Annotated in this window: 44 protein-coding genes; 17 read left to right on the plus strand and 27 right to left on the minus strand. The window is 62.0% G+C overall.

What is annotated here, in order from left to right; all coding sequences use genetic code 11:
* The coding region (locus OXH56_14830) for a hypothetical protein (protein ID MCY3556586.1) at nt 1–637 on the plus strand (637 nt) is incomplete at its 5' end.
* A 276-nt stretch (nt 638–913) separates the two neighbouring features.
* Complete coding sequence (locus OXH56_14835) at nt 914–1981, plus strand: Rieske 2Fe-2S domain-containing protein (GenBank protein MCY3556587.1); 1068 nt, start codon at nt 914–916, stop codon at nt 1979–1981.
* Nucleotide 1982: 1 nt separating this feature from the next.
* Here the strand turns inward: OXH56_14835 and OXH56_14840 are convergent, their stop codons facing one another.
* Genes OXH56_14840 through OXH56_14865 form a run of 6 tightly spaced genes read right to left on the minus strand, consistent with a single transcriptional unit; the run spans nt 1983 to nt 12041 of the window.
* Nucleotides 1983–2957, minus strand: coding sequence for a hypothetical protein (locus OXH56_14840; protein MCY3556588.1), 975 nt, complete (start codon nt 2955–2957; stop codon nt 1983–1985).
* A 24-nt stretch (nt 2958–2981) separates the two neighbouring features.
* Nucleotides 2982–4052 carry a class I SAM-dependent methyltransferase gene (locus OXH56_14845; protein ID MCY3556589.1) on the minus strand — a complete coding sequence of 357 codons (1071 nt, stop codon included), beginning with the start codon at nt 4050–4052 and terminating at the stop codon, nt 2982–2984.
* Between the two features lie 37 nt (nt 4053–4089).
* A complete protein-coding gene (locus OXH56_14850; GenBank protein MCY3556590.1) occupies nt 4090–6117 on the minus strand; it encodes a cytochrome P450 in 2028 nt (675 codons plus the stop codon).
* Entirely contained in the window at nt 6117–9293 is a 3177-nt protein-coding gene (locus OXH56_14855; protein ID MCY3556591.1) for an efflux RND transporter permease subunit, read from the minus strand. The genes OXH56_14850 and OXH56_14855 overlap by 1 nt, the downstream gene beginning before the upstream one ends.
* A complete protein-coding gene (locus OXH56_14860) occupies nt 9290–10504 on the minus strand; it encodes an efflux RND transporter periplasmic adaptor subunit (GenBank protein MCY3556592.1) in 1215 nt (404 codons plus the stop codon). Before OXH56_14860 ends, OXH56_14855 begins: the two co-directional genes overlap by 4 nt.
* Nucleotides 10505–10511: 7 nt before the next feature.
* The gene (locus OXH56_14865) at nt 10512–12041 is read right to left on the minus strand and encodes an efflux transporter outer membrane subunit (protein ID MCY3556593.1); all 1530 of its coding nucleotides are present in this window, start codon (nt 12039–12041) and stop codon (nt 10512–10514) included.
* A 303-nt stretch (nt 12042–12344) separates the two neighbouring features.
* Between OXH56_14865 and OXH56_14870 the strand changes: the two genes are divergently transcribed.
* From OXH56_14870 to OXH56_14885, 4 genes are all read left to right on the plus strand, one after another.
* The gene (locus tag OXH56_14870; GenBank protein MCY3556594.1) at nt 12345–14144 is read left to right on the plus strand and encodes an energy-coupling factor transporter ATPase; all 1800 of its coding nucleotides are present in this window, start codon (nt 12345–12347) and stop codon (nt 14142–14144) included.
* A gap of 75 nt (nt 14145–14219) precedes the next feature.
* A complete protein-coding gene (locus OXH56_14875) occupies nt 14220–14975 on the plus strand; it encodes an energy-coupling factor transporter transmembrane component T (GenBank protein MCY3556595.1) in 756 nt (251 codons plus the stop codon).
* A gap of 56 nt (nt 14976–15031) precedes the next feature.
* Nucleotides 15032–16150, plus strand: a complete 1119-nt coding sequence (locus tag OXH56_14880) for a Gfo/Idh/MocA family oxidoreductase (protein MCY3556596.1) — start codon at nt 15032–15034, stop codon at nt 16148–16150.
* Nucleotides 16151–16242: 92 nt separating this feature from the next.
* Nucleotides 16243–17889, plus strand: a complete 1647-nt coding sequence (locus OXH56_14885) for an NAD(P)/FAD-dependent oxidoreductase (protein ID MCY3556597.1) — start codon at nt 16243–16245, stop codon at nt 17887–17889.
* On the opposite strand, the gene proS is transcribed toward OXH56_14885, so the two are convergent.
* Both proS and apaG read right to left on the minus strand, forming a co-directional pair.
* Nucleotides 17883–19310: a proline--tRNA ligase gene (gene proS / locus OXH56_14890; GenBank protein ID MCY3556598.1), complete on the minus strand. Its 1428-nt coding sequence runs from the start codon at nt 19308–19310 to the stop codon at nt 17883–17885. The two genes, OXH56_14885 and proS, sit on opposite strands and share 7 nt — an antisense overlap.
* Nucleotides 19295–19714 carry a Co2+/Mg2+ efflux protein ApaG gene (apaG, locus tag OXH56_14895; GenBank protein MCY3556599.1) on the minus strand — a complete coding sequence of 140 codons (420 nt, stop codon included), beginning with the start codon at nt 19712–19714 and terminating at the stop codon, nt 19295–19297. The genes proS and apaG overlap by 16 nt, the downstream gene beginning before the upstream one ends.
* A gap of 196 nt (nt 19715–19910) precedes the next feature.
* Here apaG and OXH56_14900 point away from each other — a divergent pair, with 196 nt between their 5' ends.
* Together OXH56_14900 and OXH56_14905 are read left to right on the plus strand one after the other, a co-directional pair.
* A complete protein-coding gene (locus OXH56_14900; GenBank protein ID MCY3556600.1) occupies nt 19911–21032 on the plus strand; it encodes a citrate synthase in 1122 nt (373 codons plus the stop codon).
* A gap of 147 nt (nt 21033–21179) precedes the next feature.
* On the plus strand, nt 21180–21767 hold the full coding sequence (locus tag OXH56_14905; protein ID MCY3556601.1) for a hypothetical protein: 588 nt from the start codon (nt 21180–21182) through the stop codon (nt 21765–21767).
* 14 nt (nt 21768–21781) lie between these two features.
* On the opposite strand, the gene OXH56_14910 is transcribed toward OXH56_14905, so the two are convergent.
* The gene (locus tag OXH56_14910; GenBank protein ID MCY3556602.1) at nt 21782–22024 is read right to left on the minus strand and encodes a hypothetical protein; all 243 of its coding nucleotides are present in this window, start codon (nt 22022–22024) and stop codon (nt 21782–21784) included.
* 122 nt (nt 22025–22146) lie between these two features.
* Complete coding sequence (locus OXH56_14915; GenBank protein ID MCY3556603.1) at nt 22147–23022, minus strand: N-acetylmuramoyl-L-alanine amidase; 876 nt, start codon at nt 23020–23022, stop codon at nt 22147–22149.
* Nucleotides 23023–23270: 248 nt separating this feature from the next.
* Between OXH56_14915 and OXH56_14920 the strand changes: the two genes are divergently transcribed.
* Nucleotides 23271–24254: a hypothetical protein gene (locus OXH56_14920; protein ID MCY3556604.1), complete on the plus strand. Its 984-nt coding sequence runs from the start codon at nt 23271–23273 to the stop codon at nt 24252–24254.
* On the opposite strand, the gene OXH56_14925 is transcribed toward OXH56_14920, so the two are convergent.
* Complete coding sequence (locus OXH56_14925; protein ID MCY3556605.1) at nt 24251–24940, minus strand: cupin domain-containing protein; 690 nt, start codon at nt 24938–24940, stop codon at nt 24251–24253. The genes OXH56_14920 and OXH56_14925 overlap by 4 nt on opposite strands.
* Before the next feature lie 239 nt (nt 24941–25179).
* Here OXH56_14925 and OXH56_14930 point away from each other — a divergent pair, with 239 nt between their 5' ends.
* The 6 genes from OXH56_14930 to OXH56_14955 all read left to right on the plus strand — a co-directional run bounded on the left by OXH56_14930 (nt 25180) and on the right by OXH56_14955 (nt 30432).
* Nucleotides 25180–26679 (plus strand): glycoside hydrolase family 32 protein, encoded by a 1500-nt coding sequence (locus OXH56_14930; GenBank protein MCY3556606.1) that lies wholly within the window; start codon nt 25180–25182, stop codon nt 26677–26679.
* Nucleotides 26680–26877: 198 nt separating this feature from the next.
* On the plus strand, nt 26878–27093 hold the full coding sequence (locus tag OXH56_14935) for a hypothetical protein (GenBank protein MCY3556607.1): 216 nt from the start codon (nt 26878–26880) through the stop codon (nt 27091–27093).
* Between the two features lie 189 nt (nt 27094–27282).
* A complete protein-coding gene (locus OXH56_14940) occupies nt 27283–28047 on the plus strand; it encodes an SDR family oxidoreductase (protein ID MCY3556608.1) in 765 nt (254 codons plus the stop codon).
* Between the two features lie 83 nt (nt 28048–28130).
* Nucleotides 28131–28979 carry a phytanoyl-CoA dioxygenase family protein gene (locus OXH56_14945; GenBank protein MCY3556609.1) on the plus strand — a complete coding sequence of 283 codons (849 nt, stop codon included), beginning with the start codon at nt 28131–28133 and terminating at the stop codon, nt 28977–28979.
* A gap of 19 nt (nt 28980–28998) precedes the next feature.
* Nucleotides 28999–29562, plus strand: coding sequence for a peroxidase-related enzyme (locus OXH56_14950; GenBank protein MCY3556610.1), 564 nt, complete (start codon nt 28999–29001; stop codon nt 29560–29562).
* 63 nt (nt 29563–29625) lie between these two features.
* The gene (locus OXH56_14955; GenBank protein MCY3556611.1) at nt 29626–30432 is read left to right on the plus strand and encodes a TauD/TfdA family dioxygenase; all 807 of its coding nucleotides are present in this window, start codon (nt 29626–29628) and stop codon (nt 30430–30432) included.
* 108 nt (nt 30433–30540) lie between these two features.
* Here OXH56_14955 and OXH56_14960 read toward each other — a convergent pair whose 3' ends face one another.
* Nucleotides 30541–31380, minus strand: coding sequence for an MBL fold metallo-hydrolase (locus OXH56_14960; protein MCY3556612.1), 840 nt, complete (start codon nt 31378–31380; stop codon nt 30541–30543).
* Between the two features lie 217 nt (nt 31381–31597).
* On the opposite strand from OXH56_14960, the gene OXH56_14965 reads away from it, so the two are divergent.
* Both OXH56_14965 and add read left to right on the plus strand, forming a co-directional pair.
* Nucleotides 31598–32173 (plus strand): hypothetical protein, encoded by a 576-nt coding sequence (locus OXH56_14965; protein ID MCY3556613.1) that lies wholly within the window; start codon nt 31598–31600, stop codon nt 32171–32173.
* 62 nt (nt 32174–32235) lie between these two features.
* Complete coding sequence (add, locus tag OXH56_14970; protein MCY3556614.1) at nt 32236–33273, plus strand: adenosine deaminase; 1038 nt, start codon at nt 32236–32238, stop codon at nt 33271–33273.
* Between the two features lie 124 nt (nt 33274–33397).
* Here add and OXH56_14975 read toward each other — a convergent pair whose 3' ends face one another.
* From OXH56_14975 to OXH56_15045, 15 genes are all read right to left on the minus strand, one after another.
* Complete coding sequence (locus OXH56_14975; protein ID MCY3556615.1) at nt 33398–34402, minus strand: ATP-binding cassette domain-containing protein; 1005 nt, start codon at nt 34400–34402, stop codon at nt 33398–33400.
* Nucleotides 34403–34415: 13 nt separating this feature from the next.
* On the minus strand, nt 34416–35405 hold the full coding sequence (locus OXH56_14980) for an ABC transporter ATP-binding protein (GenBank protein MCY3556616.1): 990 nt from the start codon (nt 35403–35405) through the stop codon (nt 34416–34418).
* A 25-nt stretch (nt 35406–35430) separates the two neighbouring features.
* Nucleotides 35431–36513: an ABC transporter permease gene (locus OXH56_14985; protein ID MCY3556617.1), complete on the minus strand. Its 1083-nt coding sequence runs from the start codon at nt 36511–36513 to the stop codon at nt 35431–35433.
* 28 nt (nt 36514–36541) lie between these two features.
* Complete coding sequence (locus tag OXH56_14990) at nt 36542–37843, minus strand: ABC transporter permease (GenBank protein MCY3556618.1); 1302 nt, start codon at nt 37841–37843, stop codon at nt 36542–36544.
* 82 nt (nt 37844–37925) lie between these two features.
* Nucleotides 37926–39785, minus strand: a complete 1860-nt coding sequence (locus OXH56_14995) for a peptide-binding protein (protein ID MCY3556619.1) — start codon at nt 39783–39785, stop codon at nt 37926–37928.
* 71 nt (nt 39786–39856) lie between these two features.
* Complete coding sequence (locus OXH56_15000; protein MCY3556620.1) at nt 39857–40846, minus strand: zinc-binding dehydrogenase; 990 nt, start codon at nt 40844–40846, stop codon at nt 39857–39859.
* A 140-nt stretch (nt 40847–40986) separates the two neighbouring features.
* Nucleotides 40987–42708: a peptide ABC transporter substrate-binding protein gene (locus OXH56_15005; protein ID MCY3556621.1), complete on the minus strand. Its 1722-nt coding sequence runs from the start codon at nt 42706–42708 to the stop codon at nt 40987–40989.
* 105 nt (nt 42709–42813) lie between these two features.
* Nucleotides 42814–44010, minus strand: coding sequence for a hypothetical protein (locus OXH56_15010; GenBank protein MCY3556622.1), 1197 nt, complete (start codon nt 44008–44010; stop codon nt 42814–42816).
* Nucleotides 44011–44124: 114 nt separating this feature from the next.
* Complete coding sequence (locus tag OXH56_15015) at nt 44125–45339, minus strand: aminotransferase class I/II-fold pyridoxal phosphate-dependent enzyme (GenBank protein MCY3556623.1); 1215 nt, start codon at nt 45337–45339, stop codon at nt 44125–44127.
* A 48-nt stretch (nt 45340–45387) separates the two neighbouring features.
* On the minus strand, nt 45388–46176 hold the full coding sequence (locus OXH56_15020) for a cytochrome c oxidase subunit 3 (protein ID MCY3556624.1): 789 nt from the start codon (nt 46174–46176) through the stop codon (nt 45388–45390).
* Between the two features lie 31 nt (nt 46177–46207).
* The gene (locus tag OXH56_15025) at nt 46208–47050 is read right to left on the minus strand and encodes an amidohydrolase family protein (protein ID MCY3556625.1); all 843 of its coding nucleotides are present in this window, start codon (nt 47048–47050) and stop codon (nt 46208–46210) included.
* Between the two features lie 105 nt (nt 47051–47155).
* Nucleotides 47156–47974 (minus strand): MBL fold metallo-hydrolase, encoded by an 819-nt coding sequence (locus OXH56_15030; GenBank protein ID MCY3556626.1) that lies wholly within the window; start codon nt 47972–47974, stop codon nt 47156–47158.
* 142 nt (nt 47975–48116) lie between these two features.
* Nucleotides 48117–48422 (minus strand): hypothetical protein, encoded by a 306-nt coding sequence (locus OXH56_15035; GenBank protein MCY3556627.1) that lies wholly within the window; start codon nt 48420–48422, stop codon nt 48117–48119.
* Nucleotides 48419–49627 (minus strand): trypsin-like peptidase domain-containing protein, encoded by a 1209-nt coding sequence (locus OXH56_15040; GenBank protein MCY3556628.1) that lies wholly within the window; start codon nt 49625–49627, stop codon nt 48419–48421. The genes OXH56_15035 and OXH56_15040 overlap by 4 nt, the downstream gene beginning before the upstream one ends.
* Before the next feature lie 33 nt (nt 49628–49660).
* Nucleotides 49661–50786 (minus strand): serine protease (locus OXH56_15045; GenBank protein ID MCY3556629.1); only part of this gene is annotated, 1126 nt, incomplete at its 5' end.

Consider the following 50786-nt stretch of genomic DNA (forward strand, 5'->3'; position numbering starts at 1 on the left):
CGTGGTCGAGGACGCCGACGGCGTGGAGGAGACGTTCGACGAGGTGATCTTCGCCTGCAACGCGAACCAGACCCTGATGCTGCTCGACCGGCCCACGTTCCTGGAGCGCTACATACTGTCGTCGATTCGCTATGAGAGCGAACTCCACAACCACACGGTCGTGCACTCGGACGCATCCGTCCTTCCGGAGAACGAAGTCAGACCGCTGGAAACGCGGAGCAATCATATCGAACAGTACGGCGCCAGGCCGGACAACTACGAGATCACCTACATCATGCACAACCAGCAACCGTGGGTCAGTCGGTCCGACAAACCCTGCCTGGTGACCTACAACCCGGTCAGTCCGATCGATGCGCAGAAAATCGTCAAGAAGTGCTGGTTCCAGCACATCGTGCACGACGTGCGCCACGTCGCCTGGCTCATCCAACTGTTCCGATTCATCCAGGGCAGGCGGCGTACCTGGCACTGCGGCGCCCACACCCTGGTGAACAGCCAGGAGACCTGCTTCGTGACCGGCCTCGCCGCCGCCCGGCAGATCGGCGCAGACTATCCCTTCGACGACACCGAGGCCAGGCGGATGTTCAATTACTACGGACGGATACTGCATGGCGGGCGATTCAGGAAGGCGAAGGGTTGAGCACGGCCCGGTTTCGATTGGACCTTCCAATGTCCTGTCGGCGCACGTCCGACCGGTGCGCGCGGTACCACCGGAAGCCGGGCCACCGGAAGCCGGGCCTGATTTCGCCTGATCCAATCCTCTCGCCACCAGCTTCGGACAAATCCTGCTTGTCGCGTTAACGCCTTGTAGTTATAATACTTACAGTCAAGACCGACGCCGCGCATCCTGACACGGCGATCCTTCGATCCGCCGACGAATGCCCTCGGACCGCGGTAGACCGCTGGAGGAATGGCCTTGCATTCATCCGAAACGATCGCAACGCTGACGGCCGACGCGGATACTGGGCTCAACGACAGCCAGGCCAATGATGGGCTTCATCCGTTCCCGGAAGGCTGGTACCTGGTCACGACCCGCGAAACGCTGCAGCGGGAAAACCTGATCGAGAAGCAGTGGATGGGGGAGGATATCGTCGCTTGGTGCGACGAGGAAGGCCGGGTCTGCGTGGCCGAAGCCGTGTGTCCGCACCTGGGTTCCGACCTGGGGCCGAAGGTCGGCGGCAAGGTGTGCGACGGCCGCCTGGTCTGCCCGTTCCACGGATTCGAGTTCGATACGACCGGGCAATGCGTCGCGACGCCCAACGCTCCGGCGCCGAAAGCTGCTCGGTTGGCCGTGTACGAGACCCGGGAGATCCTCGGCATGGTCTTCGCCTGGTACGGACTCGGCGGACGGTCCGCGCACTGGTACCTGCCGGACGACCCGCCGACCGGCAGCGCGTGGGGCAAGTTGGGTTACCGAACCCTCCGGTTTCGCAGTCACCCCCAGGAAACCGCGGAGAACTCCGTGGACATCGGCCACCTGCGTTACGTGCACGGCTACGACAACGTAAACCCGGTCGGATCAGTCACGGTGGAAGGCGCCTACCTGAAGAGTTGTTTCGACTTCAAGCGCGTCCGCAGCGTCCTGGGCGTTACGGACATGGTCTACGAGGTCTCGGCTGTCACGCACATCCACGGACTGGGATACTCCTACGTGGAGATCCATGAGAAGACCATCGATATGCACGCAAGGCTCTGGGTCCTCCCGACCCCGGTCGACGGCGAGTACATCGACCTCGTGCTGGTCAGCCAATTGCGGGAGATCCGGAAGCCGCGGCGGTTCGTCTCCGGCCTGGGATTCCTGCCGTCGAAGCTGCGCCGGCGACTGATGAACCAGATCCTTCTTTCGCAGCAGAAGCGGGATGTGCTGCAGGACGTGGTGATCTGGGAACGAAAGCAGTTTCGCACGCCGCCCCGGCTGTGCAAGGCCGACGGCCCCATCGGCCTGTACCGGCGTTATTGCCGTCAGTTCTACGCTGCCCGATGAACTACCGGCCGTTCTCGTGTACCGCCAGGGTCTCCAGCACATCCTGATGGATGAGCGCTTCGAAGGCGTCCCGCGCCGGGAGTCCGGCCGCCTTCGACAGCAATTCCCCGGCACGCTCCCGGCCGCCCTCGTTATCGAGTTCGGGTAACTTGAGCGCGTATTCCAGCAGGACGATCATCGAGTCCGGCGCGAGTTCCAGCGCCCGTTCGTAATGGATGACCGCGCTCTCGCGGTTCCCCTTGTACAGGAACCGGGCTACGCGCCCGGCCCGGGCTATACCGGCATGCCAGCCCCCGAAGGCCATGTGCGCATCGGCGAAGTCGGGATCGATGGCAAGCGCGGATTCCAGCAGTCCACGGACCCTGCCCGCCAGGCCCCGGCGAAGCGCCGTAAACGTGCCGACGGTCAGCGCATACCGGCCAACGGCGTGCGCGGACTGGTAATACGCTTCTTTATTGGTCGAATCGGCGCGCACCGCCTCCTCGCCGAGTTTCATCGCACGTTCAAAGAACCCCTTCCGGTCATCACTGGCCGCAACGTAGTGGCCGTACACCGCGAGCGATTGCGCCGCCAGGGCGAATCCCACGGACGTCCCGACCGCTTCCGCCAGATCCGCGGCCTCGAGAAAACGGCCTTCCTCGAAAGCGGTTCGCGCGTTGTCGATCGGCTGCGCGTTCACGCTTGACTGGGCGGTTGCACCAAGCTGAGCGTTCACGTCGGGCTGGGCATCCCCACCGGACTGAGCGTTCACATCGGGCTGGGCGTCCGCACCGGACTCGGCATTCACGTCAGACTCGGCATCCGCACCGGGCTCGGCATACACGTCGGACTGGCCGTCCGCACCGGACTGAGCGTTCACGTCGGGCTGGGCATCCCCACCGGACTGAGCGTCTGCAGTGGCCACGACAGCAAGGCAGCACACAAGAAGCACGAGCGCCCCGATCGTAGCGAGACGCGCAAATCGCGAAAGTGTCATCTTGCCATCTCTGTTTATTCGGGTCTAAAGAGGTTTGCGAGCCAGGAAACAGTACAGCGGTGTGAAGATACCTGTCTTGCCACCCGAAACATAGGCGTCCGCGGTGCGATCAAGGAGCCGGACGACTTCCGATGAACCCTTCGGTAGCAGACGCAGCATTTCGGCCATCTTCGATCCCGCGATGATGGCTTTACGGCCCCATGGAAGCCTGCGCAGCGTATTCCCCAACGTGCCGTGACGACTATCCATGGTACGATACCAGGGCGTGGACGGTCCTTCCTGGATGTCCCGGTCCTTTCCTTCAATGACGTGGAATCCCGCCGCTTCAAGCGCGCGATTCACTTCTTCGAACGTCGCGATGTCGTTCAGTGCAATACCACGCCGGAGTTCCTGCTCAATAGCACGGTGGCTGGCGTCTTCCGGATCGAACTTGTCGGTCAGGCACATTTCCTGGCCCCAGAACAGCGCGCCCGGTTTGAGTACGCGGTATATCTCCTCGAACGCGCGTACCTTGTCCGGCGCGTGGCACGTCGACTCGATGGCATAGCCCCTGTCGAACGTCCCGTCCTCGATGCCGTCCATATTCATGAAGCTGCATGCCTCATAATCGACCATGTGGCCGATTCCCGCCTCGGCGTTCAACTTCCTTGCCTGTTTGAGTTGGACTTCACTGATGTTGATACCGACGACCTTGACACCGGTCTCACGGACGACGCGGCGCATAGGGCCGCCGACCCCACAACCAACGTCCACCACCGTCATGCCCGGCTTCAAGTCCAGCTTCGAGATCATCAACCGCTGATGACGGACGATGGATTCTTCCAGGCTCTCATCGGGTGTGAGTGGTACGAAATGCAGGGATTCGTTCCAACCCCACACCATGAATCCGCTGCAAAGATCATAGTACTCTTGCACCGTTGACGCATGGTCGTATCCGCCCGTGCCGTCGGATTCCGGCGCCGCCCGGGCCGACCGGGCCGACCGGGCCGACCGGGCCGACCGCGCGATCCAGCCGTCGAAGTGCCGGACACGACCCTTGACGCCCGTTCCCCGGTAAGCCTCACGCAGATCTCTGGACAGTTTACCCAGTTTCAATACGGTGACATCTCCCCTGGAATTCGTCTCAACGGCTTCAGACAGGCAACTCGCGTCTCTGCTCGGTGATGACGAATTTCAGCTTCTTGCTCGGTTTCAAAGAGGGAAACGGATTGAACTTGAGCTTGAAGTTTGCGGGCGACATTTCGAGCCTGAAGTAATGCGCCAGCAACAGCAGGTTGACCGCCAGTTGCAGTTCCATCCAACGGGTGCCGAGGCACATGTGCGTGCCCAGTCCGTACGGAGCGTATCCGGGACTGCGATGTTCGTGGCGCGGCGGCAGATAGCGGTCGATGTCGAATTTGTACGGGTCGGGAAATATGTCGCGCATGTAATGCGTGGCGGTCGGCGCGATATGGAGCCGTTCTCCCAGGGGCAGTTCGTACCCGTCGAAAACACACACGTTCATTACGTTTCGAATTGACATGGGCACGATCGGGTACATGCGCATGCACTCCATGAGGAAGCGGTGCGTAACGTCGATCGCGGGTGGTGCGAGCGCCTCTGCTTCCGGATCGCCGTTCCCGAACAAGGCATCGGATTCCTCTCGGATTTTCTCGTAGAGCGCAGGCTGTGACACCATGGCGTATACCACAAGGCTATACATATCGCCCAGGTACACGCTGGCAATCAACGCCGCGGAAAAGGAAAACCGCAGGTTGGATTCAGGGAGAAACTGCGGGTCGCTTGCGTGGAGGCTGAGGTACTCGTCCACGAGGTCCCGCGGGCTGTCGGCCCGTTGGGCAGGGGTATGGACGCCTTCTATTCGTTCCATCAGCGTATCCAGGGCTTTCGCCCGCCGTTTCATGCCCGGGGTGTTCAGCGTGAATTTAGGCAGGATCCTGGCGACGTGCACGCTGAGCGCCCGTTCCTTGAACTTCATCAGATCGTCCAGGACGTCCTGGGAATCGACGCCGATAAACAGGGGCGAAAGTTGTGAGTTGATCATCCGGCGGCACATGGTCGAAGCGGTATAGGCGTCTCCGACGTTCCAGCTTGCCATGTGACGGCGCGCATGTTGGTAGAGCTGGCCCAACTGCCCTCCCAGTCTCCCGCGGGAATACGCTGGCGACAGGGACTTGCGAAGCCGGAAGTGATCGGCGCCGTCCAGGGAAGGCAAGAGGCCGGATGCCCCGTAGACCTTCTCGAATTCGCTGAAGTAATCCCTGGCCCTCAGGTACATGCGTCCGTGCTTGTGCACCCAGCGGTTTACCTCGAGTCCTGCCATAAAGACCATGGGCCTGGCGAACGGAGGACGGATCTTGAACACCGGACCGTACTCCTCTGCCAGGCTCGCAAATAGCGCGTTGAGGTTGCCGTCTCGTACGTGCGGGTTTCGCAGCAGTTTACGAAGCGAAACCATCGGGATCTTACGCGTAAAAGCGGCCCGGCGAAGCGTCGGGCTGGCCATTTTGTGTGAGACTGCTTCGGCGATTGACCGGCCGATTTCGTCCATCTTGCAGATGAACTCGATGCGCTGCTCCGACTCTTCGTCGAGTTGGAACATGAATCGAAAAACGTCACAGGTATTGACCAGGCATATGACGATGACGTCTCTCGGGTCGGGTATCTCGTTCATGAAGATCGCCCGGCTGATCCGCGTTCTGATGAACTGATTCGCCGTGCCCTTTTCGTCCTCTTCGTACAATCCCATCTTCCAGTCGACTCGGGCCAGCGTCCAGAACTCGCCGTCGTGGTGTTCCAGGACTTTCATTTCTACCAGGCGATCCAGCACCGAATCGATAATCGTCTCCGCCCGGGGAGCCAGCCGTTCGATCCAGTATTGCGTATTCTGCTGATTGGGCTCGCTCGCGATTTCCTCGAGTATGAAATCGATGGTGGAATTGCCCGTGGGCGTCTGGTCGAGGAGAAACAGGGACTCCACATCCGTGTCGATGCGGGACCTGAGTGAGAGTTCCGCAAGCACGGCACCGACCACGGCGCAATGCAAATGCCAACCGGGCACCTGGTGGAAGTAGCCGGTCTCCTCGTTGAGCAGCATCAGGATGAGTTCCTGAGTCAACGTAAGCGGTTGGGGCTTCGTGCCTTTATTGGTTTCAGTCATCAGATCTGCCCTCCCTTCATCATACGCAGATGAATGGTGGAAAGCGCGGGAACGACCATCATGATTATAACCGTAACAAAGAGTATACCGCAACCGAGCGATGCGGCAAAGGGAACCAGAAACTGCGCCTGAATGGCGGTTTCCAGAATCAGCGGCGTAAAACCTAGAAACGTAGTCAGGGAAGTGAGCATAATCGGACGAAAACGACCCTTTGCGCCCTCGATGATCGCGGTCCGTATCGGGTCGCCCTCCTTGCGTTTCTGATCGATGAAATCAATCATGACCAGGGAATCGTTCACGACCACGCCGCTCAGGCCGAAGATTCCCAGAAAGGACACGGCGCTCAGGGCTACGCCAAGGACCCAGTGGCCCAGGATCACTCCGATGAATCCGAAGGGGATCACCGCCATGATGATGAACGGCTTGGTATAGGATCGCAAGGGGATGGCGAGCAGTGCGAAAATCATGATCAGCGCGATCGCAAACCCGCGATACAGCGCATCCAGGGAATCGAGCTGCTGTTGTTGTTCACCTCCGAACGTGTAGGTCAGATCCGGGTACACGTCGGTCAATGCCGCAAGGATCGAACCTTCCAGGATGTTGTTGGCCTGGTCGCCGGAGATGACCGCGGCGTCCACGTCCGCGGAGACCGTGACGACACGCTGGCCATCCTTCCGCCGTATGGCCGGCGGCGAAACGCCCGGGTTCAGCGTGGCCACGCTGACGACCGGGACCTCGGCCCCGCCCGGCGTGCGGACCAGGTACCTTTCGATATCGGTGATGGAACTCCGCTCATCGGCGGGCAGGCGCACGTAGACGCGGACCTCTTCCCTGCCGCGTTGGACCCGGACGGCATCCGCGCCGAAAAACGCCGCGCGCGTCTGTCCGGCCAACGCTTCCAGCGTCAGATCCAGGGTACGCGCTTCCGGCCGTAGTTCAAGCTGCATTTCCGGAATGCCCGGGGTGTGATCCGACCGGATGTCGTGGACACCCGCCACTTCCCGGAGACCGTCGACCACGTCGTTCGCAATCCGGGCGAGCAGTTCAGGGTCCGGATGGGACAGTACGGCCTCGACCGGGTTGCCCAGGTCAAACACCGCGCCGCTGAAGGTGAGGCCGCGCACGTAGGGAAGTACGCCCACCTCTTCCCGCCATGCCTGCACGACCTCTCCGGATGAGATCTGCCTTTGCTGCGCACTCAGGAGTTTGAATTCAATGGTAGCGATGTTGGCCTGGGGATTGAGGGTGGGAGCCGGATTGAGTCCGCCTTCGAGTCTCGATCCCATACCGACGGTCACCGTAACGCCGCTCAGCAGCGGCGGCGCATCCTCGGGCCGGCCACTCGAGAGCCGTTCCATGACCCGATGACCCGCGGCCTCCAGTTCCTGTGCCACCTCGTATGTCCTCGGGGCGGTCGTCCCATCAGGCATCTCCAGGACGACTGTCGCGAAATCCCCCTCGATGTCAGCGGCCAGCGTAGTGGGTACGATGCCCGCCGGCAACAGCGAGATGCTGAGCACGAGCATGCCCACGGCGCCCCCCATCGTGATCGCGGGCTGATCCGTCGCGAACCGCAGCGCGCGGTCCAACAGACCCTGCACGAACCGGTTCAGCAACTCGTTTACCCGACCCTGGATTCGAGAGAAGAAACGTTCGAATACGTTTACCGGCACCCATTCCGGACCCTTCAAATGGGACAGGTGGTTGGGTAACACCAGCAACGACTCGACCAGGGAGACCAATAGCATGGCGATGATGATGACCGGCAGAGCCCGCCATACGTCACCGATGCCGCCGGGGATGAACAGCAGCGGGACGAAAGCGACCACCGAAGTGAGCACCGCGAAAGTCAACGGCACCTTTATCCGTCGTACACCGCGGATCGCGGCTGTAACGCCGGGCGTTCCCCGGCTGCGTTCGTATTGAATGTGCTCGGATACGACGATGGCGTCGTCGACGACGATCCCTATGGCGAGTACGAAGGAAAACAGGCTGATTTCGTTGATCGACACACCGAACGCATTCATGACGGCCAGCGCGCCGATACCCGAAACAGCGAGGCCGGCGGCGACCCATATCGCAAGCCGGATCTGGAGAAACAGGCTGAGCGCGATCAACACCAGCAACAGTCCCAGGATTCCATTCTTGATCAGGAGATCGGCGCGTTCCTCATAGACCTGGGATTCGTCATTCCACATGGTAACGGCCACGCCGTCCGGCAGTGCCGGGATCACCTCGTTTTCCAGAAGTTCCCGGACGTTCGTCGCGACGTCCATCACCTGTTCTCCATCGGCCCGGTACACCTCGACGAATACAGCGGGATGGTTCTGATGCCGGACGATAAGGTCGGATTCCTGAAAACCGTCGCGGACCACGGCAATATCCCCGAGACGAACGACGGTTCCGTCACGCCTGCTGAGCAGGACGATATCTTCGAAATCCTGCTGGTCGTAGTTCTGGCCCAAAGTCCGGATCCGCACCTGGGATTCCCGGGTATCGATACTGCCGGCGGACAGGTTCAATGAACTGCGACGGATGGTATCGGCGATGTCGTTGAGTGTCAGGCCAAAGGCGCTCAGCCGATGGAGCGGTACCTCGATGGAGATTTCGTATTTCCGAACGCCGCTGACGTCGACCTGGGACACGGACGGAAGCACCGTGAGTTTATCCTCGATCTGATACGCCAATTCCTTCAGCGAGCGCTCGGACACGTCGCCGTAGACGATGAGCCGCATCAAGCTCATGCGGTTGTCCATCTCCCGGAAACTGGGACGATCGGCACCGGCCGGGAAAGACTGTATGCGATTGACCGCGGACTCGATATCGTTCAACGCCTGCGCCATGTCCGTACCGGAATCCATTTGAACCCGCACGGACGCGATTCCCGGGGCCGCCACGGACTTGACCGCCTTCACGTCATCCAGTCCGCTGACCTGATCCTCGATCTTGACGACGATCGACTCCTCGATCTCCTCCGGCGTGGCGCCTGGATAGGCCATCGACACTTCAATGTGGTAGAAGGGCGTGGTGGGCCACGCTTCACGGTCGATGCCGGTCAGCGAAACCAGGCCCGCGGCTACGATGGCCCACATCAACAGATTGGCGGCTACGCTGTTGCCCGCCATGTAGGCGATCGGACCGGAAGGTTCTTTATGATTGCCGTTTTCCATGCTCATGGGGTCTGGCCGGTCTCCGTCTGGACACGCATGCCTTCCGTCGTAAACCGGATCCCGCCGGTGACGGCGGCCTGGCCTTCTTCGAGGTCACCCGTCACATAGGCTATATCGCCGGTACGCTGAAGTACCTGCACTGGAACGATATGTACTGCGCCGCCATCACGGACGATCCAGACCTCGTTGCCGGATTGCAGCGCCGCTCGCGGAACCAGGTAGTAATCATCCCGCTCAAGACCGTTGATTTCCACTTCGACGTACTTGCCGACCAGCAGGGGGGGATTGCCGCCAGGACGAGCCGTGCCGTCCATGGGCTGTCCCGATCGAAAGGGATCCGGTACGCGTACGATTACGTCGATGGTGCGCGTTTGCCGGTCAACGTATGGCTCGCTTCGGTCCACGTAACCCGTCCAGGCATAGGATCCTTCACCGAAACGGGCGATTACGCGCGCACCGACGCTCCGGTTCCCGTCGCCCGCCGAAAGCGACCACAACCCAGGAATCAATGCGGCATCGGAATCGGATAGCGGCACGACGACTTCCACGGCATCGGCGGCGAAAACGCTTGCGACCGGCTGGCCGGCGGCAACGATCTGTCCCACATCCACGGACTCTTCCTGTACGAAGCCGTCGAAAGGTGCGGTTATATGGGTTCTGGACAGGGCGAGATTGGCCTCGGCGAGACGTGCTTCATCGCGATCCAGTGCGGCCTGGGCCGCCTTCAGCTGTGGATCTCTCAACGCGAGTGGATTTGCGTTGTCTTCCGAAGAAGCATTCCCTTTGCGCGCAGTGTAGAGATCGTGCTGTGAACGGGCAATCGACGCCTGTTCCTCCTCCCGCAGCAATGCCAGTTGACTGGCCGCGAGACCGGCCTCCGCTTCCCGCACCCGGTACCGGTAGTCGACATCCTCGATGCGGAAGAGCGTATCCCCCGCCGCGATCCGGCCGCCACTCAGGAACCCCGGGTCGACCCACGCGATTCTGCCGCCTACCTGCGAAACGACATCGATCTCCGCACTCGGCCTTACCGTACCGGAACCGAACACCGGAACGGGTCCGGATCCCGCGGTGACCAGGCCCGTCTGAACGAAGGGTACCTGGGGCGGCTGTTCCGTGCGCGTCGGTTGCGGGGCCAGCGAAATCAACAGGGCGGCCAATGCCACGGAAACTCCGAGTATGCCGCCGGCAACGAGAAAACTGGTTAAACGCGACATGGCTTATTCACTCCGTTGGAGGACGGGCAGAAAGACGACCGTCCGGCTGGGGCTGCCGCAGCATGAGACGCTCACGGTCGGTGGCGGTCCAGGTGCCGCCCAGTGCGCGATGGAGAGCGAGCCTGGCGTAACCCAGGTCCCGCGCCGCTGCCGCCAGTATCGACTGCGCCGCTAAATGGGTCTGTTCCGCCGCCAGGAACGCTTCGTATGCCCCCACGCCTGATACGTATCTTTGCTCCTGCAGCGCCGATTCGGACCGGGTTTCATCGGAGATGGCGGCCAGCAGCGCATGTCTGCGGCGACTGGCGTCGAGTCCCACCAGGGCCGATTCGACTTCGTTTACCGCGGTGACTACGGAGCGTCCATAGGCGGCAGCGGCCTCGTTCAGCCGCGCCTCCGCGATCGCTATACTGTTCCGAATCCGGGAACCCTGGAATACGGGACCCAGCAAATTCGCGGTGAGGTTCCTGAACCATTGATCGGGGTCGAACCATTCGCTCGAATCGGTGCTTTGCAGGCCGATCGCGCCCTGCAGAGACAACCTAGGCAGCAGGTCGGCGCGCCGCGCGCCGACGGAAAACCGCGCCGCTTCCACACGCTGCATGGCCGCGAGGACATCGGGCCGCTGGACCATGAGATCGGCCGGGATGCCCGCGGGGACGGGATCGAGTGAAGGCGCAGGACCGGCGGAATCGGACAGCGTATGTGCCAGGTCGGCCCGGAAGCCACCCATGAGTATCCAAAGGCGCCCCTCGGCGTCCGCACGCAGCGCTTCGATCTGCGGCAATTCAGCCTGGGCTTCGCGCAGTCTGCGCCGCGCTGTGTGGAGATCCTCCAATTCGATCAGTCCCCGTTCGTACCGGGACTCGGCAAGCGATTCCAGTTGTTGCAGGACGGCCACGATCTCGCCGGACAGCGCCTGCTGACGGCGCAAACTCGAAATCTCCAGATAGGTACGGACGGTCTCGGCCAGCACCCCCATGCGTGCGCTGAGATAGTCCGCCTCCGTGGCCGCCAGTTCGGCCTCGGCGGATCGCGTATCGTTGCGGTTGCGGCCCCAGAAATCGAGTTCGTAGGCGAAGTCCATACTCAGGGTATAGGTGGTGAGTCCCAGACGGTCGGGGATCTCCACGCCCGCCGCGCTCAGGGATTCCGGGTCCAGCCCGACTTCCTCCAGTTGCGCTCCGATGCCGGCGTTCGTCGGACCGTCGAAGTCGTTCACGCTTAACGAAGGCTGAAGCAGGGGAAACGCCGCAGCCCGGGCAACGCCCGCCCGGCTCCGGGCCTGCTGTACCCGGGCGACCGCTCCGGCCAGGTCGAAATTCGAAGAGAGCACTTCCTCGATTACCCGGTCGAGGACCGGATCTTCGAATGACTTCCACCACGCCAGGGGCCGGTACGCACCGGAATCCGCTACGCCGGCGGCAAACGCGCCGGGCGTTTCCGGTACCGATTCGAGCACCGGAAGGTTTCGGTTCGGCGCCAGGGAACAGGCCGAGAGGAGCAAAATGGAGAAAAGTACGGAATAACGTACCATGTCGATTCCATGCCCGGGGCCGCGATCGACTGTCTGACCCTCTGCAATGAAAACCCGCATGCACTGTTCGATTCAGTCCGACAGAACCTGGAAGCCCTGTTAACTTACTATATTGTAGCGATTTAACAAGAATAAAGGTTGGATCGCGCTATCACCAATGGCGCTTCAATGACGCAGTCGATACGAGAATCGGCCTGCCCTTCGATTCCATGCCGTTATTGACAAACAGCCGAACATCCGCTAACATTCCGCGGTTTCCAAACACGGCCATACACGGTGTAATCCCACCATGAATCAAGTCTCTTGAACCAGCCGATCCTCACGCTCAGCGACCTCGCGTTCACCTACCGGGACGCCGCGATACCCGCGCTCGACCAGATCAACTACCATCATCGCCGCGGCGAGTTTACCGTGATCGTCGGCGAGACCGGCGCGGGAAAATCCACCCTGTGCCGCTGCCTGAACGGGCTGATCCCCTCCTTTACAAAAGGCAGGCTCGACGGAAGCCTGCAGGTAGCCGGCCACCAGGCATCCGAACGACCCCAAGTCTACGAACTGGCACGGATCGTCGGCCTGGTCTTCCAGGATTTCGAGGCACAGTTGTTCTCCACCAACGTGGAACTCGAGACGGCTTTCGCGCTCGAGAACTTCGCCGTGGACCGCGATCAGATGAAAACCCGCGTCAAAAAGGCGCTGAACCGGGTCGGCCTGTCGGGTTTCGAACAGCGGGACCCCTCCAGTCTGTCGGGGGGCGAGAAGCAGCGGCTGGCCATCGCCTCGGTGCTTGCGGGCAGTCCCTCAGTGCTTGTCATGGACGAACCGACGACCGATCTGGATCCTATCGGAAAACGAGGCATATTCAAGCTCGCCCAGGTCCTGCGGAACGAGATTGAAGGCATCGTCCTGGTGGAGCACGAGACCGAACACGTCCTGAGCGCGGACCGGATCCTGTTGATGCACGAAGGGCGTATCGTCCAGGAGGGACCGCCCGGCGAGATACTGGCCGATCCAAGGAACGTGGAACGGCATGGCGTACGGCCGCTCCAGACCACGGTGCTGCTGTCCGAACTGGGCCTGGAGACCGATGCCCTGACCATACCGGACGCGGCGGCACGAATCCGTTCGGCCGGATGGCGCGTCAAAAAGTCTGCCCAGGAGAGCCTGGAAGGCGCGCGGTGGCGTGACTCGTCGGTTGAACCACCGCAGGAACCGGCGCACGAAACAGCCGGTGAACGACCGGGAGCGATACAGGATGAAACGCAGCGCGAACCGTCACGTGAACCACCGGTAGAACCGCGCCAGGCCGTCATACACATCGAAAACCTGGTCTTCAGATATGGCGAAGCCCTGCCGGCCGTGGACGGGGTCAGCCTGGACATCGCGGCCGGCGAATTCGTCGCGCTGGTCGGGCAGAACGGCTGCGGCAAGACGACGCTCGCCAAGCACCTCAACGGACTACACACCCCGACGGAGGGTAAGGTCCGGGTCCTGGGCAAATCCACCACCGACTGGACCCTGCCCGATCTGGGACGCCGCGTCGGATACGTGTTCCAGAATCCTGACCATCAGATCTTCGCCAATACCGTGCGGGACGAAGTCGCCTTCGGCGCGCGGAACTACGGGTTCTCGGAAGAAGAGGTCGGGGAGAAAGTAGACAAAGCCCTGGCAGAAACCGGCCTGCCCGGCCGGGACCTCGAGGACCCCTTCAACCTGACCCGGGGAGAAAGGCAGCAACTCGCCGTGGCATCGGTGCTGGCCACAGACCCCGGGATCCTCGTCCTGGACGAACCGACCACCGGGCTGGACTATCACGGCCAGGTCGCCATACTGAACCTGGTCCGGCGGCTTAACGAATCCGGCCGTACCGTGGTCATGATCACCCATTCCATGTGGGTCGTCGCCGAATACGCCGACCGGTGTATCATCATGTCGGGAGGGCGCGTCGTCCAGGATGGAGACGTGCGGACGTGTTTCAGCAATCCCGACTTGCTGGAATCGCTGTACCTTGAAGCGCCCGAGGCCGTGCGTCTCGGTTATGAATTCGGACTCGTGGCACGTTCCGTCAAAGAGATTGCCGACTGCCTGGAACGCGTGGAGGAATAGATCCCGGCCGCACAGGATCACGGCCGGCGGGCAAGACTGCCTGTTCCGGCCATTCACCGAACGCCCGGACTGCCCATGGTGCTCTACATACCCTCTGATTCCCTGCTGCATCGGCTCCATCCCTCGACGAAGATCGTGGGACTGGCCCTGTTGCTGATCCTCACGGTGGCCTTTCAGTCGCCCTGGTACCAGCTGGTCATCCTGGCAGGTGTCCTGTTGCTGGCGCGTTCGGCCGGCGCGTTCAGAAACCTCCGCCGGATCCTGCCGCTCATGATCACCGTGCTCGTGTTCAGCGTCGTATCCTGGTCGCTGTTCAGACGCGTCGGCGATCCGTTCTGGTCCTTCGGACTGTTCACGCTCTCGACGGAGTCCATACGGTTCGGGTTCGCCATGGGATTCAGGCTCGAGGCCATGCTCGTTTCCGGCATGGTCTTCGTTTCCTGTACGAAAGTGGAGGAATTCGCCTACGGACTCCGGGCCATCGGGCTGCCCTTCGCCGTCAGTTTCGCGCTCTCCCTTGCCTTTCGGCTCGTTCCCCTGTTTTTTACGCGTATCGGTACGGTCGTCCAGGCCCAGCAGGCACGGGGCCTCGATCTCAAGAGCGGGAACGTTTTGCAGCGGGCCCGCAAGTACGTGCCGCTGCTGGTGCCCATATTCGTTTACGCGATCCGCGATACCGACCTGCTCTCCATGGCCCTCGAATCCAAGGGTTTCGGCATGCGGGGCAGGAGAACGGAGTACCTTGCTTTTCCCTTTGTCTGGCGTGACTATGCCATTCTGGGGTTGCTGTTGGTCCTGAATATCGCGGGCTGGCTGATGCCGGTCCAGTGAGCGATTCACAGGGAGAGGCTTCCGGAGAGGTGCCGCCGATACCGGAGGAGCATCAAATGGACCGACGATACAGGGCAGGTGTGATCGGACGCACCGGCCGGGGCAACTACGGCCACGGCCTGGACACGGTGTACCTCGGCATGGAGGACGTGGACATCATCGCCGTGGCCGACGACGATCCGGACGGCCTGCGGGAAGCGGGCCGGCGGCTGGGCGTGCGGAACCTGTATACGGACTACCGGGAAATGCTGCGCAACGAGTGGTTCGATATCGTCAGCATATGTCCCCGCTGGCTCGACCAGCACGCCGCCATGACCCTGGCCGTCGCGGAAGCGGGCGCGTGTATTTTCCTCGAAAAACCGATGGCCCGCACGCTGTCCGAGGCCGACGCCATGATCGAGGCCTGCGAGAAGGCCGGGGTGATGATGGGCATCGCCCACCAGGGCCGCATGCACGCGGCCGCGTGGCACGCCCGTCAACTGCTCGCCGACGGCGCCATCGGTGATATACTCCACGTCCGCATGAACGGCAAGGAGGACCATCGCGGGGGCGGCGAGGACCTCATGGTACTGGGCACCCACCTTTTCGACATGCTCCGGTTCCTCCTGGGCAGAAACCCCGCCTGGGTGCAGGCGTCGGTGACCATGGCCGGCGGCCGGCCGGCGACCCTGGAAGACGCCGTGGAGGGTCCGGAGGAACTGGGCCTCATCGCGGGCGACGCCATCCACGCGATGTACGGTTTCGGCCACGGCGTGACGGCCACTTTCGAAACGCGCCGCCACCAGGCTCCCCACCCCCGGCGGTACGGGATGTGGGTGTACGGTTCAGAGGGCATCATGACCGTCCACGAATCGTCCCAGCAGATCAGGATCCACGAGTCGCCGGTCTGGCATCCGGACGACGACGCGGCGGTTCGCGACGTTACCGCGGAAGCGCTGGAACTTGAGCCCCCCGAGCAGCCTTCAATGAGCGCGCTTCAGGCGGCGGCCAACGCCGCCATCGTCCGCGACGTGTTCGAGGCGAGACGGGACGGGCGCAGGCCGGTGAACAGCGGATACGACGGTCGCTGGGCACTGGAAATGATCCACGGCGTCTTTGCCGCCCACCTGGCGGAAAGCCGTATCGCCCTGCCGCTGGAAAATCGGGACCACCCGTTGTTGCCGAACCTGATCTAGCAAGGACGCCTACAGAGATCCGCCATGAAAACCACCCGCGTCCGTGTCAAGCCGGTCAATTTGAAGCGATTCACGTGGGACGGATGACCAATATGAGTACGCGCACCGTAAGTTCCGCTGCATCAATGTCCGCGGCGTCTTCGGCGCCGGATGGGTCCTGCCGCGACAAAATGGGCCGCATCGGCCTGCCCGAACCCGTGTCCTCGCTCGCGAAACGCGACTGGGACGCGGTCGTCGTGGGCGCCGGGCACAACGGCCTGGCCTGCGCGGCCTACCTCGCCCGCGCCGGGAAGCGGGTGCTGGTCCTTGAAGCCCGGGAACGCGTGGGCGGCGCCTGCACACTCGAAGAAACCTGGCCGGGTTACCGCGTATCGCCCTGCGCCTACCTCGCCGGCCTGCTCCATCCCCAGGTGATCGAGGAATTGGATTTCGCACGCTACGGCTACCGATGGACGCCGGCCGAAGCGGGCATGTTCGTACCCTTCGAGGACGGGTCGAGCGTACAGCTGTGGGAGGACGACGACCGCTGCCTGGAGGAGATCCGCCGCCTGTCGCCCCGGGACGTGGAGGGCTTCCAGGCCATGTACACGCCCATGCGGCGCATCCGGGAGGCCCTGCGCCCGCCGGGCGAGGAAGACATCTGGATCGGACGGGCGCCGACCCGGGAGCAGATCGAAGAACGTCTCGAGGGCGACCAGGAAGCGATCGGTCTGCTCTTTGAATGGTCCATGGTCGAATACGTCGAGCGGTATCTCGAAGACGAGCGACTGCGCATGGCCCTGACCGGCCAGGGCGTGATCGGGACGAATGCCAGCCCCTACGAACCCGGAACCGCCTCCGTGCACGTTTTCCACTCTACGGGAACGATGGCCGGCATGCCTGGCATGTGGGGGTACGTGCGAGGCGGCATGGGCATGGTGTCCTTCATGCTGTGCGACATCGCGCGAGACTCGGGCGCCGTGGTGGCCGCGGGCGTGCCCGTTGCCCGCATCATGCCCGGCGAGGGCGTCGAACTGGAGGGCGGCGAGCGCGTCCGCACGAAGGCCGTGGTATCGAACGCCGATCCCCGGGTCACGCTGCGCCTCCTCGGCGACGCGGCCGACGGGACATGGAAGGCCCGCGTAGAATCGGTGCCCCAGACCGGCGCGACCGTCAAGATCAACGTGGCCCTCGCCGAATTGCCGGATTTCACCAGCCGGCCGGGGACGGACGAAGACCACCACCGGGGGCAGGTCAACATCCCCCTTACCGCACAACAATGGCACGAATACCACGCCATCGCCGGAGAAGGCCGGTTGCCCCCGCGCCTCTGGGAGGAACTTTACTTCCATACCGCCCACGATCCGAGCGTGGCGCCGGCGGGCCGTCACACCATGAGCATCTTCGCCCAGTTCGTCCCCTACGCCTTCGCCGAGGGCGACTGGGATTCCCGGAGAGAGGAGGTGGGGAGGCTGGCCCTGGCATCACTCGGCCGCTTCTGCAGCAACATGCCCGATGCCGTCCTGCAAATGGACGTCATGGGACCGCCGGATATCGAAAAGAAGGTGGGGTTGACCGGCGGCCATATCTTCCAGGGCGAGATCCTGCCGGCCTACATGTGGGAGAAACGCCTCGAACCGAGGACACCCATGCCCGGGGTCTACCTGTGCGGGGCGTGCACCCATCCGGGCGGCAGCGTGATTGCCGTCAACGGGCGTAACGCGGCGATGGAAGTGCTGGGGATGTACGGGGATCAGTAGGCCTGGGCGTAGACGACCTTTCGTTCTGACGTCCGCCCGCAATACGCGCAGGCGCCCGGATCGGCCTCCCAGTCCATGGGGACGCACCGGATCGTGTTTCGGGTTTCGTCTTTTATCGCGGCTTCGCACGCCGGATCGCCGCACCAGTAGGCGTGGATGAACCCGCTGTCGCCGTTCGCGGCCGATACGAAGGCTTCCCGGTCCCGGATCTCCCGGGAACGGGTTTCGCGGAAATCCAGGGCGCGCTGGAACATTTCCCGCTGCACGGTCTCCAGCAGTTCACTAACCCGATTGCCCAGGGACTCGAGGGAAACGAACTCCTTCTCCCCCGTATCCCGGCGCACGACCACCGCCTGGCCGGACGCGATGTCCCGCGGACCGAGTTCCACGCGCAGCGGCACGCCCTTCGTTTCCCACTCGGTGAACTTCCAGCCCAGGCCGAACTGCTCGCGGTCGTCCACCTTCACCCGCACGCCTTCCAGCGACGCAACCAGCCTGTCGACGGCTTCTTTCACGACCGCCTGTTCCTCGTCGGACTTCGCGATGGGAATGACGACGACCTGGTGAGGCGCCAGGCGGGGAGGCAAGACCAGTCCCCGGTCGTCGCCATGGGCCATGATGATGGCGCCGACGGTCCGGGTGCTCATGCCCCAACTCGTCTGGTAGACGTGTTCGCGCGACCCGTCCCGCGTCTGAAAATCGATGTTGAAGGCCCGGGAGAAGTTCTGCCCCAGGTCGTGCGAAGTGCCCATCTGCAGGGCCCTGCCGTCCTTCATCATGCCTTCGATGGCGTAGGTCTGCAGCGCGCCGGGGAACTTCTCGGCGTCGGTTTTCGGACCGAACAATACCGGAATCGCCATGTAGTCTTCGGCGAAGGTGCGGTAAATGTCCAGGATGCGCAGGGTCTCTTCCTCGGCCTCCGCCGCCGTGGCGTGGGCCGTGTGACCTTCCTGCCAGAGGAATTCCGTCGTCCGCAGGAAGGCCCTCGGCCGCAGTTCCCACCGGAAGACGTTGGCCCACTGGTTGATCAGCAGCGGCAGGTCGCGATAGGACTGGATCCACCGGGCGTACATGTCCGCGATTATGGTCTCGGAGGTCGGGCGGACCATGAGGCTTTCTTCGAGTTTCTTTCCCCCGCCGTGCGTAACCACGGCGCATTCGGGCGAGAACCCCTCCACGTGCTCCGCTTCTTTCTGGAAGAAGCTGTCGGGAATCAACAGGGGGAAATAGGCGTTTACGTGACCGGTGTCCTTGAACATCCGGTCCAGCACCGCCACCATGTTCTCCCAGAGCGCGAAGCCGTATGGCCGGATGACCATGCAGCCACGGGTCGGTGCGTTGTCGGCCAGTTCCGCTTTTGCGATCACTTCATTGTACCAGGCCGAGAAATCGTCTGACTGCGCGGTCAGTTTTTTTGCCATGACTCCACCTTTTCGTCCGAAGATATCGCGAGATAGAACCGGCCGATCTCGACTTCGAAATTGCGGCCGTCCGCGTCCCGCATTTCATATTCGCCTTCCATGGTGCCCCACTCCGTGTCCAGGGGGCAAAGGCTCTGGTATTCGTGGTTTTCCCCGGGCTCGAGTTCGGGCTGCAATCCCACGACGCCCGGTCCTCTGACTTCGCTACGCTTGCCGTCGGCGTTGATGATGACCCAGTGACGGTTGATCAGCTTCACCCACCGCTCGCTGCCATTGGTGATTACGATACGGTACGCGAACACGTACTGGCTCTGGCCGGGATCGGAATGATCGGGCAGATAGCCCGGATATACCTGGACCCGTATGCCATGGGTGACGGTGTCGGAATTCAGTGGTGTCGGCATCGCGTTGCTCCCTGGAATCGACCCGATAAAACGAAGGTGTATAAGATAAATACGGGGGGCTACATCGACAAATAAAAAACCGAGGGGAAACACCTTCCCCGGCGGCGAAATCCGGACTAAAAACACCTTGACACTCCGGGGCCGCATCCCTATCCTGTCCACGGCATAAAACCGTATCCACCGGGGAAGATTCGGTATGGTCAATCCAGGTCTTGAAGGCGTCGTAGCCGCGCAGACGGCCATCTGTTTCATCGATGGCCTGCAGGGCAGGATGCTCTACCGGGGCCACGACATTCACGACCTCGCCGCCCATTCCAGTTTCGAGGAAACCGCCTGCCTGCTGTGGCATGGCGACCTGCCCGGGTCGGGACAGCTGACTGAACTCGGTGAGCAGCTCATCGCCGGCAGGACATTGCCTGCAGCAATCCTGGACTTGCTGCGGGCGATCCCGCGCCGCACGCCGTCCATGGACGTGCTCCGCTCTGTCGTGTCGTTCCTGTCCGCCTACGACCCGGATGCGGCGAACCACACCCGCGAAGCGAACCTGCGCAAAGCCGTCCGGCTGACCGCCCAGTTTGCGTCCGTTACCGCCGCCTGGCACCGGATCTCCGGTGGCAGCGACCCCATCGCGCCGAGTCCGGACCTGGGCCACGCCGCAAATTTCCTGTACATGCTGAACGGAACGATCCCGGACGCCGACCACGCGAAGGCCTTCGACATCGCCCTGATCCTGCATGCCGACCACGAATTGAACGCATCGACCTTCGCCGCCCGGGTCACCGCGGCCACGCTGTCGGACATGCACTCGGCGGTCACGTCGGCCGTCGGCACGCTTAAGGGACCGCTGCACGGCGGCGCCAACAAGGACGTGATGGACATGCTCAACGAGATCGGGGAGAGCTCCCAGGCCGCGGACTATGTCAGGGAGAAGCTGGCCGCCGGGGTGAAGATTCCCGGATTCGGTCACCGCGTATACAAGACGGAGGACCCCCGTGCGACGCACCTGCGCCGCCTCTCGGAGGAACTGGGCAGGATGGCGGGCGACCTGAAGTGGTATGATATGTCCCGAGTGATCGAACAAACCATGATGGACCTGAAGGGAATCGCCTGCAACGTGGATTTCTACTCCGGCTCGGTCTACGCCAGCATGGGCATTCCGGCGAGGTTGTTCACACCGGTTTTCGCCTGCAGCCGGATCAGCGGGTGGACCGCCCATCTCCTCGAACAGTACGCCGACAACCGGATCATCCGCCCGGTGGGCGAGTATACCGGACCGACCGAAGCACCGTACATACCTTTGGAAAGCCGCCCCGCCTGACCGGGGGCACCAGCCGCCTGACCACGGTACGCCCCGCGAGGCGGTGAAGTCGCCCGTGCACAAGCCGTCTGACCACGGTACGCCCGCGCGGCAGTGTAATCGGCCGGGTACCATTTGAACGACTAGACCGGATCGGGGACAGGTAACATGAGACAAGCCTTCCGTAAATTGATCTTCGCGGCATCGATCAGTTTCTTCACGCTGCCGGCGTCCGGACAGTTCAATTTCAACCTGGGCGGCGAAGTGGCCCGCCCCGCCGCGGGTCTTGCCGGTCTCGTCGAAGAAGACTACGGTTACGGTGCCCATGCCGCCCTGACGTACTGGTTCAGCTATCGCGTCCAGCTGGTCTGCTCGGGCGGCTACGTCACCTACGGTAGCGAGAAGATCAAGTCCCGCACCGAAGCGGAGGACCTGGTCGACCAGGGTCTCGACGCCATCGTCGACCGGATCGAGGGCAACTACTCCAGCATACCGGTGACCGCCGGCCTGCGATTCTACCCGTTGGAACGGCTGTTCGTACAGGGCGCGGCCGGCGTGGTATACAAGCGAACGCGGCAAATGGGTAACGCCAACGCGAATGCGAAAGAACGCTTCGTCACGGAAAGAGACCTGGTCGTGTCCCCCGGCATCGGACTCCTGCTCGGCCGTTTCAGCCTCCAGGCGCAGTACAACGTGTCCGGCGACGACTGGAAGTGGATGAGCCTGGGCGTGTCGATGATCTTCGGGAAGCTGTAGGTCGTCACTTCATTTCAGCGTGACAATGAGGTCTTTACATCATGCCTGTTTTCCCTTACATCGGCTCTCAGTTCCACGATATCTGCCATAGTCCTTTCCTGTAGTGTTCCGATCTCTCTTACCAGGTCGTTCTTGGCTGGATCCAATTCACGTTTTTCGACCATCTTGCCTCGCAGGAAGAAAATCCAACTGAAAATCCAAACTGACACCGCCACTAAAATCACGGCCGCCGGCATTAGATAGTCAACCATTGCCATTTCCAATACTCCCTACCTGATTCATTGTCGTGCGCATTTGCTGGTATAATGATTGGTCGCGTTCCGAATTTGGATTCTCGACGTTTTTCAAACTGCAATGGTTTTTGACATGCACCATGCAGTCAAGGCAGGTACCCGCCGCGGTATTTATCGATCAGGCTCCAGAGAATGGCCGCGGTCTCAACGTCGGGCACTCCGCCATAGTCCGAGGGGCGAAAGTGCATTTGAAACGCGCGTACGGCGAAGCGCGTCTGGTGGTCCAGTTCGCCGGTTGGTTCGACAAGGTATCCGAGCCTGAGCAGCGCGGTCTGCACTCTTTCGACCGTAGGTAGCTGGACCTCGAATTGCGCCATGTAACGCAACCTGGTTTCCTCTTCATACCAGGCGCCAATGCCTTCGTCGTACAGCCGTCGCCAGGGAAAGAGGGGGCCCGGATCCGACCGGCGCCGGTGTGGGACCGCAATATCGGAGTGAGCGACGAAATTGAGCGGCCTTATGCGGGGGTGCCGTTGCTGAATGCCCCGAAGCAATTCGATCAACATCTCGATCTGCGCTTCACTGAACGGCGGGAAATCACAGACGAACGCGTCCGGACCGCTATCCTCGACCGCTGACGTATCCGATACGCAACTAAACTCGTTTACGATCTCGATCCCGATGGATCGGGCATTAAGCCCCGTATCCCCGGCCCAGTAGCTGACACCGGCGTGCCATGCCCTTTGGCTTTCCTTCACGAATTGATGCAAACGCAACCGGCGATGTCCGTAGGTAGGGTCGTTTTCGTCGGGAATCAGATAATGTGCGCTGACCGGACGCCCGGTCCGGGTGGTGAGCAACCTTACAGACTCCGCGTAGTTCACCGAGGTGGCGTGAATTACCACGTAATCGACCCGGCTGTTCTGGTTCGTCGACTCGATATAGATGACGTTCGAACAACCGGCCATAAACATCGAAAGCATCCACAACAGACCAAACCGCGTAACACGGGTAATCTTCATGTCAGGTTCCGTTCGCAACAAAGGTAGCGGCGCTTTTATTTGTGATTGAAACGCCGAGTGCGTTGGTGCACATTCATGGGGCGTATTGCCGCGTGACATTTCTAGCCAGGATTTACAATGTAATGGATCCGGTGTAGAATCCAATCAGGAAGCGGGTTCGGTTTAACTTAACGCGAATCAATACGAATTTGTGAATGGGGACAGCCCCGATGGACTTGATCGTCAAACGCTCCTCTCCGGAGTATTGAATGAGCGCGTTCAGGGAAGCGAGAGACCGCGGCGGCCGCTACCTGCTTGGCCAATTACACGCGGACGGCAGTTTCGGCGATCCCCGTCTCGGCGTCACCGAGTACTACAAGGTACCCGCCGCGTTTCTCGTGTGCGGCCTGTCTCATGCGGCAAACCGCCTGGTCCGGTGGATCAGGCAGAATGGGTTCCTCCCCGACGGCGACTTCGGACCGCGTCCCGCCAACGAGCTCGACAGCTACTACTACACCTACCACAACGCCTGGGTGATCAAAGCTGCACACCGCATGGGCGCCTTCGACCTGGCCTGGCGCGGCATGGACTTCCTCATCGGGTTCCGCGACCACGCCAGCGGCGGCTTCTACTCCCATCCGACGGCTCGCGACGGCGGTACCAAACAGGATCTGTGGGTCGTGAGCGGCTGTGGCTGGTGCGCCGTATACACCGGCAGACTGGACGTGGCCAGGGGCGTAGGCGCCTGGATGCGGCGACTGATGGAGGAACAGCCCGATTTCCCGAACGCGCTGTGGACGGTCTACAGCCGCGAACGCGGACTGATTACCGAGGTGATGGACGGCGACGACTTCAGGTACGTGTTGACGCGGGACGAGTCGCGGGACCAGTCCTTCTACCATCCCGGTATCGCGGCGGGTTTCCTGTGCCGGCTGTACATGGCCACCGGCGAAGCGGAATGGCTGGACCTCGCGAAGGAGTACATGCGGTTCTGTGAGCACGTGGGGGATTATCACTTCAGCCTGTTGCGTGCCGGCAAGGTCGGTTGGGCCGGCGCGATGCTCTACACACTCACCGGGGAAGCGAAGTATCGCGACATGGCGATCAGGGTCGGAAACAATCTGGTCGAAGCCCAGCTGGGGAACGGAGCATGGGCCTGGCCTGAGATGGGCATTCCGGGCCCCCACAACGACATCACGGCCGAGATGGTCGTGTGGCTCGACGAGATATACCAGGCGATCGGCGAAGACTAGACCGCATCTGTCGGATGCTCCCGCGCGACCACCGCCCGCGTGCTGCGGTCTTCCGCGGACAACCGGCGTGCGGTTCCTGCCCGGAGCAGCGCGATATCCCCCGGTTCGAGCGTAACGTCCCGACCGTCCAGCGCCAATCGCACCGCCCCGCTCAGTACCATCCAGTGCTCGTTCCGGTTCAGCACGGCGTCATGCTGAGCATTTACTTCTTCAAAATGCTGCAGCCGCCATTCGGAAATGGGGCACCTTGGGACGGGATGTCGTATGGGGCCGGTATTCATGCCACCGGGAACGACGAAACCGGGCACGGTGGGCTCGGGCGGTCCATACTCCTCCACGGTGAGGTGCAGCGGCCTGCCCGCCCGCTCCAGGCGCGTCACGATGGCGTTGTTCTCGTAGGGTGTGAACATCTGGAACTGGTGCACGCAACCCATGGGCGTATAGACCAGGGTATTGGGCGTGATCTCGTGCCTTACGCCGTCCAGCTTGACCTCCCCACGGCCTGTCGTGAACAGCCAGAGCTCGTCGTTGTCGTGGTAGTGCGGCTCCACGCCGGTCCCGGCCCCGCCGTCCGGAAAGTGCCGGTAACAGTTCAGGGCGGTCCATTCCGGGAATACACCCTGTTCCCAGTAGGTCTGGTTCGAATTGAGCGAACGGATCATGTATCGGGCGTCTTCAATGACCATGGTTCCTCCACGATCGACGAACTGGCGGTACCTCGTTTTCGCATGTAGATTATGTCCAAAGGTCCTCTCTATACCAAGCATATCTTCACCGTTACCGCGAATTGCGCCCATTAATGGCCACTCGCCCGGGCCAGCTTGGCTGCGAATCGTGACCCAGGCCATGCATCGGCCCGCAGTTTGAAACACCGGGCTGCCCACCCTCGAGAGAATACATGACGTACCACAACCAGAAAGAACAAATGGAAACCCATATTCGGCATGCTGGCGATCTCGCTGCCGCGCTGGCACGCGACCCGCACCGGCCGGCCTACCACTTCACACCGCCCGCGGCCTGGATGAACGACATCAACGGAGCCCTGTTCTGGAAGGGCCGTTACCACATCTTCTACCAGTACAATCCGCACGGGGCCTACTGGCATCTTATCCAGTGGGGCCATGCCTCCAGCGTCGACCTCGTACACTGGGTCCACCATCCTGTGGCGCTGAAACCGGATGCGGACGGACCGGACCGGAAGGGCTGCTTCAGTGGGGGCGCCCTGGTCAGCAAGGAAGGGGTGCCGGTCCTGATCTACTACGGCAACCCTGACGGCCTCTGTCTGGCCCGCAGCAGCGACGACCTGCTGATCGAGTGGACGAAGGACCCGGGCAATCCGGTGATCTCAGAACCGGAAGCGGGAAGCGCTGACTTCGGCCGCTACACCATGCACGACCCCTGTGGGTGGCTGGCGAACGGCCTTTATTACGCCGCCGTCAACAACCGGGACCCTCAAGGTCGGGGGGACGCCGCGTTCCTGTTTAAATCGGCGGACCTGCGCAACTGGGAGTACGTCGATGTGTTCTACCAGTCGAGGCGGGCGTGGACCGAAGGCGGCGAAGACTGCGCCGTGCCCGATTTCTTCCCCTTCGGCGACCGGCACATGCTTCTCTTCTGCAGCCATCTGGTGGGAAGCCAGTACTACATCGGAAAGGTCCGGAATGAACGGTTCTTACCCGAGATACACGGGCGCATGAGCTGGGAAGGGGGGCATCTCGGCGGTCCGCGGACTTTGCTTGACGCGAACGGCCGGCGTGTCTTCTTCGACTGGATCCGCGAGCTGCGCGGAAACGATCGCGAACGCGAATCCGGATGGTCGGGCGCGATGACCGTTCCCCGCCTGTTGTCGCCGGGACCCGGCGGTCAGCTGCAGATCGATCCCGTACCCGAGCTTGAAGTGCTGCGGCTGGATGGCCGCCGGCGTGAGTCTATCGACGTCGCCGCCGATGCTGACGTGGCACTCGAGGAAATCGGTGGGGACTGCCTGGAACTGGCCATCGAGATCGATCCCCGGGAGGCACGGGAGGTCGGCGTCAAAGTGCGGCGCTCCCCGGGAGGTGAGGAGGAAACGGCGGTCTCCTTCGACGTGGCGGCCGCCGTCCTGCGCGTCGACGTCAGCCGGTCGTCACTCGACCGCGAAATCAGATACACCCGATACCGCAGCCTTCAGCCGCACCTGTCAGAAAGTGAGCAGTACGTCACCGCCCAGGAGGGGCCGTTCGAACTGGCGCCGGGCGAACCGCTGACCCTGAGGATATTCCTGGACCGATCGATCCTCGAGGTCTTCGCCAACCGCCGGCAGTGCGTGACCCAGCGCATCTATCCGACGCAACCCGACAGCCTGGGCGTCAGCCTGTTCGCACGCGGAGGCGCGGCCAGGTTCAAGTCGCTGCAGGCCTGGAACCTGGCGCCGACGCGCATATGACGGCTTCACCGAAGAGTTCCTTGGGGCTCACCCCTCCCCCGCCCGCCCTACCCGTCTTTCATCCGCTCGTGGTGAAGACTGTCGATCTTACCCATTGTGTAAAATTTAGCAAAGGACTCGAGAACCCGTGGGCAGCCAATGACTAATTCAATAACACCAGCGGACTACGTTCCACCCACGCGGACCGGAGGTTGACCCATGACGGACCATCCAGGAGTTAAACCGGCAGATTCGGTCGTTTCAGAAACGGACAGGCTCAATCTGCTTTTTTCGGAAGTGTACACGAAGGATCATAGCATCCGGGATCGGCTTAAATCCATAGAAGTCAAATTGAACCTGCTCATCGGTGCGATACCCATCATCACGATCATTCTCCTCAAGATCGTCGAGCACCTTTTCCCCGGTCTGAAATAGCCGGCTGTTCACCTCTGCGAACGTGCTTCGACGCGCAGTGGGATCCGTCTACATCCGTTTCCCGGTTGACAAACCGCGCGTGCCTCAACTTTTTCTAATCGTCATTTAGCGGCCCCAGACCTCGTACCGGAACCTCTGCCCTCAACGGCTCGCGCTGTACTCACGCTGTAGAACGGAGAAATCATGTCTATACTGGATGCATTCAGACTGGACGGCAAAACGGCCCTCGTAACCGGCTGCCGCCGGGGGATCGGCCGGGGACTGGCCGAAGCGCTTGCCGAGGCTGGTGCCGACATCGTGGGCGTAAGCGCGTCGATGGAGTCGTCCGGCAGCGAGATCGAAGGTGCCGTCACGGCCCTGGGCCGCCGGTTTGCCGGTTACAGCGTCGACCTGAACGATCGGGACGCGCTGTACGGCTTCATTCACACGGTCAGGAACGATTTCCCGGTCATCGATATCCTCGTCAACAACGCCGGGCTCACGTTGCGGGCACCCGCCGCCGAACATTCCGACGAATACTGGGACACGGTCATGAACGTCAACCTCAACGCGCCGTTCATCCTGAGCCGGGAAATCGGACGGGACATGGTCGCCCGCGGCCGCGGGAAGATCGTGTTCACCGCTTCCGTACTGTCCTTCCAGGGCGGCATCACCGTGCCCAGCTACGCGGCATCCAAGGGTGCGGTCGCGCAGTTGGTCATGGCCCTTTCAAACGAATGGGCCGCCAAAGGAGTCAACGTCAACGCCATCGCGCCGGGCTATATCGCCACCGACCTTACCTCCGCCCTGCAGCATGACCCGGAGCGTTCCAGGTCCATTTCCGAACGTATCCCCGCCGGCCGTTGGGGCGCGCCAAAAGACCTGGGCGGCGCCGTCGTCTACCTCAGTTCGGACGCTTCCAACTATGTCCACGGCGCGGTACTGGCCGTCGACGGTGGTTGGCTGGGCCGTTAGGTACCCGGTCGGCAGGTAAATCGGAACCGAACGGTTCCCACACGCCTGCGGTAATTGACGACTGAAACTACAGAGGACTGTACATGCCGTCGCAATATGCCCATCTGCTGACGGAAGAAGAGAAGTGGCATTTCGACCTGCATGGCTACCTGCACCTGCGGGGCGTGATCGCGCCAAACCGCCTGGCGCACATCCTGGAGGTCGTCGGTCACTGGCTCTCCGTGGACGAATCCGCAATCCCCGCGCCGGTATTCAGGCACCGCCAGGAACCGTACAAGACGCACCTGGACCACATCCAGTACGGGCACCGGTTGTTCCAGGAACTGAACGCCGATCCGGCGATCATCCGCGTCGTCGCGGGGCTGACCATGGGCATGCCCCGGCTGTTTCACTGCAACTTCACGAAAATGGACCCGGCGGCGCCGGACGACGAGGACCACCAGGGCTACCACCGGGACGACAGCGGGTTCAAGTTCCCACCGGGATTCCGCAACCCTCACAACGATTACCAGGCGGCGGGCGGCGAGATCTACTGCAGCCACCTGGCCACCTGGGTCGCGCTGGCCGACGTGCCCGAGGGGACGGGGTTCAGCCTGGTGCCCGGCAGCCACAAGGCGGCCTTCGCCACGCCTGACGGGCTGAAGGTCGGCCATAACCCTCCCGTCTCGATCACCGTGCCCATGGATGCCGGTGACGTCCTCGTGTTCTCGACGCACGTACTGCACGACGCGGCCGTCTGGACCCTGGACTATCCGAGAATGAACATCTTCCAGCGCTATCAGCTAAGCGCCTATTTTAACGAAACGGGCAAGGGCGGACTGCCCTTCGAGGAATACCGGGATCAGATCACTGAAGAGGAGTACGAACTGGAATCGTTGAGCAAAGAGGAAAAGGCCGCCGTGACCCGGATGCGGCGACACTTCGATCTGTAGTCCAACCAGGGAGACCTTTATGGCATGGATACGTACCATCGATGAATCGGAAGCGGAAGGACAGCTGGCCAGGATTTACCAGGGCTCGATGCGATCCTGGGGCGGTGTGGACAACATCATCAAGGCGCACAGCCTGAACGTCCATGCACTGCGGGCGGTGATGGCCTTCTACAAGGGCCTCATGCACGGGGACTGCGACCTGACGCTGGGACAGCGGGAGATGATCGCGACGACGGTCTCTGCCCTGAACGAGTGCGAGTACTGAATCCGCCACCACGGGGAGGGGCTCCTCAGAGAGATCAATGACCGGGAACTGGTAGACGCGATCAAGAAGGACTACCGCGAGGCAGACCTGGACGCCGCCGACCGCGCCATGCTGGACTACGTGCGCAAGCTGACCCTGGCGCCCACTGCGACTACCGAGTCCGACATCGAACAGTTGAGGGAGGCCGGGTTCGGCGACAAGGCGATCCTCGAGATCAACCAGATCACGGGTTTCTTCGCCTGGTGCAATCGTACGGTGGACGGGCTGGGCGTGGAACTGGAAGCGTTTTGGAATGACCCTGACGCGACGAATGTCTAGTCATCTCGCATCGTGACAATTACGTAATATCGGGGTTGGATGCGGGATCTCCGATTTCGAGGCATGATGGATTCGTTTGAAGTCTTACCGACCGGCGGCGCACTCGGCGCGGAAGTGCGCGGCCTGGATCTGCGTAACAAGCTGGACGGAGAGACCGTACGTCTGCTGCGCGGCGCTTTTCTCGAACACGGCGTGCTGTTCTTTCGCGGCCAGGAGATCAGCCAGGAGGACCTGGTCCGCTTCACCCGGTACTTCGGAAGACCTGTACCCCACGTACGACCACAACCGGATCGTCCCATCGAGGAGATCTTCGTCATCTCGAACGTGACCGAGGACGGCAAGCCCATCGGAGCCCTCGGCAGCGAAGAAATCCCTTTCCATTCGGACCTGTCCTACCTGCCTGAACCGGGCACGATTTCATTGCTGTACGCGCTGGAGATACCTGACGAGGGTGGTGAAACGATGTGGGCGAACGGATACGCGTCCTACGAAGCGCTGGACCCCGACGTGAAGGTCCACATCGACGGCCTGAATGCGGTCCACCGTCATCCCATCGACGCGCTGAATACCCCGGAACCCACGATGCATCCGGTCGTCCGCACCCACCCGGAAACGGGACGCAAGGTAATCTACGTCAGTCCCCACTTGACGCATCACATCGCGGAATTGGAGAGGGAAGGCGGCCAGGCCCTGCTGGACGAGCTGATCGCCCATGCCACCGACGCACAGTTCGTATGGAAACACCGCTGGCGGGTCGGAGACCTGGTCATGTGGGACAACCGCTGCACCATGCACCGACGCACGCCCTTCGACAACCGGCAGCGCCGGGTCATGTGGCGCACACAGGTGTTCGGCGCGGGTACGAGATAAGCGGCGTGGCACTGTGCGCGACCCCCGGCCAGTATGTTGGCGGGCGGTTTCGGCGACCTGATGCCGCGTGGCCTGAATCAGCAGCGCCGCGGACGGCCACAGCCCGGGTCAAGCAGACTGCGGATCCAGCGCCACCGGTTCGATTACGTACCGGTCTTCACCCTCGCACGAAATCCTGCCCGAAGCGACCTTCGCATCATGATCCAGGGCGATGATCCAGCCCTCGTCGGCGGCCTGCCGGAGCAGGCGCATCTTGGCGACCATGGTATCGTAGGGGAACAGGTCGTAGGCCATGTTGTACGGTGCACGCAGGTGGGTCGTCATGGGCAGGATATCGCCTGAGTAGACCGCCCGGGTACCGCCGTAGTCCACCTTCACCAGCTGATGGTGGCGCGTATGGCCGCCGGTCACCTCTACGCGGATCCCTTCCTCGATCTCCACGTCCCCCTCCACGAGGGTCAGCACGCCCCGGTCCATCAGGGGCTGGTAGTTTTCGGGACGGTAGGTGGTCTTCATGGTGCCGTAGTCGTTCAGCGCGTCCTCCCACTCGCCTTTCTGCACCACGTACCTCGCATTGGGAAAAGCGGGTAAGGCCCGGCCGTCCTCGTCCAACCGAGTCGCACCGCCTGCGTGGTCGAAATGGAGGTGGCTCAGGATGACAAGATCGATGTCCTCCGCGGATACGCCCCGGTCCGACAAAGATCCCAGGATGGTGGAACCGGACATCCCGTAGATGCCCCGGTCCCGGTCGGTCATCTTGTCGCCGTAGCCCGTGTCGACCAGGATGAGCCGGCCATCCTTCCGGATCAGCAGGCAGTTCGTGTCGTTGGTGATCCGGTTTTTCTCGTCGGGGGGACAGATCTTCTCCCAGAGCGGCTTCGGAACGATCCCGAACATGCTCCCGCCGTCCAGTTTGAATACGCCGCCGCTGACGACAGACAGTTCCACATCGTACTCCTTTTTTTACGCCATTGAACCGATTTGTGTGCCCTCACAAAATAGTTGCCGGCCGGGTGATTGTCATGGCAAATGTGCTCGCGCTTTACGCTCCGCGGGATAAACGTTACATTTATCTGGAAACGCAGATTCGCGAAGCCCCGCACCAAGTCGCGGGCCCTCTACAGGCAATACGTCCACAGCGGATCACCTGGTTAGGAGTCTACCCATGCCCAACGGCGGTACGGACTGCTGCGGCACCTGCCGGTTTAATCGGGCCAATGCCGGTCGTCGGGACTTCATTCGCCTACCGGACGAGAACATCGCGGACTACTGCGAGATCAGGGAACTGAAAATCGAAGTCCCGTTCTGGACCTATTGCGCGAATCATACGGATCTAAGTAAACGAAAGTACGCCGTACCGCTGGGCCCGGTCTACGTGCACGAGTCGGTTGTAGACTTGGTGAAACCCGGAACTGGCAAACGAGATCCTCATTCGGACCGGCAACCTTGGGTCGACGCCCCGGACACCGAGGAAGTTCGCACCCAGCTTCTTCGGTTTTTGGAAGAGCTCGAGCTTCTCTCCGACAGCTACCCCTGGCATGGGAAGCACCTGGGTCTCGAAGTGGTCAACGAGCTTGAGCGGCTACGGGAATCCCGCGCCATCCCCATTCTGGAGAAAATTGCAAAGGACCTTCGCGAAAAGGGGGAAGAGCCGGACGGGATGCGGAACGTTATCGAGCGCATCCGATTAGCCGTAGAATCTGATCGAAACGAGCAATCGAGTACACCTGAAACTTCGTGAATTCTTCGACCGTTTCGTTCTAGAGCCAGCTGAAACGCAGATCGACTTCACAGACTTTCACCATGTCCCTATACGACTACATCGCCGCCGTGCCGAAGGCGGACCTGCACGTGCACCTGGAAGGGTCCATTCAGCCGTCCACGCTGCTGATGCTGGCGGAACGGCACCACGTCGACCTGCCGGCGGACACGGAGGAGGGGCTGCGTAACTGGTACCGGTTCAGGGACTTCCACCATTTCATCGAGGTCTACGTCGCCATCACGAAGTGCCTTCGCACTGTAGAGGATTTCGAGCTGATCGTGTACGAATTCGGCGCCGACATGGCCCGCCAGAACATACTGTACGCCGAAGTGACCTTTTCGCCGAGCACCCACCTCTGGATCAACCGGGTCGACCAGGACGTCTGGTTCACCGGGCTGACGGACGGACGCCGCCAGGTAAAGGAAGCCTTCGGCTGCGAAATCAACTGGGTCTTCGACCTGGTGCGCAACGACTACCCCGAGCGGGGTCGGTTCGACTATACGACTGAGGTGGCCATCGAGGGGATGGAGGACGGGGTCGTCGCCCTGGGTCTTGGCGGGATGGAGGAAGGATACCCGCCCGCGCCTTTTGTTCCCTGGTTCGACCGGGCGAGATCCGCGGGGCTGCACAGCGCACCCCATGCCGGCGAGCACGCCGGTCCCGAGAGCGTCTGGAGCGCGATTCACGACCTGGGTGCCGAACGCATCGGGCACGGGGTGCGGGCCATAGAGGACCCCGAACTCGTCGATTACCTGGCGGAACATCGGATACCGCTTGAAATCAGCCCCACGAGCAACATCAGCCTGGGGCTCTACCCCGACGCGGCGTCTCATCCCCTGAAAGCACTTCACGAGGCGGGCGTAACCGTCACCGTCAACTCCGACGATCCCCCTTTGTTCAACACCTCGCTGACCGACGAAGCCTGCCTGCTCGCCGACCCCTGGGGGTTTACCAGGGAGACCATCGACGAAATCCTGCTGAACGGGATCCGGTACAGTTTTCTGCCGGACGATCGGAAACAGTCCATGGAAACCGCATTTCGCAATGAAATGTGCGGATTGCGGAACCTGGCAGACTGACCGAACCAGGACGGCTGACCGAGCCAGGTAGGCTGACCGAACCAGGACGGCTGACCTCGTGCCGACCCCAGCTTGCCTTCCGATCAGACCGGGCTCCTGTGCCGACCCGCACCTTGCTCGACCCTCAGACCAGGTGGCACGCCGCCTTATGTCCGTTGCCTTTGTCTTCCAGCACGGGGACTTCGGTCCTGCAACGGACCTCCGCCAGGGGGCACCGGGGATGGAAAGGACACCCCGGGGGCAGGTTCGCCGGGTTGGGGACGTCGCCCTTGAGGATGATCCGGTCGCGGCCGAGCGTGGGATCGGGAAGGGGCACGGCCGAGAGCAGGGCCCCGGTGTAGGGGTGCAGCGGCTTCGCATAAAGCTGGTCCCGCGTGGCGGTTTCGACGATCTTGCCGAGGTACATGACGGCCACCCGGTCGCTGATGTGGCGTACCACGCGGAGGTCGTGGGAGATGAACAGGTAGCTCAGCCGGAACCGGTCCTGCAGCACCTTGAGCAGGTTGATGATCTGCGCCTGGATCGATACGTCGAGCGCCGAGACGGGTTCGTCGGCGATGATCAGCTCGGGCCGGACGGCCAGGGCCCGGGCAATGCCGATGCGCTGCCGCTGCCCGCCGCTGAACTCGTGGGGATACCGGCGGGCGTGGGCGGGATTCAGGCCCACCGTTTCGAGCAGTTCGGTCACGCGGTCGCCCGCTTCTCCCCGCGTGCTCAACCCATGCACGGTCAGGGGTTCCCTGAGCAGGGCGCCGACGGTCATTCGCGGGTTGAGGGAGCCGTAGGGGTCCTGGAACACGATCTGCATCTGGCGCCGCAGCCGCCGGAGATCGCCCTTTTTCATGTCGAAGACCGCGTGCGGACTGCGCGCTTCCCCTTCTTCCAGGGCCGTATGGAACGTTGCCGTTCCCGCGGAGGGATCGACCAGGCGCAGGATCGCCCGTCCGATCGTGGTCTTTCCGCACCCGCTTTCGCCCACCAGGCCCAGCGTTTCGCCCCGTTCCAGGGTCAGGTCGACCCCGTCGACGGCCTTGATGACCGCCCGGTGGCGCCGCAGCAGTCCGCCGCCCACGGGGAAGTGCTTCTTCAGTCCCCGGACCTGCAACAGCATTTCATTGCCATCTGCCATACGTTCGTCTCCGCTATACCGTCTCCGCCTGCACGACCCGCTGCCATTCGCCGCAACGGACGAGGTGGCGGCCGCCCGCGTCCTCCAGCGCCTGCAGCCGGCCGCAGACTTCCACCGCGAAATCACAGCGCGGGGCGAAGCGGCATCCGGCCGGAAAGTCCACGGGGTCCGGCACCGTGCCCTCGATGGTCGAAAGCTCCTCCGCCCCCGAACTCATCGTCGGCACGGAGGCGAGCAATCCGCGGGTGTAGGGATGGCGGGGACTGCCGAAGAGTGTATTCACGTCGGCCCGCTCCACGACCTGGCCCGCGTACATGACCAGTACCTCGTGGGCCATCTCGGCTACTATGCCCAGATCATGGGTAATCAGCATGAGACCCATGCCCCGTTCTTCCTGAAGTCGGCGCAGTACATCGAGAATCTGCGCCTGGATGGTAACGTCCAGCGCCGTGGTGGGTTCGTCGGCGATCAACAGCTTCGGGTCACAGGAAATGGCCATGGCGATCATCGCGCGCTGTCGCATGCCGCCGCTGAGCTCGTGGGGATAACTTTCGGCCCGTTCTTCCGGCAGCGGGATGTCCACCAGGTCAAGCAGTTCAACAGCCCGCCGCCAGGCGTCCTTCCGGTCCGCGCCGCGGTGCAGGCGGACCGCCTCGGCGATCTGCTCACCGACGGTGAATACGGGGTTCAGGGACGTCATGGGTTCCTGGAAGATCATGGCGATGTCGTTGCCCCGTATTGCCCGGATCTGCCGGGGAGAAAGTTTCAGCAGGTCCTTGTCCTCGAAGAATACCTCACCTCCGGCAATGCGCCCGGGCGGTTGCGGGACCAGTCCCAGGATGGAGTAGGCGGTCATGCTCTTGCCGCAGCCAGACTCGCCCACGATGCCCAGCGTCCTGCCGGCCTCCACCTCGAAGCTGACGCCGTCGACAGCCCGCACCACGCCGCTCTCCGTATCGAAGTAAGTCTTCAGATCGTTTACGCGCAGGATCGTATTCGTCATGCGTCTCTCATGCGTTATGCGTCACTCAAGCAGTACCGCGCTGCCTGGGGTCCAGGGCGTCGCGCAGTCCGTCTCCAAGCAGGTTGTACAGGGTTACCGTGATGAAAATAGCGAATCCGGGCACGATTACGAGCCACCAGGCCGCGATATTGCTGCGCGCGCCGGCCAGCAGCGATCCCCAGGTGATGACCTCGGCGGGTACCCCGATACCGAGGAAACTCAGCCCTGATTCGGCCAGGATGGCGCCGGCTACGCCGAAGGCCGCGGGGATCAGCACGGGCGCAATGGCGTTGGGCAGGATGTGCACGGCCATGATGCGCAGATTCGAACAACCCAGGGCCCGCGCGGCCGCGATGTAGTCGAAAGCCCGGACCTGGAGAAACTGGGAACGGGTCAGCCGGGCGATGCCCACCCATCCCGTGAACCCGATGATGATCATGATCCAGAAGAGGCTCGGCGGGAAGAAAGCCGCCGCCGTGATGATCAGGAAGAAGGGCGGGATCGCCGCCCAGAGTTCGAAAACACGGGACAGGATCAGATCCGTCCACCCGCCCAGGTATCCCGCCAGCGCGCCGAGTCCCACGCCGATGAGCAGGGAAATGCCCACCGATACCAGCCCGATGGTCAGCGAATACCGCGTGCCGTGAATGAGTCCGGACAGCACGTCGCGGCCCAGCCGGTCCGTACCGAACGGGTGGTCGCCTCCCGGCCGCTCGTAACGGGCGCCGAGGCGGATCTCGTCCGGCGCGTAGGGGATCAGGGGAAACACCGCTTCGCTGTATTCGTACCGCTTGAAGTTCCTCCGCGTCCGCAACTCCTCCGGCCAGTCCATCAGGCCGGTGTACACCGCGTATTGTCTGAACGCCGGGAAGTAGGTCTCTCCCTGGTAGACCATGTAGTACGGCTTGTTGCCGGCGATCAGGTCCGCGGTCAGCGCGAGGAAGGCCATGGCCACGAGGACATAGAGACTGCAGAGCGCCGGGCGATTCTTGCGGAACTCCTTGCGCGTCAACCGCCAGAAGCTTTCGCCGCCCTCGTTCATCAAGGCGTCGGCCGGCGCACCATTCGCCGGGTCATGTCTGTTGCGGGTGGCCGGGTTCGAACCCACAGCCGGTCTCCTTCCCAATGCCCATCTCCTATCCCTGCAACTGGTCGAAGGTGATCCGCGGATCGACCACCTTGAGCAGGATGTCCGCGACCAGGATACCCAGCAGCGAAAGCAGGGAGCCTATGGTGAAAAGCGCCATGACCATGGGGTAATCCCGGGTCAGCACCGACTCGAATCCGAGCAGCCCCATGCCGGGGATGGTGAAAATCGTTTCGATGAACACGGATCCGGCGATCAGGGCCGGCAGCAACCCGGCGGACGTGGTCACGATCGGGATCAGCGAGTTGCGGTACACGTGCCGCAGGATGACGACTTTCTCCGACAACCCTTTGGCCCGGGCGGTCCGCACGTAGTCCTGCCGCAGATTCTCCAGCATGCTCGTTCGCATGAACCGGGAGATCGTCGCGAAGCTGATATAGGCGGAGGCCAGCACGGGCAGGAACATGTGGTACAAGTGGTCCGTGAGCAGCCGCCAGAAACTCCAGTCGCTTGACGCTTCAAGCGACTGTATGCCCGAGGCCGGGAACCAGTAGAAGAACTCCCGGTTGCACAGGAAGATGATCAACAGCATGCCCACCCAGAAGGAAGGCATGGACCACAGGACGAAGGTTCCGGTGGTCAGCATCCGGTCCGTGAGGGTATTCTGCTTGACCGCGAGCCAGACGCCAAGGGGCAGGCCCACCAGGTAGGCAATGACGATCGCGATGATGTTGATCTCGAGCGTTACGGGCAACCGCTCCATGACCCGGGCGATGACGGGCTGGTTGTCCTTGAAGGAACGGCCGAAGTCCAGCGTGACGAAGCGGTATTCCGCGAGTGTCAGGAGTTCGATCCCCGCGCCCCGGTAGGTATAGTTGCCCTCGGCGCTGAAGGTCCTGCCTTCCCAGAAAGAAGATCGTTCCAGATCGCTCACTTCCCCTGGCGCGCGTTCGCGCACAAGGACAAGGAACCGTTCTTTCTGTGTCTCCCTGTCCAGCCCCGCCAGTGCCCGGCGTTCCGACGCATCGAGCCGTTCCAGCAACCCGTCCGCGAGCAGCGCGCTTCGGTCGAACGCGCTGATGGTCTCGACTTTCAGGAACAACGCCGTGACCCAGTTGAAGTACTGCACGTGGACCGGCCGGTCCAGGCCAAGTTGCCTGCGCAGTTCCTCGCGGGTCTTTTCGATGTCCTGTTGCCGGTCGGATGCCAGCCCCTCGCCGCCGGCCACGCCGCCGAGGAACAGGTCCACGGGATCGCCGGGGGCCAGGTGCATGATGAAGAAGGAGATCACCGTGATCCCGACGAGTGTGGGGACCATGAGGAGCGAGCGTTGAAGGATGTAACCGAGCATAGGAGAACGTGGACTCCCGCCGGGTCATGGCCTGGTCTGGCGCGTCGTCACGGGTACGGACAGGTGCCGGACACACGCTGCATTACTGATACATCCGGTCGGCGGGCTCAACCCACCACTCCTGGTTCACGGCGCCGGCCGGATACCAGTTGACGCCGTGGAAGCGCCGGCTGTACGCACTGGCGACACGCGATTTCCAGAGGAAGGTATAGGGCTGTTCCTCGTGGAGGATCTCCTGGAAGCGTCGGTACAGTTCGATCCGCCGATCCATGTCGAATTCCGTACGGTAGACCTCGAGGATCCCGTCGGATTCCGCGTTGCGGAAACTCACGAAGTTAGATCCGTTCCCTTCGATCTGCGACGAATGCCAGATCTGGAAGGCATCCGGCGGGAAACGCAGGCCCGTACCGCCGGTCCAGCCGAGGGTTACGGCCGCGAAATCCTTGTTCTTCACGCGTTCCAGGAAAATGGACCAGTCCAGTTCGCGGACCTGGCAGTCGATGCCGAGGTCCTCCAGGGCGCTCTGCAGCGTCAGCGCAATGTCCTTCCTGAGCTGATTGCCCGAGTTGACGAGAAACTCGAACCGGAAGGGGGTTCGCACGCCGTCGATCTCGCTGTCGAGAATCCCGTCGTTGTCCGTATCCGACCATCCCGCTTCGTTCAACAGGGCCAGGGCCCGGTCCGGATCGAAGGTGTAGGGCTGCAGGTCATGGTTGTACTCGGGCCGGAACTTGTGAATGGGACTTTCGACCGTCTCCGCAAGTCCGAAAAGGAGGTTCCGCACCATGGACTCACGGTCGGTGAGGTGGGTCATCGCCTGCCGGACCCTCCGGTCCCGGAAAATGGGGTGTTCGTTGTTCCACCCGATATACGTGTACCCGCCCGCGTACTGTATACCTTTCATGAACCGGTCGACGAAGCCGGGAGACCAGCTCTTCTCCTTGAACTCGAGGGGTTTCATACTGTGAAGATCGAGGTTGCCGTTGGTCAGTTCGATAAAGGCGGCGTCCTGGTTGTTGATAACCTTGAAAACGACCTTGTCCACGTGTCCGGCGGCGGGGATTCCTTCCGCGTCCCGGCCCCAGTAGTTCTCGTTGCGGGTGAGCACGACCCGCTGTCCTGTGACCACGTCGTCCTCCCAGTCCGCCACGTAATAGGCCCCGCTTCCCATCATGCGCCGGTTGAAATCCTGGTTGAACCGTTCACCGAACTGCCGTACCCGGTCCGCGTGTTCCCCCGCTTCCCAACTGCCGTCGATGAGGCTGCCGATGGGCACCGGATCGAGCAGTCCGTCCGGATCGTAGAAGTGCCGCGGGAGGATATCGAAGCCGCCGAGAAAGAGATCGTTCAGGATGTAGGGTTCCCGGCACTCGAAACTGATCTCGTATTCCCCGAGTTTTTTAACGTCCCGAATGGAGGAATAGTAGTTTCTCAAGTGAGGCGCCCGTACCGTGGGCGTCTGGATGACCTTCATGCTGAAGAGCACGTCGTCCGCCGTCAGGTGAACGCCGTCCGAGAATTGGACGTTCTCGCGAAGACGGAAGGTATAGGTCAGCTTGTCGTCCGATACGGTTGGATAGTCCGACGCGATGAAACCCCGTTGCGCGTAGGGCGGATCGTATTCCGGCTCCAACAGCGACTCGAAGACGTAGGCGTGAACCTGGGTAGCGCCCTGGTCGCTCGACGTGTAAGGGTTGAAGTTCTCGGGATCGGACAGCGCGTGGCGCACCATCCAGTCTCCGTACCGGGGTTCGTCTGCCCCCGCGTACTTCAGTGCCGCCTTCTCCGTCCCATCCAGTACGACCGTATCCCTCGATTCGGACAGGATCGCCTGTACTTTGTTCCAGGGATCTTCCGTCGTTTCGCCGCCGCCGCAGGCGATCTGGGTGGCCAGCAGACAAATGGCAGCGGTCTTTGCCGCAGTACCCATGGTCCTAAGCATGACGTTATTCCTCCAGGCGTGTCCAGTGCGCGATGAACAGTCCGCACACGGTCCGGTGATCCTCCGGGCGGCTACCTGCCCAGGCCTTTCTCCTCGAAATCGATGACAATCTTGATGCACTCTCCCTTGCGCCCGGTGGCCATTTCGAAACCGTCCTGGACCCTGGCGAAGGGCAGTTTATGGGAGATCATGGGCGAAACATCGACGCGGCCTTCGCCGATCATGCGCATGGCACTGGCGAAGTCGATCTGGATATCCGGGCCGACCGAAGTCGTCAACTGGATGTTCTTGCGAAATAGATCGAAGATGTCGGCCGTGTACTGCGGAGTTTTCGGGACACCGAAGTTGATGAACCGCGCATTGCGACGGGCCAGTTTGACGCACAGGTTGAAGGTCTCCTCGACGCCCACGACCTCGATCACCACGTCGGCCATCCGGCCGCCGGTAATCTCGTTCACGGCCTCCACCGGATCGGTACCTGCCGTATTCACCGTGTGGGTCGCTCCCATCTCCTTCGCGGCGGCCAACCTGTTGTCGTACTGATCGACACCGATGATCAGCGCCGCGCCAAGGTTGCGCATCATGGCCGTGAAGAGCAATCCCATGGGACCCTGGCCGACGATGGCGACCTCCGCGTTGAACCAGTGGCCCAGTTTACGAAGGCAATACAACACGGTACCCAGGGGCTGGGCCATCAAAAGCTGTTCCTGGGGCAGGCCCTCCGGAAGCGGCGTCACGGACGCGCCCACTCCGAGGAAATACTCGGCCATGGCGCTCGAGCCGGTTGGCAGGGCCAGGACGAGATCTCCTTCCCGACATCCGTTCGACCACGACTTTTCAATGACGCCTATACTTTCATGCAGGGACACGCCCGGCGCCACGGGATAGTTCGCCGGACCGGTGAAAACCGGATGGTCGCTGCCGCAGATGGCGGCGTTTACGGTTCGAACGAGCACGAGGTCCTTCAACCCGTCCGGATCGGTTCGCTCCAGCGCGAGGTCCGGCCGTTCGGCTTCCACGATTTCGATGCGTTCCCGTGCGACGACTTGTCCTGCTTTCATCGGTATTCCTTTCTGGACTCCGGAATGGTGCGACCTTGTGGCGGACCGGTATGACGGCGTACCCGGACGCATCTTCCTGAATGTACCCGACCGGCGGGTATTGTCAAACCGAAATGGACGGGGCGACGCTGGGTGACCCGCTATGGTTTCGCATCGCCGATATAGATGTCGAAGTAACCCGTGTTATTGCCCCAGAAGGGGTATTCGCCGTCAAGATCGCGCTTGATGCCCTTGAGCCAGGGTTTCCGCAACGAAGCCTTCATGCCGTAGTAGAGAAACACGGCGCCCACGTCCTCGGCGAGAATCCGCTGGGCCTGGTCGTACAACCGGAACCGCCGGGCCGTGTCCATTTCCGATGCCGCCTCGTCGACCAGGCGGTCGAATTCGGCGTTTATCCAGGGATGGCGGCTGTAGCCGGCCGGTTGGGACCTCCATACCATGGCGAGCATGTTGTTCGGGTCGGGATAGTCGTAGTGGTACTGAATGAGGCTGAAGGGGATCTTCCGCTGGTACTGGGCGGTTCGGTAGGAGATGTTCTCCACGACGCGTAACGTCATATCGATTCCCAGGTGAGATTTGAGCATCTCCTGTATGGCCTGGCCGACCTGCTGCCGGGCCATGTTGTTGATCCACATCTCGATCCTGGGAAACCCGCGTCCCTCCGGATATCCCGCCTCGCGCAGGCGCTGTCTGGCCAGTTCCGGGTCGAAGCGCTGGATGTCCCGGAACTTTCCGTCCGCGTAGCCGGGGAACCCCGGCGGCAGCATCGACCAGGCCGGCATACCCATGCCCTGGAGCAGTACGCGGCAGATGGCCTCCCGGTCGATCGCGTGGCTGATTGCCTGGCGTACCTTCAGGTTGTCGAAAGGAGGGAAGTCCGCGTTGAAGAAGAGAAAATGGGTCATGAAATCCTTGCTGACGTGAAGTTCCCTTGAAAGCCCGGGATGGCTTCGGATGCGCGGTAGGTCGATGGGGGTCACGTCCTGCTGGTCGATCTCGTCGTTTTCGTAGGACAGCGTGCCGCCGGCCATCATGCGGGTATCCAGGAATTTCCCGATGATCCGCTCCACGAATCCCTTGTGGGGGCCGTTGTAGTTCGGGTCCAGAACGAATTCGAAGCGGGCGCCGTGATCCCATGAATCCAGTTTGAAGGTGGAGTTGGTCACGAACCGGCCGGGTTCGGACCAGCCCGGACCGTATTTCTCCACCTGCCAGCGGGGTACCGGAACGGAGGTGGGGAAAGAGGCGATATATGGGAGATAGGGACAGGGCAGCGTGGTCCGAATCTCCAGCGTATGGTCGTCGATGGCCCGGACGCCGACGGAATCCGCGTCCCGGGTCAGTCCCTGGTTGAAGGCCTTCGCGCCTTCGATTTCGTAGTAGAAGGAAGCGTTGCGGTTCGCGCTGGCCGGATCGACCATCCGCTTGAAGGCATACTCGAAATCGTGGGCCGTGACGGGCCGGCCGTCGCTCCACCTCGCGCCGCGTCGCAGGTGGAAGGTCCAGCGCGTGCCGTCGGGAGAAGCTTCCCATCGATCGGCTGCGGCCGGTGTGAGTTCGTTGTTGTGATCCAGCCGGGTGAGGCCTTCGAAGGAAAACACCGCGCCGGTCGCCTCGTAGACGGCGATACCGATATCGAGCGTCGTGGGTTCCGGCAGATGGAAGGAATACACCTGCCGCGCGAGGGGCGCCGCATCCGGGGGCATGGTCCGGCCCACCGTATTGACGGGCTGCGCCTTGGGTGCGGGCTGCATCGTGGCCCCGGGCTGGCCTTCGGGTCCGGGCTGGCCTTGTGCGTCTCGAGCGACTTCAAAAATTGGAAGGAAGAGCAGTAGAAAATACAGCAGAAGGCCGGGATACATACGTACCTCCCCGTGGCTTGGCGGGTCTGAAACACCACTCCCGGCCTGACGACGCCCGGCCTGACCGCTCCCGCTCCGACCATTTCCGATCCGGCCATTCCCGTGCTATCCGGCAAAAATGGCGCGGTTGGAGATGCCCGAGCGGTAAGACGCCTGTTGAACGCCGCCAATGAACTGCGCGGTGCGGCCCGCCGGCGCCGAACCCTCGTACCACGCGCTGAACGACGCGTTGAACTCCTGGATCCAGGCCCGGTTCGCTTCGGTATCGTCGCCGGCCACGACGTAGGCGTTGTTGAAGATGCCGTCCTCTTTGAGTCCGCTTCCGCCCGCCGCCTGGATGCGCGCGTCCAGCGTGGAAAGCTGAAGGCCGGCGTCATCTCCGCCCACGGCGCTGGCCATGACTTCGGTCACGCCCCCGTAATGGATCGCGGTCCATGTGTTGAATCCGTCCTCCAGATCCCCGGAACGCGTGATGCTCACGTCGCCCGAGACCACTCGGGGCTGGGGTTCCACGATGCCGTCCAGGTTCGGGATGCGGGAGACCGGGTAGATCAGCCCGGCCGGCCGGTCGTCGCCGAAGTAGTCCTCGAAGACCCGCCGTACCGTATCGATCCGCTCCCAGGTCTTGCCGGGCGCGTCGTCGACGGCGACCAGGATCTCCATCCATACGGTCTGCTTCCGGAAATCGACGCCGGCTTCAGCAAAGGGCTTCTCGTAATGCTCGTCCAGCACGAAGGCCGTTTCCTCCGCCAGGTCGGACCCGAGGGAGGTGATGACCTCGCCGTTCCGGGTGTGCATGACCGAAGCGCCGCTCGGTTGATGATCCTGCCAGTATCCGTAGTCTATCACGCCGTCGCCGATGGAGACGTGCTCGCCGCTGACGGCCTTGATCTGCACCTCGAACAGCGCCACGGGATCCGGGAAGCCCTCGGGGTGCGTAAACCGCGCCATGCGGTTGGAACGCAGCGGACCGCCGGTCACTGCCTCGATCATTGGAGCGTACACGGCGTTGTAGTCGTCTTTGAGCCGGTCGCATTCATCACGGTCGCCGGATGGGGTCGTCCACAGTACGTCCGTCTTGTAGACGTCGGACCAGTTCACGCCACAGATCGCCAGGTTCCTGTTCAGGTTTTCGATCGTTCCGAACCACTCGGAGCCCACGTCGTTGGGATATTGGGTGCCCACATTTCCGCTCGGTTCGACCAGGCGGAATACCTGGTTGCTATCGTCCTTGACGAGCACTTCCGTGGGATTGGAAAAGATGGCGATGGGATTATGCCTGACGATGCTGACCTGTGCCATGCGGAGACTTCCTTTCGGATCGGATTGAATTGGCGAATATTCCAATGATTCAGGCCGTAGAAACTAAACGGTCGGACCGGTAAAAACAAGCGGGAAAAGAAATGGACAGCCATCCTATCCACGGCAAAACCGGGCGAAAACCTCCACGTGGCCACCGGCGATGTCTTCGTCCTCAGGAAGGCCCGTGATATTGAGCCTGCAACGTCCGGGAGTGAAAACAGGATACAGATGGGCGTCGTAGATCGCCGCCGGGGCCTCGTCCTCGACGCGGGGATTGCGGAACAGACCGGCATAGCGGTCCGTGAACAGCTCGGAGAGCGGCGAACCGGCGCATTGGTCCTTCCAGGCTTTCTCCGCCGTGGCGACCCGCCGAAGTATGGCTGCGTGTTCACGCTCCAGGGATTCCAGGTCGTTGACCAGCGCGGAGACGAATGCCCGCGTTACCGGATGTTCGAAAGACGAACCCCGGGCGCGCGTCACCGTATTGGCCAGTGCGGCCACTTCGTCGGACCGGGACGCGTCCGCCAGGTGCACCAGGAGCATCCCGCAGGGACGCAGAGCGAAGGTGCCGAAGGACTTGGTGGGGCTGACGGAAACCCAGAAGGGCACGTCGTTCTCGATGAAGGGCCGGATCTGGTCGTCATAACTCATGGCCATGATCTCGTCGTACCCGCGGGACTCGAGGAGACGGGCATACTCGAATCCGGAATAGGCCCGGTCCAGCAGCACGGGGCGGCCCTTTGCCGCGGCGACACGTTCGCACATGGTCTCGAGGGACTGGACGCGGCCGGTCGTGTTCATCGGGCCAGCCTGGTAGATCCGCAGGAGGTCCGGGGCGTCCATCACGTCACCGATGGGAAACTCGCGGCAGGAGATCCGGCTCATCCGGGCGATCGCCTTGTATGCGGGCCAGGACAGTTCTTCCACGCCGATCGCCTGCAGGTCCGGATAGAGCTGCATGGCCATTTCAACCGCAGTCTTTACCGCGCCGGTGCCCGCGTCCGAGGGAATCAGCAGCGAGAAGCGGTCCCAGTAGTCCTCGGGGATGCGCTGCCAGCGCAGCACGGCTTCCTTGAGCGGTGCCGCGAGCGACGCGGTGCTCATATATTCACCGAGCAGGCTGTGGTCGATTTCGGCCCTGGCATGGTTGAGCAGCGTCTCGGAAGTCGGCCATGCCCGGCCCTTCCCGTCCACGACGATGCCGATGCCGTAGTTGTACCCTTCGGGGTCCTGGTCGCATACGATCTTCGCGATCTGGTTGGCATCGTTACCCTGGGCACCCAGCGCTTCCGCCGTTCGCTGTACGGCGGCGCCGAAGGACAGTTTCATGCTCGCTCCGTTTCTACTTCAGGAAGGAAACGCTTAAGACGGAAAGACTCACAGGAGGTAGACGAAAACGAATAGAAAGGGCCAGACGAGCACGACGAATCCCCAGAACATCCCGCCCATGGTCAGGCCTTCGTGTGCTTCGCGGGAATATGCGCCTTTGCTGAACCTGCGCGACACGTAGAGCAACCCCAGGACGGCGATGAAAACGTGCAGCGCATGCATCCCGATCATTACGTAGAAAACCGCGCCGTATATATTCTGGGTGACGGTCAGGCCGAAATCGATCAGCCGGACCCATTCCACGCCCTGCACCACCAGGAAAAGGATGCCAAGTAGCGCGGCCGTGTTCAGCAAACGCCTGGAAGACGGCACAAGTCCGCGCTGGATGGACCGCCACGCACCGTACATGGCCGCGCCGCTGCCCAGCAGGACAAGGGTATTGAAGAGGGACATCATCACGGGGAGCCTGGGCTGGTCCGAAGGCGGCCATTCCGGGTAGCCCGTCCGTACAACGGCGAACGTGACGATCAGCGTCAGGAAGAGGACAGCCTCGCTGGCAATGAACACGAGCATGCCCAGCACGTTGGTCCCCATGGCCGGCGGTGCCGCGGGAGGGGAACCGGGCGGTCCGTCGTCACCGCCGCCGCCACCCCGGCCGCCACCTCCACGGTCGTCACCTTCCCGGCCGCCATCGCCGGTTCCGGTTTCGCGCCGTTCTGATCCGGTACGCCCGCCGCCGGAGCCGGGGACACGTACCCACTCACGGTCCCTGACTTCCGGTTCCAGCAGCTCAGTCTGCGTATCGGTTTGCGTACCGGGCTTCGTCACGACAGACATGTTCTGAGACTCCCGCCCTTCCCGGCGTCATTCATCCCAGTCGGTAAAACTCCCGGGCATTATCGTGGAACAACTTGCGGCGGTCCTCCTCGGAGACGCCCGCCACCGCGGCAACGAGAGTTTCGAACCACGCCCGGTAGGTCGCCGCGAGCGTACAGACCGGCCAGTCGCTTCCGTACATCACCCGGTCGAACCCGAAGATATCGATCAGATGGTCGATGTAGGGTCTCAGGTCGTCCGCGGTCCAGTTCTCCTTCGCCCGGGTCACGAGCCCGGAAATCTTGCAGACCGTGTTGGGAAACCCGGCCAGCTGGTTCATGTAGTCCGCCCACGGCTCGAAGCCGCCCGCCGCGATATCCGGCCCCCCGCAGTGGTTGATGGCGTGGGTCACCTCGGGCGTCGCGCGAACAAGGGTCACCGCCGCGTCCAGCTGCGTGACGTTGGCGCATAGTTCAAAGGTGTACCCGTACTTCGGCAGCACCTTGACGCCTTCGATCAGGGACGGCCAGCTGTAGAACGCCGGGTCTTCGTGATGCCAGGCCATGCGGCGAATGCCGACCACCATGGGGTAGTCCGCGGCAAGCCGCTCCAGGGTCTCCTCGCGGTCCTCCGATTCCAGGGGCGCCGTGGGGACGATCGCGCCGATCATGCCGTCCTCGGCGGCTATGCGCACGAGCCGGTCCACCTCGGCCACCTCGGCGCCGGGGGCGGGGTCCGCTTCGATATGTACGGACCTGGTGATATCGATGCCTTCGAACGCAGCCCGGTAGTCCTCCGGTCCATACCGCTGCCGAAGGGCGTCGAATCCTTCCAGCCAGGGATAACTCAGTTCGGCCGTATCCCAGAGATGCTGATGCGCATCGATGATCTGCAAAGAACACCTCCCGTTCTTGAACGTTATTCCGCCGAACCGTAACTGTTGAATATTGTCTCGATCCAGCGAACTTCCGGGACGAAGTCGCTCGCGTAGCCGGACCACTCATCCGGCAGGCCAGCCGCCGTGATCTCGTCGAGGGTTTTCCCCTCCGTCATCATCGCACGGACAGCATCCGTAGTCGCTACGATCATGCCGTGGTAAGTCTGAAGGTCCGTCCGCCCGCCCGCCCAGATCGCCGTGTCCCGGTATGACCCGGGTGTCCGGTCCGATGATATCCAGCACCTCGGCGATATTGCGGATCAGTCCGTCCACCGTACCACCGCTGCGCAGGTCCACAAAGGGGAACCGTCCATTGAAAAAGGTATCCCCCATGTGCACCACGTTCGATCCCGTGAAGTAAACGTAACTGTCGTTATCCGTGTGAGCGCCGGGCATATGCACCAGCCTGATCTCTTCACCATTGAAGTGGACCGAGACCTCATCGTCGAAGGTGATCACCGGCCAGCCGTCCTCCACCATGGCGGGGATGGTCTGGACGCCCCGCTGATGTGGCGTGGAGAGCCGTTTGCGGACGTTTGTATGGGCGATGATGGTCGCCTCGAGGCCGAATATGGGGTTGCCGCCGACATGATCGCCGTGAAAATGGGTGTTCAGGACGAACTTGAGGGGGCCCGCGTGCAGGCCCCGGAGGGCCGACTTGATCTTGTCGGCCAGCGGCGCGTACTGGTCGTCGACGATCAATATGCCGTCTTCGCCGACCGAAACGCCGATGTTTCCACCGCTGCCGGTCAGCATGTAGATGTTTCCGACGACGGGATGGGCTTCGACGACCACCTCATCCCAATTCTGCTGTGCATCGGCCGGGCCGGACAAAGCCAAAACGACGAACAACACCGAAAAACACCCGCGTGCCGGATTCATTTCCTTACTCCTTGTGAGCGCTCTCGAATAGCCCGGAAAGTGTCCGGCTCCATGCCGAATGGACGTCTGTTTTCGGACTCCATCTATTCGATCATAAGGGTAAGGGTTATCAGTCAGGTTGTCACGGAATTACGTGATCCCCTCAGCCTGTCCCTCGGTAGAATGTCTCCGCGGTCTTACAGGTTACGAATAAGGCGCCCAGCATCAGGACAAGGAAGAGGTACATCGGCCACGACGGAGCGTACCACCACGCCAGCGTGAAGAAGACGGCGCTTATGCATGTGCCGGGTAGCACCATCTTGTTGTACGCGACCTTGAACAGGACAAGGACGAACAACCCGAAGATACCCTTCAGGATCAGTCCCCAGAACGTCTCCGGCAGCGCCAGGATCACGACAATACAGAAGCAGATGAACAGGAGCAGTACGACAGGGAGTAGACGGTTCATTGCGAAAGTATCAGGTCCGGACGGTAGTATCTGGCAGCGTCCAGCTGCAGTCCGGAAACATCGTCAAACCATGATGAACTACTTTCCGCGATGGTCGCGGTCCGGTCCGCCTGATCCAACCAGTCGATGAATTCCCACACGGCCTGAACGTGGATTCCATAGTCTTCGTGCGTGTCGATCCTTCCGATGACCACTTCGTCGTCCGCTATCTCTATCGTAATCCCCGCGTATTGCACGGCCACGATGTAGCCATGGTGGTCGAATACCGGACTGCCGCTCGTCCCACCGGTCAACGCCATGTTGTAATGAACGACACGGCCGGTGTTTTGAGGATCTCGGTCAAACGCGGCATCGTAGAAGGGCCGGAGCGAACTGAGGGTGCCTTCCCGGAAGGTTGCCAGCGGCAGTACGTCATTCTGCAAGGGGGAATAGCCCGGAAAGCCGAGTGATCCCAGAGGCTGGCCGATACGCAATCCTCCGGCCAGATCCCTCGGCAGAAACGCGGGGAGTGCATGGGGCAGTTCTTCTCCGAGGACGATCAACGCCACGTCGGGCGATTCGAGCGTACCGTCGTAATCCGGGTGGGTGAAGTACCGATTCCACGTGTAGGTTTCGCTTTCGCCGACCAGCGTACCGGTCCTGGTGGCGAAGGGCCTTGGATTGCGACTGCGCAGCCTGGGGTCGGACAGCAGCTCGTCGATCCGATCAGCCACGTGCGCGGCGGTCCACAGCCGGTCCGTGTAGTACGCGCGGAAGGCGGTTCCGAGCACCCTGTTGCCGTCGTTCATCATGATGCCGACGGCATAAATCGCGTCGTAGAGGTTACCCTCTTCGATCACGCCCGCCCAGTTGAGCGTCTCCCCCTGCGGGCCGACGGGACCCTGTTCGCCCTGTTCGCCCTGTTCGCCCTGTTCGCCAGGATCGCCCTGCGGTCCGGCCGGGCCCGGACTGCCCGGTGGACCCGTTTCGCCGCGTTCTCCCTGGGGACCGGGAATACCCGGGTCGCCCTGGATGCCTGGTTCGCCCTGGATGCCTGGTTCGCCCTGGATGCCTGGTTCGCCCTGGGATCCCGCGATCCCCTGCGGACCCGAAATGCCTTGAGGCCCCGGTGGACCCTGGACGCCCGCCGGACCGACCGGACCCCGTTCGCCCTGACATGCAACGGCCAGCAGAAACGCCGTCAACAAAAACGCTCTAAGCGACACCCGATTTTCCTTGTTTCGTCCTGGTATACCGGGTTACGGAAGCCACGTTTCCCCGTTCCAGTTCTTGGGGAAGGCCTGGTACTCCGTAGTCTGTGACTGCGAGCCTGCTTCGACGGTATCGGTTTCGTTCAACCCGCCGTTGGTAACGGTAGCATCCACGCTGGCCAAAAAGTCCAGCAGATCCCACGCCAACGAGATGTTAATGCCGAAGTTATCGAGCGTACTTGTAGACGCAAGGTACCCGGGCTCCTCTTCCTCTTCTTCCTCGCCCTCACCTTCTTCATCACCTTCGTCCGCCCCCCCGCCTTCATCTTCTTCCTCATCCTCATCCACTTCGCCTTCGTCTTCTTCTCCCTCACCTTCACCTTCATCCTCGCTTGGGTTTTCACCTTCTTCCTCTTCTTCTGGATAAGGTATTATTTCTCTGATCCCAGCGTGGTTAATCGCGATGATGAATCCCTGGTGATCGAAGACCGGGCTGCCGCTCGTACCGCCGCGCGTCGCCAGGTTGTAGTGGACCAGATGGCCGGTATTTATGGGAAAATTGATAAACGATTCGTTGTATAACGGCCGAATCGCGCTGATTGTCCCATCCTTGAAACTGGCCTGAGGAAGGAGGGCGTCGAAAACCCTGGGCAATGCCGGAAAACCGAGCGTCCCCACAGGTTGACCGACGCGCAGATCGTCGGTGAACTCCCGGGGCAGAAAAACCGGCATGGCATGATTGATCGTACCGTTGATTTCGATCAGTGCGACATCCGCGGACATGAGGGAACCGTCGTACTCGGGGTGAATAATGTATGGCCTCCAGATATAGGTTTCATCTCCGCCGATGAGCGTGCCCGTGCGGGTGACGAATGGGACCGGGTTCAGTTCCGCGAATTCCGGGTCATTGATGGCATCCACGATATCTGTGACCACGTGGGCATTCGTCCACAGCTTGTCGGTGAAATACGCACTGAAAGCGGTTCCAGCTGTAAGCGGTCCTTCGTCGGTCAACACGCCGACGATGTAAACGGCATCCTGCAGGTTGCCCGTTTCGATGACATCCGCCCAGTTGAGCGTCTCACCGGGTTCACCCTGTTCGCCCTGATCGCCCTGGGGTCCCTGCACACCCTGGACGCCCTGCACACCCTGGGCACCCTGAACGCCCTGGTCG

The organism is Gemmatimonadota bacterium (assembly GCA_026702745.1).
Classification (GTDB): Bacteria; JAAXHH01; JAAXHH01; order JAAXHH01; family JAAXHH01; genus JAAXHH01.

Bases quoted from the DNA above. Each gene is read 5' to 3' on its own strand.
- OXH56_14840 (MCY3556588.1), bottom strand. From the start codon at position 2,957: ATGACACTTTCGCGATTTGCGCGTCTCGCTACGATCGGGGCGCTCGTG.
- OXH56_14850 (MCY3556590.1), bottom strand. From the start codon at position 6,117: ATGACTGAAACCAATAAAGGCACGAAGCCCCAACCGCTTACGTTGACT.
- OXH56_14855 (MCY3556591.1), bottom strand. From the start codon at position 9,293: ATGAGCATGGAAAACGGCAATCATAAAGAACCTTCCGGTCCGATCGCC.
- OXH56_14860 (MCY3556592.1), bottom strand. From the start codon at position 10,504: ATGTCGCGTTTAACCAGTTTTCTCGTTGCCGGCGGCATACTCGGAGTT.
- OXH56_14865 (MCY3556593.1), bottom strand. From the start codon at position 12,041: ATGGTACGTTATTCCGTACTTTTCTCCATTTTGCTCCTCTCGGCCTGT.
- OXH56_14875 (MCY3556595.1), top strand. From the start codon at position 14,220: ATGGTGCTCTACATACCCTCTGATTCCCTGCTGCATCGGCTCCATCCC.
- OXH56_14880 (MCY3556596.1), top strand. From the start codon at position 15,032: ATGGACCGACGATACAGGGCAGGTGTGATCGGACGCACCGGCCGGGGC.
- OXH56_14885 (MCY3556597.1), top strand. From the start codon at position 16,243: ATGAGTACGCGCACCGTAAGTTCCGCTGCATCAATGTCCGCGGCGTCT.
- proS (MCY3556598.1), bottom strand. From the start codon at position 19,310: ATGGCAAAAAAACTGACCGCGCAGTCAGACGATTTCTCGGCCTGGTAC.
- apaG (MCY3556599.1), bottom strand. From the start codon at position 19,714: ATGCCGACACCACTGAATTCCGACACCGTCACCCATGGCATACGGGTC.
- OXH56_14900 (MCY3556600.1), top strand. From the start codon at position 19,911: ATGGTCAATCCAGGTCTTGAAGGCGTCGTAGCCGCGCAGACGGCCATC.
- OXH56_14905 (MCY3556601.1), top strand. From the start codon at position 21,180: ATGAGACAAGCCTTCCGTAAATTGATCTTCGCGGCATCGATCAGTTTC.
- OXH56_14910 (MCY3556602.1), bottom strand. From the start codon at position 22,024: ATGGCAATGGTTGACTATCTAATGCCGGCGGCCGTGATTTTAGTGGCG.
- OXH56_14915 (MCY3556603.1), bottom strand. From the start codon at position 23,022: ATGAAGATTACCCGTGTTACGCGGTTTGGTCTGTTGTGGATGCTTTCG.
- OXH56_14920 (MCY3556604.1), top strand. From the start codon at position 23,271: ATGAGCGCGTTCAGGGAAGCGAGAGACCGCGGCGGCCGCTACCTGCTT.
- OXH56_14925 (MCY3556605.1), bottom strand. From the start codon at position 24,940: ATGGTCATTGAAGACGCCCGATACATGATCCGTTCGCTCAATTCGAAC.
- OXH56_14930 (MCY3556606.1), top strand. From the start codon at position 25,180: ATGGAAACCCATATTCGGCATGCTGGCGATCTCGCTGCCGCGCTGGCA.
- OXH56_14935 (MCY3556607.1), top strand. From the start codon at position 26,878: ATGACGGACCATCCAGGAGTTAAACCGGCAGATTCGGTCGTTTCAGAA.
- OXH56_14945 (MCY3556609.1), top strand. From the start codon at position 28,131: ATGCCGTCGCAATATGCCCATCTGCTGACGGAAGAAGAGAAGTGGCAT.
- OXH56_14955 (MCY3556611.1), top strand. From the start codon at position 29,626: ATGATGGATTCGTTTGAAGTCTTACCGACCGGCGGCGCACTCGGCGCG.
- OXH56_14965 (MCY3556613.1), top strand. From the start codon at position 31,598: ATGCCCAACGGCGGTACGGACTGCTGCGGCACCTGCCGGTTTAATCGG.
- add (MCY3556614.1), top strand. From the start codon at position 32,236: ATGTCCCTATACGACTACATCGCCGCCGTGCCGAAGGCGGACCTGCAC.
- OXH56_14975 (MCY3556615.1), bottom strand. From the start codon at position 34,402: ATGGCAGATGGCAATGAAATGCTGTTGCAGGTCCGGGGACTGAAGAAG.
- OXH56_14980 (MCY3556616.1), bottom strand. From the start codon at position 35,405: ATGACGAATACGATCCTGCGCGTAAACGATCTGAAGACTTACTTCGAT.
- OXH56_14990 (MCY3556618.1), bottom strand. From the start codon at position 37,843: ATGCTCGGTTACATCCTTCAACGCTCGCTCCTCATGGTCCCCACACTC.
- OXH56_14995 (MCY3556619.1), bottom strand. From the start codon at position 39,785: ATGCTTAGGACCATGGGTACTGCGGCAAAGACCGCTGCCATTTGTCTG.
- OXH56_15000 (MCY3556620.1), bottom strand. From the start codon at position 40,846: ATGAAAGCAGGACAAGTCGTCGCACGGGAACGCATCGAAATCGTGGAA.
- OXH56_15005 (MCY3556621.1), bottom strand. From the start codon at position 42,708: ATGTATCCCGGCCTTCTGCTGTATTTTCTACTGCTCTTCCTTCCAATT.
- OXH56_15010 (MCY3556622.1), bottom strand. From the start codon at position 44,010: ATGGCACAGGTCAGCATCGTCAGGCATAATCCCATCGCCATCTTTTCC.
- OXH56_15015 (MCY3556623.1), bottom strand. From the start codon at position 45,339: ATGAAACTGTCCTTCGGCGCCGCCGTACAGCGAACGGCGGAAGCGCTG.
- OXH56_15020 (MCY3556624.1), bottom strand. From the start codon at position 46,176: ATGTCTGTCGTGACGAAGCCCGGTACGCAAACCGATACGCAGACTGAG.
- OXH56_15030 (MCY3556626.1), bottom strand. From the start codon at position 47,974: ATGAATCCGGCACGCGGGTGTTTTTCGGTGTTGTTCGTCGTTTTGGCT.
- OXH56_15035 (MCY3556627.1), bottom strand. From the start codon at position 48,422: ATGAACCGTCTACTCCCTGTCGTACTGCTCCTGTTCATCTGCTTCTGT.